This is a genomic window from Allobosea sp. GW821-FHT03A12 (genome assembly GCF_058986765.1).
Window position 1 is genome coordinate 789,876 of the sequence record NZ_JBYSVZ010000003.1, and the last position, 56,437, is coordinate 846,312.

Sequence of the window (56,437 nt, forward strand, 5' to 3'; positions counted from 1 at the left end):
GCCAGCTGGGGCGTCAGATGCAGGCTCGACGCACCCGCGCCGCTCACCTTGGGGAGCTTGGCAAGGGCTTCGTCGACCAGCTGCTTTGCCTGCCGCGACTGCCCGCCCGACCGGTCGATCAGCCCGGCGGCCATGCCTTCGCTATCGTCGAGCAATGCCTTCAGCACATGCTCGGGCGTGAACTGCTGATGGCCATCGCGCATCGCAATCGTCTGCGCGGCCTGCAGGAATCCCTTCGCCCGGTCCGTATATTTCTCGATGTTCATCTAGTCACCTCCGCCCGCCGGTCGCGCCCCGAAGCGGCGGAGCCGGCTGCCTTTCAAATGGGATAGGGCCCCCTGATGGGCTGCCCTTCGTTCCAAGAGATAGTGTTGCTTTCCCGCAACGGAAGGGGGGAGGGCGCAGCTTTGGCGTTGACCTTTGTCAAAGCCTGCGCCCAGCCTGCCGGCATGGTCGGTACCAAGCGGCAACAGGCGATTCGAAGGGCGTTGCGGGCGCTGGTGCCGGGCATTCCGCTGGCCGATGCCGAGACGGTGCTGGCCCTCGCCGGCCGGGTCCAGATGAAGGCACTGCCGCCCTCGACCGCGCTCTGGCTGGCACTCGGCTCCCATGTCCGGCACGCCCATACCGATTATGACCGGTTGCTCGCCGAGGGCTATGAGCGCGATGCCGCCCGCTTCTTCGTCGTGGATGCGATCGACGACGTGCTTTCCGGCTGGGGCTGCCAGCGCTCGATCCTCGATGATGAGGAAGCCGAAGAAGGCGCGGAGCAGCCGCATTGATCGGATCGATGCAATCCTTTCATCGAGCGTGATCGCCCGGCGAGTGGCATCCGTTCGCTTGCCATGGCAGGGTCCGCCGCCTCGCAATCGGAAGGGCAGGGCCCATGCGCGTCGCTTCGCTGTATCGCTATCCGGTCAAGGGACTTTCGCCCGAGCGACTGAGCCGGGCCGAGTTACCGGCGGGCGGCTATTTCCCCGGCGACCGGCTCTTCGCCATCGAGAACGGCCCCTCCGGCTTCGACCCGGCCGAGCCGGTGCACCAGCCCAAGATCAAATACCTGATGCTGATGCGCAACGAGTCGCTGGCACGCCTGCACACGCGCTACGATGATGCCAGCGGTGACCTCGTCATCGGGAATGCCGGCGAGGAGACGCGCATCGCGACCGGGACCGCGGCAGGCCGTGAACACCTCAGCGCCTTCTTCAAAACCTTCATGCCTGACGAATTGCGCGGTGAGCCGCGCCTGCTGGAAGCGCCGCAGGGCTATCGCTTCACCGATTCACGCTCGGGCTTCGTCTCGATCATCAACCTCGCCAGCGTTGCAGACCTGGAGACACGGCTCGGCGTGCCTGTCGATCCGCTGCGCTTCCGTGGCAATGTCATGGTCGAGGACCTGCCGGCCTGGGCGGAGCTCGATCTAGCGGACCGCGAGCTCACTGCTCCGTCAGGCCTGCGGCTCCAGGTGATCAAGCGAATCGAGCGCTGCGCCGCCACCAATGTCGACCCGTCGACCGGCATCCGCGACCTGCAGATCCCGAAGGCGCTGATGCAGGGTTATGGCCATGTCGACTGCGGCATCTATTGCCGGATCATCAGCGGCGGGACGCTGGGCGAAGGCGAGCGGCTGACCCTGGTCGAGGCCAGCGAGCCGGCGGCGCTCGGCGTCGCCTGAAAAGCGAAAGGGCCCTCGCGGGCCCTTTCATTGTTTTGATCCGTGGCCGGATCACTCGGCCGGGGGCTCGCCGCCATCACCGCCGAGGGCGTCCATCACCTCGCGCGGCGAGCGCCGCCGGGGCGCCCGACGCTTCGGCTTCTCGCCGGCCTCGGGTGCGACCTCCGCGGCGTCCGCCGGAGCTGCTGCTGCCGGCGGGGCGGCGACCGGAGCCTCGGCCTCCTCGGCGATCGCGATCGGCACGCGGGTCGGCGTGGTCAGGAAGGCCGGCAACCCGGCCGGAGCATCCTGCTCTTCATTGCTGTTGCTGGCGCGAGCCTCGTCGCGGTCGCGGCGCGAGGGACGCTCGCCACGCGGCGGCCTGTCGGGGCGCTCCTGGCGCTCCGGCCGCTCGAAGCGGCGCTGCTCGCCCTGGCTTTGGACCGGCGCGATGTCCGGCTGCTCGGCGCCCGGCTGAGCCTCGGGGCGCGGGGCATAGGAGCCGTTCTGGCCCTCGTTGCGGTCGAAGCGGCGTTCGCCCCGGTCCTGGCGCTCGCCACGGTCCTGACGGTCGGCCCGATCCGGGCGGTCATTGCGATCCTGCCGATCGAAACGACGCTGGCCGTTGCGATCGAAATTGCGCTCCTGCCGGTCCTGGCGAGGTGGCCGGTCGAAGCGCTGGCCGTTGTTCTGGCCGCCGCCTTCGCCGTCCTCTCGCTGGCCGCCATGGCCGTTCACGCCGTTGTGCTGGTGCTCGCCTTGCGGCTGGCCGCCCTGGAAGCCGGCCTCCTCCTCGCCCTCCTCCTCGAGTTCGTCGGCATCTTCGACGAAGGCGCGATTCGGCTGGAAGGTGTGCCCGAACTGCTGGGTCATCTGCTCCTGAGCGGCGAGCAGGATCCGATAATAGTGCTCGGCGTGCTGGAAATAATTCTCGGCCGCCACCGGGTCGCCCGAGGACTGGGCGTCGCGAGCGAGCTGCAGGTACTTCTCGGCGACATGTTGCGCCGTGCCGCGGACCTTCACGTCCGGACCGTTCGACTCGTAGCTCCGCTGCAGCGGGTTAGGAGACTTCCGGTTGCCATTGTTGCTATTGTTATTGTTGTTGTTACGGCCGCGCATGCGCCGGTTCTGACCTGGTCTCATTCGCGTCTGTCTCGCGTTGTGTTCATTCGAAGCAACCTTGAGGTCGTCATGCACGTCGTGTCGCGCGGCGGGTTGCGGCGCCGCGCTGGGGGAATTCGACCTGGAAGGGCTCTGCGCCGGTATGGGTCTTCACGCGCTCTTTCCAATGGAGCCTTACCGGCTCCCCCTCCGAACGGCTGTCTCGCGCGCTCGGAGCCTTCGGTCTCGCTATGTCAGTAACGTCGATTCTGGCAGTGATCCGAGGGCTCGGCCCGCTCTGCGGAACCTAGCCAAGGGTTATGTGCTGTCGACACTGTCTCCAAGACCATGCGTGCATAGCTGGTTTTGCCGCTTCTTCCAAGCAAATTCGCGCAGCTTGCTGTGCATTGGTCAGGGAACATGCCTGAAGACGAGGGCGCGAATATGGCCGCCGAGATCGCGCCGGGAGTCGAGATGGCTGAGGCCGGTCTGCCGCATCAGCGCGACGACCGCCTCCTCCTGCCCGGCTCCGATCTCCAGTATGGTGAGGCCGCCGGGCTTGAGATGGCCGGGTAGGGCGGTGGCCAGGGCGCGATAGGCGTCGAGGCCATCCGGCCCGCCATCGAGGGCGAGCAGCGGGTCATGCTCGCGTACATTCTTATCGAGATGGGCGATCTCGGCGCTGCCGATATAGGGCGGGTTCGACAGGATGAGGTCGAAGCAATCGTCCATCCCTGCGGTCCAGTTGCCCTGATGGAAAGAGGCGCGCTCGCCGACGCCGTTGCGGGCGGCATTGCCGGTCGCGGTCGCGACCGCATCGGGCGACAGATCGATCCCGAGCCCGCTGGATTGCGGAAACTCGCGCAAGGTCGCGATCAGGAGGCAGCCGGTTCCGGTGCCGAGATCGAGCATCCGCAGCTTGCCGTGCCGCCGCGGGGCGAGATGGGCGAGCGCCGCTTCGATCAGGGTCTCGCTGTCCGGCCGCGGCTCCAGCGTGCCGGGCGAGAGCGCAAAGCTCAGGCCCCAGAACTCGCGCGCGCCGAGGACGCGCCAGAGCGGTTCGCCGGCGAGGCGCCGCGCCAGCGCATCGGTCAGCCTTGCGGCCGCCGCTGCATCGATGGGATCGCTGCCGCCCGCGAGATCCTCGATCAGGATGCGGGCTTCGAAGGTGAAATCGGCGATGCCGGCGCGCTTCAGCGCCAGCGCGATCGCCTTCCGGACGGTAGACGCAGCTTCGCCCGCTGCCGGCGTGGCAACGGGCGTGATCGCGTCGGTCGGTCTGGTTGTGCCGGTCAAATGTATCCTTGGCCCGGCGCCTGGCCGGTCAGTTGCCCTGCATCCCTTCTCGGATGCATTCCTTCATCTTGATCCGCAGTCCGGACTTGCTCTCCTTAGCGCCGCGATACTGACGCTGACAATCGCGCCGCGCCTGCGACTCGGTCTTGGCATTGTGGAGCGTCGCCGGCTGGCCGCCGAGGACCTTCTTCGCGGTCTGCTCCTGCGCTCCCGCGGAGGCCGGCACGAAGGCGACGGCGGCGGCGAGGGCAATGGCGCTGAACAGGACTTTCATCTCTCTATCCTCCCCATGAAAACGGTCGGTGCGTCCAGAACGCGCGAGAGAGACGAAGGTTTCACACGCTGCCTTGCTCAGCGAGCAGCTCGGCCTGGCGCTGGGCCGTCAGCGCATCGATGATCTCGTCGAGAACCAGGCCCTGCATCATCTCGTCGAGCTTGTAGAGCGTCAGGTTGATGCGGTGGTCGGTCACCCGTCCCTGCGGGAAGTTGTAGGTCCGGATGCGCTCGGAGCGGTCGCCAGAGCCGACCTGCGAGCGCCGGTCGGCCGAGCGCTCGGCCTCGGCGCGGCTGCGCTCCATGTCGTAGAGCTTGGCCCGCATCAGGTCGTAGGCACGCGCCTTGTTCTTGTGTTGCGAGCGCTCGTCCTGAACGAGGACGACGATGCCGGTCGGGATATGGGTGAGGCGCACCGCCGACTCAGTCTTGTTGACGTGCTGGCCGCCGGCGCCTTGGGCCCGCATCGTGTCGATGCGCAGATCCTTCTCGTCGAGGCTGACGTCGACTTCGCCGGCGAGCGGCAGCATCGCGACCGTCGCGGCCGAGGTGTGGATGCGCCCGCTCGCCTCGGTGTCCGGGACGCGCTGCACGCGGTGCACGCCGGATTCGTATTTCAGCCTGGCATAGACGCCCTTGCCGGCGATCTCGGCGATGACCTCCTTGAAACCGCCGACCGTGCCCTCGCTTTCGGTCAGGATGTCGACGCTCCAACCCTTGCCGGCGGCGTAGCGCTGGTACATGCGCAGGAGATCGCCGGCGAAGAGCGAGGCCTCGTCGCCGCCGGTCCCAGCGCGGATTTCGAGGATGACGCCGCGTTCGTCGGCAGCATCCTTCGGCAGCAGCGCGATCAGGATCTCGCGGGCGCGCTCGTCGATCTCGGCCCTGGCGGCGTCGCGCTCCTCATAGGCGAGATCGCGCATCTCGGCATCGGTGGCGGGATCGTCGATCAGCGCCAGCGCCTCCTCCAGCCCGGTCTGCGCCTTGCGCCAGGACGCGATCGCCGCGACCACCGGATCGAGCTCGGCCAGCTCCTTCGACAATTCGACGACCCGGGTCGCCTCGGTCGCATGATTGATGGCATCGCTCGCCGCGGCATGGCGGGCGACGATTGAGTCGAGGCGGTCTTGCGGGAGCTGAAGCGACATGATGCGGAAACGATCTTGAGCGGAAAAAGGAGGTGGGCGCGGGCAGCGAGTGAAGCGTCGCTAGACCGGCACCTTCATCTCGGCAGCGAGGGCGGCAAGCAGCGGGCGCAGGGTGGCGGCGCCGTCGGAAGAGGAGAGCCAGGCGTCGAGGCGCTGGCGCGCCTTGCCGGCGTCGAGGGCGCGCAGCATCGCCTTGACCGGCCCGATCGAGGCTGACGACATCGAGAAGGAGCGATAGCCGAGCGCGATCAGCGCCAGCGTCTCGATCGGTTTGCCGCCCATCTCGCCACAGACGGTCACCGGGCAGTCCGCCTTGCCGGCTTCCTCGATGATGTTGCGCAAGGCGCGCAGGCCGGCGGCGGAGAGCGGGTCGAACCGGTCGGAGACGCGCTTGTTCTCGCGGTCGGCCGCGAACAGGAACTGCATGAGGTCGTTGGTGCCGATCGAGAGGAAGTCGGCCTCGCGGGCGATCTCGGGCAGCTCGAACAATAGCGAGGGCACCTCGACCATGACGCCGAGCTTCAGGCTCGCCGGTGCCGGGCGGCCATCGCGCTCCAGCATGGCGAGCTCGCGCCGCACCAGCATGCGGGCGCGCAGGAACTCGTTCACCGTCGCCACCATCGGCAGCATGATCTTCATGTCGCTGCCGGCGCCGGCGCGCAGCAGCGCTCGCACCTGCCCGCGCAGCAGCCGCGGCCGGTCGAGCCCGATGCGGATGGCGCGCCAGCCGAGCGCCGGGTTCTCCTCCTCCAACCGCTCCATATAGGGCAGCACCTTGTCGCCGCCGATATCGAGCGTCCGGAAGGTCACCGGCCGGCCGTTCGCGACCTTGAGCACGGCGTCGTAGAGCGCCTGCTGCTCGGCCGTGGTCGGCATGTGCTGCGCCACCATGAACTGCAGCTCGGTGCGGAAGAGGCCGACGCCCGAGGCGTTGGTCTCCTCCAGATTGGCCATGTCGACGAGCAGGCCGGCATTGATCTGCAGCTGGATCTCGACGCCGTCCTTCGTGATCGCCGGTTGCGTCTTGAGCTTGCGGTACTGCTCCTGCTTGCGGGCGCGCAGGCGGGCCTTGTCCTTGTAGGCGTTCTCGACGTCGGGCTGCGGCCGGATCTGCACCTCGCCGGCCTGGCCATCGACAATGACGGCGTCGCCGGCCTGGATCAGCGCGGTGGCGTTTGCGATCTCGCCGACCACCGGGATGTTGAGCGCGCGCGCCACGATGGCGATGTGGCTGGTCGGGCCGCCTTCCTCGAGTACGACGCCGCGCAGGTGCCGGCGGTCATAGTCGAGCAGCGCCGCCGGCCCCATCGAGCGCGCGATCAGGATCGCGTTCTCCGGCAGCTCCTCGCGCGTGACGCCGTTGGACTTGCCGACCAGCGTGCGCAGCAGCCGGTTGGCAAGGTCGTCGAGATCGTGCAGGCGCTCGCGCAGATAAGGATCGGTCTGGCGCAGCATCTTGGCGCGGGTGTCCGACTGCACGCGCTCGACCGCGGCCTCGGCCGTGAGGCCGGTCATCACAACCTCGCGCATGCGCCGGAGCCAGCCCTGGTCATGCGCGAACATGCGGAAGGTCTCGAGCACGTCGCGGTGCTCGCCGGTATGGGCGACGTCGCCGCGCTCGATCAATTCGTCGATGGCGAGCCGCATCGTCGCGATCGCCGCTTCCAGCCGCTGGACCTCGCGGCCGGGATCCTCGGCGATCAGGTTGGTGATCGCGACGCGCGGCTCGTGCAGCACGGCATGGCCGAGGCCGACGCCGTCGGCGAGGGTGGTGCCGATGCTGTGGATCGGCCGGTCGAGGCCGATGGTCGCGCCGGGCTTCGACAGCGCCTTCAGACCACCCGCCGCGATCATCTCGGCCATGATCATGGCCGTGGTCTGCAGCGACTCGACTTCGTCCTCGCTGTAGACCCGCGAGGCGCGGTTCTGCACGACGAGCACGCCCATCACCGCGCCGCCGCGCAGGATCGGCACGCCGAGGAAAGAGCGGTAGATCTCTTCGCCCGTCTCCGGCCGGTAGGAGAAGGCGGGGTGCGATTGCGCGTCGGAAAGCGCGAGAGGTTCCGCCTCGCTGGCGATCAGGCCGACCAGGCCCTCGCCGGCGCGCATCGTGGTGAGGTGGACCGCCTCGCGATTGAGGCCTTCGGTGGCGTAGAGTTCGAGCGAGCTATCTTCACGCAGGACATAGACCGAGCAGACCTCGGCCACGAGGTTGCCGGCGATCACGACGACGAGCCTGTCGAGCCGCTCCTGCGGACTGACCGGCGCCGCCATCACCTCGCGGAGACGGCGCAGCAGCACGCCCGATCCCCCGAGTGCGCCTCGCATCAAGAAAGCCCTCCGCCCGCCTCCACGGCCATGTCAGCCGAATACCCCCAGCAGACCTGACACCGCAACCACTGAGTCGCAAGCGCAAGCTGGGGTTCACCGCCCTCTGGCGGGCCGCTTCTAGCCAGCTGAGGGAGCGTTCGGCAAGGCCTTGGCGCGTGCCGGGGCGCCCTTGCCGTGCGCTGGGCGGGCGGGAGGGGAAGGCGTATTTGCGCGTGCGGAATTGGTATTCGCGCCCGATTTGCGTGTGGTGCGCAGTGTTTTGGGCCGCCCCGGCGGCACGATGTCGCCGCTGGGGATATCGAGGCCGGAGAGCGCGGCAAGGTAGCGCGACGTCCACCAGTCGATGTCCGTGGAGGAGATCGTCGCATAAAGCCGCTCGAAGCGGCGCTGTCGTTCCGACAACGGCATGGCGAGGGCCGTCCTGATCGCCTCGGCCACCTCGTGGGTGTCGAACGGGTTGACGATCAGCGCCTCGCCAAGCTGCTGCGCTGCGCCGGCGAAGCGCGACAAGACCAGGACGCCGGGGTCCTCGGGGTTCTGTGCTGCGATATATTCCTTGGCGACGAGGTTCATGCCGTCGCGCATCGGCGTCACCAGCCCGACCTGAGCGCGCCGATAGAGGCCGGCGAGGGCGCTGCGCGAATAGGCCTTCTTCACCACGCGGATCGGCGTCCAGTCGAATTCGCCGAGCGCGGCATTGAGCCGGCCGGCGACCTCGTCCGACATCCGGTCGAGCTCGGCATATTCAGGCACGTCGCTGCGCGAGGGCGGCGCGATCTGCAGGAGGCCGACCTCGCCGCGATGTTCGGGATGGTTGCGCAGGAAGGTGCCGAAGGCCTCCAGCCGCTGGACGATGCCCTTGGAATAGTCGAGCCGGTCGACGCCGATCACCAGCTTGCGGCTGCCGAGCGGGGCGGTCGTCGCCCGCACCGGCTGCGTCGCCGCCCGGACCGAGGCCTGGGCGAGCTTGCGGAAGCCCTCCACATCGATGCCGATCGGGAAGGCCTGCACCACCGCCTCGCGCTGGCCGGTCTTGACCCGGTTGCCCTCGCGGCGTGCGCCGCAGAGCGCGACCAGCCCGCCGATCAGGTTGGCGACGTCGTTCTGGGTCTGCAGGCCGATGAGATCATAGGCCGTCATCGTGCTGATCAGCGTCGAGGAGAAGGGCAGGGCGCCGAACACGTCGGCCGACGGCCAGGGAATGTGATGGAAATAGCCGATCCGGTTGGTGACGCCGCGCCGGCGCAGCTCGGCCGCGAGCGGGATCAGGTGGTAATCATGGATCCAGATGATGTCGTCGGGCCTGAGCAGCGGCATCAGCAACCGGGCGAAGCGGCGGTTGACGCCGAGATAGCCGGCATAGTCGGCGCGAGTGAACTCGGTCAGGCCGAGCCGGTAATGCATCAGCGGCCAGAGCGCCCGGTTGGCGAAGCCGAGATAATAGCTCTGGCGCTCGGCCTCGGTCAGGTCGGTGACAGCGTAGCTGACCTTGCCGTGCCTGATCGGCTCGACGCTGGTCGCCGGCTCCGCCTTGGTCGCCCCGCTCCAGCCGAACCAGAGGCCGCCATGCTGTTCGAGTGCCGAGCGCAGCGCGACCGCCAGGCCACCTGCCGCCACCTTCTCGCCTCGCTCGGGCATGGTGACGCGGTTGGACACGACGACAAGACGCATGATGCCTCACTTTTTCGCTGACGCTGCCGTTAGAGGCTGATCAGCCTCTAGAGCGCGGGAACAGAACGCGCGGGCAGGCGTAATGTTTCGTGTGCAGGCCGGCTCCCCGGCCGGATCGCGTCGCCGCCGTGACCGGATCATGGCGACCTCGCGCCAAACTGAACCTCGAATGTGGCGATGAGGGGACCGCCTGTCGTCCTTTCGCCCGCTTCGCCCTCTAACCAGACCGCCATGTCAGAGATGCTGAGCCCCGAAATCGCCGAGCCTCCCGCAAAAGCCGCTGCCATCACCGGGCAGATCGCTTTGTTCCTGGATTTCGACGGAACCCTGGTCGAGATCGCCCCCTCGCCGGAGGATGTGAAGATCGACCGGCGCCTGCCGGGCGCTCTGGACGGGTTGCGTGCCCGGCTCGGCGGCGCGCTGGCCCTGGTTTCTGGGCGACCCGTCGCCTTCCTCGACGAGGTGATGACGCCTTATCGCTTCGATGCCGCCGGCCTGCACGGCGCCCAGATACGCCTTGGAGGCGCCGATGCTCCGCTCGCGGCGCCCTCGGAAGCGCTGCATGCCGCGACGCGCAAGATGGTCCGCTTTGCCAACGCCCATGTCGGCGTCATCGTCGAGGACAAGCGCCAGTCCGTGGCGCTGCACTGGCGGCTGGCGCCCTCGCTTGCCGACGAGGCGCTGGCGCTGATGGAGCAGGTCTCCGCCGAGATCGGTCCGTCCATGCGCCTGCAGCGCGGCAAGGCTGTCGCCGAGCTGGTGCCGGCGAGCGCGAGCAAGGGCGGAGCGATCGATTGGCTGCTACAACACGAAACTTATGCCGGCCGCACGCCGGTCTTCATCGGCGATGACATCACCGACGAGGACGGGTTCTCTGCGGTCAATGCCGCAGGTGGCCTGTCGATCCGGATCGGTGGCGGCGACACCTGCGCTCGTCATCGCCTGGCCTCGCCGACGGCGCTGCGCCATGTGCTTCTCGCGGCCGCCGAAGGCGGCGACCTCACGCTCGACACCTTCCTCCAGAGCTGATTTCAGGGACAGGCATGACTGTGACGACCACCGCCTCGCCGAGAGTGGCCTCGCTCGATCTCGGCGTCATCGGAAACTGCACGATCGCCGCGTTGATCGACCGGCAGGCGCGCATCGTCTGGAGCTGCTTTCCGCGCTTCGACCGCGATCCGGTGTTCTGCTCGCTGATCGACAACCAGATCGACGATGGCGACGCCATGCCGAAGAAGGGTGTCTTTGCCATCGAGATGGTGGGGATGACCCGCTGCGAGCAGAGCTATCTCGACAACACCGCGATCCTGTCGTCGGTGCTCTCCGACGATCAGGGCAATGCGCTGGAGATCCTCGATTTCGCCCCGCGCTTCGTCCGCTATGAGCGCTTCTTCCGGCCGCCGCAGCTGGTCCGCCGTGTCCGGCGCATCTCCGGCCGCCCGCGCATCCGTGTCGTGGTCAAGCCTTGCCTCGGTCTCGGCGAGGAGCCGGACGAGATCACGCGCGGCTCCAACCATGTCCGCTTCGTCGGTGCCGACCAGACGATCCGGCTGACCACCGACGCGCCGCTCTCCTATGTGCTGGAGAGCATTCCCTTCGCGGTCGAGAAGCCGTTCTCCTTCTTCATCGGCTCGGACGAGGCCCTGCGTGCCGAGATCGAGACGACCTCGCGCGAGTTCCTCGACAAGACCACCGACTATTGGCGCGACTGGGTCCGTTCGCTCTCGATTCCCTTCGAATGGCAGCGCGAGGTCATCCGCGCCGCGATCACCCTGAAGCTCTGCTCCTTCGAGGAGAGCGGCGCGATCGTCGCGGCGCTGACGACCTCGATCCCGGAGGCGCCGGGCACGCAGCGCAATTGGGACTATCGCTTCTGCTGGCTGCGCGACGCCTATTTCGTCGTCCACGCCCTCAATCGCTTGGGCACGACGCGGACGATGGAGGACTATCTCGGCTTCATTACCAATGTCGTCGACAGCTATTCTGAAAGCGGCGCCGAGCATCTGCCACCGCTCTATCCGATTACGCGCGGCGGCGAACTCCGCGAATTCGAGGTGCCGAACCTCGCCGGTTATCGCGGCCATCAGCCGGTCCGCGTCGGCAATGGCGCGGCGACGCAGGTCCAGAACGACGGCTATGGCGCGGTCGTGCTCGCCGCGACCCAGTCCTTCTTCGATCGCCGCCTGATCCAGCCCGGCAAGGAAGCGCTGTTCGCCCAGCTCGAACGCATGGGCGAGCGCGCCATCCAGCTCTTCGACAAGCCCGATGCCGGCCCCTGGGAGCTGCGCGAGAAGGAGGTGGTCCACTCCTTCTCCAGCGTGATGTGCTGGGCAGCCTGCGACCGGCTCGCCCGCATTGCCGGCACGCTCGGCCGCGCCGACCGCAAGGAATACTGGCGCGGCGAGGCCAAGCGCCTGAAAGGCATCATCTCCGATCGGATCTGGAACCAGGAGAAGGGCCACTTCGTCTCGACCTTCGACGGGGCCGATCTCGATGCAACCCTGCTGCTGATCGCCGAGCTCGGCTTCGTCACGCCCGACGATCCGCGCTATATCGCGACGGTCGAGGCGATCGGTCGGGATCTCGGCCGGGGCGACCTGATCCTGCGCTATGGCACCGAAGACGATTTCGGCTTCATGCACACCGGCTTCCTGATCTGCGCCTTCTGGTATGTCGATGCACTGCACGCGATCGGGCGCAAGGACGAGGCCAAGGAGCTGTTCGGCCGCATCCTGCAGCGCCGCAACAGCTTCGGCCTGCTCTCGGAGGACGCCGATCTCGAGACGGGCGAGCTCTGGGGCAATTTCCCGCAGACCTATTCGATGGTCGGGCTGATCAATTCGGCGATGCGGCTGAGCAGGAACTGGGAAGAGGCGTTTTGAGGGGCGCCGTCATTCTGCAGCGAGTAAGGTTTACCAGTGTCCACGCCGCCGGTTCCAAGCGTAGAGCAGATCGGCGAAGCGGTCGTAGACGAAGCGTGTGATCGGGCGGACAAGCGGATGCCCGGTCAGCGCTGCCAGCCAAGACTCGCCCGGAGTGCGGCGCCAGATTTCGATCGCGACATCGGCCCCGACGAAAAGCTGGCCCTTCTCATCGACCGCATGCAATCGCCGGCGAATCTCATCCAACGTCGCGCCATAGCGGGCGAGCGCTTCGGGCTCGTGATTGATATCGCGAAATTCGATCGCACCTGCCTTCACTGCAGCAATCAGCCGACGCTTCTGGCGCGCGATGCCGGCATCGCAGACCGGACAATATGTGTTGTACCAGACGACGAAGCTCACGAGCGCCTCCGGTTGCGGTCCTGAAGCCGCTTACCCCCGCTTCAGCAGGAACACTGCCTGAGCGCCGAAGAGGTTCCAGAACCACCAGGGTGCGCTGACGCCGACCTTGCCGCCGGAGACATCGAGCGCGACCGCGCGCTCCTTCTCCGCCCCGACGGCGTCACAGAGCGCGACGAAGTCGCGGATCGTGCAGAAATGGATATTGGGCGTCTCCCACCAGGTGTAGGGCAGGGAGTCGGTCACCGGCATCCGCCCCATGAAGAAGACCTGGGACCGCATCCGCCAATGCCCGAAATTCGGGAAGGAGACGATGGCGCGCCGGCCGATGCGGAGCATCTGCTCCAGCACAAGGCGCGGATTGCGCGTCGCCTGGATGGTCTGCGACAGGATGACGTAGTCGAAGCTGTCGTCGGGATAGTCGGCGAGGTCGGTGTCGGCATCGCCCTGGATCACCGAGAGCCCGCGCGCGACGCAACCGGCAACGCCCTCGCGTGACAATTCGATGCCGCGCCCGTCGACGCCGCGGGTCTCGGCGAGCAGCGACAGCAGTTCGCCGTCGCCGCAACCGACATCGAGCGCGCGCGAGCCCGGCGTCACCATCTCGGCGACGAGGCGCAGGTCGATGCGGTTGGTCTGGGTGTCCGCCAGCGCCATGCTCAAATTCCCCTGGCGCGCGCCGCGGCGCCGATGAAGCCGCGCGTCGTCGCGAACAGGTTGGGCTCTTCCAGCAGGAAGGCGTCGTGGCCCTTGTCGCTTTCCAGTTCGACGAAGGAGACCGAGGCGCCGGCCGCGTTCAGCGCGTGCACGATGGCGCGCGAGTCGCTGGTCGGGAACAGCCAGTCCGAGGTGAAGGACGCCACGCAGAAGCGTGTCCGCGTCCCGGCAAAGGCTTTGGCCAGCACGCCGTCATGGTCGGCGCCGAGGTCAAAGTAGTCCATCGCCCGCGTCACATAGAGATAGGAATTGGCGTCGAAGCGCTCGACGAAGCTGATGCCCTGGTAACGCAGATAGCTCTCGACCTGGAAATCCGCGTCGAAGGTGAAGGTCGGCGCGCTGCGCTCCTGCAGCTTGCGGCCGAATTTGCGATGCAGCGCCGGCTCCGAGAGATAGGTGATGTGCGCGCCCATGCGCGCCACCGAGAGCCCTTTCGAAGGCCTCGTACCTTCGTCGAGATAACGCCCCTGGCGCCAATCCGGATCGGCCATCACCGCCTGGCGGCCGACCTCGTGGAAGGCGATGTTCTGGGCCGAGTGCTTGGCGGCGGTGGCGAGCGGCAAGGCCGAGAACACCCGCGTCGGATAGCTCGCCGCCCATTGCAGCACCTGCATCCCGCCCATCGAGCCGCCGGCGACGCAGAACAGGCTGTCGATGCCGAGCGAGTCGACGAGGTGGGCCTGCGCCCGCACCATGTCGCGGATCGTCACCATCGGGAAAGACAAGCCCCAGGGCCTGCCAGTCTCCGGATTGGTCGACGCCGGGCCGGTCGTGCCCATGCAGCCGCCGAGCACATTGGCGCAGATCACGAAGAAGCGGTCGGTGTCGATCGGCTTGCCCGGGCCGATCATCGCGGTCCACCAGCCGCCCTTGCCGGTGACCGGATTGCGGCTCGCAACATATTGGTCGCCGGTCAGCGCATGGCAGACCAGGACGGCGTTCGAGCGCGCGGCATTGAGCTCGCCATAAGTCTGGTAGGCGATCTGCCAATGCTCCAGCACGGCGCCGGAATCGAGCTGCAAGGCCTTGTCCGGCCCGAACGGGGCGAGCAGGCTCGACGGCTGGTTGGCTTCGGCCAGCGGGTCGGCGAGAAGGTCGGGAGCTTGCGTCCGGTTCGGCATTCGGATTTGTCTTGTCGCCCGGTCCGTTCGTAATAGCGGACACTACCGATGGCGCGGCTCTTCCCGTCTGTCAACGCGGCGATGCGTTGCGAACGCTTTGCCAAGCCCTTCGGCGACCGCTAAGAGACCGGCACGATTAAAGAAGTCTGGCCATCATGACAGAAGCCGCTCCGACCACGCTCGCCGACCTGCGTAGCGAGATCGACCGCATCGATGCGGCGATGCACGGCCTGCTGATGGAACGCTCGCAGATCATCGAGACGCTGATCGCGATCAAGAAGACGCAAGTCTCCGGCTCGGCCTTCCGCCCGGGGCGCGAGGCCGACATGATGAAGCGCCTGGCGCTGCGTCATCAGGGCCTGCTGCCGCTCGACACGGTCGAGAGCATCTGGCGCATCATCATCGCGACCTTCACCTTCGTGCAGGCGAATTATTCGGTCCATGCCGACATCTCCGGCGGCGATGCGCCGATGCGCGACAGCGCCCGCTTCCATTTCGGCTTCACCGTGCCTTTCGTCACGCATGAGGACGCCCGCGCCGTGATCGCGGCGGTGGCGGACTCGGCCGGCGATCTCGGCATCTTCCGCATGGATCTCGGCGCCAGCGCCGGCGTCTGGTGGCGTGACCTGATCGGCCCCGCCCAGCCCAAGATCATCGCGCGCCTGCCCTTCATCGAGCGGCCCGATCATCCCGCCGGCACGCCGGTCTACTGCATCGCCAAGCCGCTGACCGACGCCGCCGTGCGCGAGATCGTGCTCTATGCCGCTCGGGTCGAGCGCTGGTCGGAGCCGCTGCGCCACGGCCTCGCCCAGCATCTCGCCGAGGTCTCGGCCAGCGCCGCCGACGGCTCGCATCTGGCGCTGCTGGTGGCCGCCTCCGGTGAGACGCCGGTCGAAGCCATCCGCAGCGCACTCGAACCTGCGGGCCTCAAGGAGCTGACCGAGATCGGCAGCCACGCCGCCCGCTTTGCCTTCAAATCCGTCCGCTGATCACTCCTTCAAGGTCCAGCCCCATGGCTCTGCCCGCTCCTCGCCCCATCCCGCGTCCCGGCGTCCTCGACATCGAGGCCTATGTACCCGGCAAATCCTCGGCCCCGGCCGGCGTCAAGCTGCACAAGCTCTCCTCGAACGAGACCCCGCTCGGCCCGAGCCCGAAGGCGATCGCCGCCTATGGCAATCTTTCCGGCAAGCTCGAACTCTATCCGGATGGCTCGGCGACCAAGCTGCGCGAGGCCATCGCCGGCCGCTACGGGCTCGACGCCAACCGCATCGTTTGCGGCACCGGCTCGGATGAATTGCTGCAGCTGATCACCAAGGTCTATCTCGGCGATGGCGACGAGGGCGTGTTCACCGAGCACGGCTTCCTCGTCTACAAGATCGCGATCCTTGCCGCCGGCGGCAAGCCGGTGATCGTGCCCGAGAAGAACCTCACCGCCGATATCGACGCGATCCTCGCCGCGGTGACGCCGCGCACCAAGATCGTCTTCCTCGCCAACCCCAACAATCCGACCGGCACCTATCTGCCCTTCGACGAGGTCAAGCGCCTGCAGGCGGGCCTGCCGCCGCATGTGCTGCTCGTGCTCGATGCAGCTTATGCGGAATATGTCCGGCGCAACGACTACGCCTCGGGCCTCGAACTGGTCGCGACCACCGAGAACGTGGTGATGACGCGCACCTTCTCGAAGATCTACGGCCTGGCGAACCTGCGCCTCGGATGGGCCTATGGCCCCGCCCACATCATCGACGCGCTGAACCGCACCCGCGGCCCGTTCAATGTCAACGGCGCCGCGATCGAGGCCGGCGTCGCTGCCATCGCCGACGAGGCGCACATCGCCTCGGCGATCGAGCACAACGACAAATGGCTTGCCTGGACCACGGCCGAATTGGAGAAGCTCGGCCTCACCGTCACGCCTTCGGTCGGCAACTTCCTCCTGATCCATTTCCCGGCCGTCGCCGGCAAGAGCGCCAAGGAGGCCGATGCCTTCCTGACCCAGCGCGGCCTGATCCTGCGCTCGGTCGCCTCCTATGGCCTGCCGGATGCCTTGCGCATGACGATCGGCAGCGAGGAGGCCAATCGCCTCGTCGTCGCGGCCCTGGCCGAGTTCCTGGGCAAGGCCGCGTGAGCGCGCCCGAGAGCTTCGCGCCGCGCCGTGACGAGCCGCTCTTCGGGCGGCTCGCCATCATCGGCATCGGCCTGATCGGCTCCTCGATCGCGCATGCGGCGAAGGAGCTCAACCTCGCCCGCCATATCGTGCTGAGCGACGCCGACGTTGATGTCCGCCGCCGCGCCCGCGAGCTCGATCTCGGCCATGAGATCGCCGAGACCGCGATCGAGGCCGCCCGCGATGCAGACCACATCGTGCTCTGCGTGCCGGTCGGTGCCTGCGGCGCCGTCGCGGAGGAGATCGCCGGCGTGCTCAAGCCCGGCGCGATCCTGTCCGATGTCGGCTCGGTCAAGCATGCGGTGGTCGAGGCCGTCAGCCCGCATCTGCCCGAGGGCGTGCATTTCGTCCCGGCCCATCCTGTCGCAGGCACCGAGAATTCCGGCCCCGACGCCGGCTTCCCCAGCCTCTTCCTCAATCGCTGGTGCATCCTGACGCCGCCGCCCGGCACCGACGAGGCGGCGATCGCCCGCACCCGCCAGTTCTGGGAGGGCATCGCGGCGATCGTCGAAGTGATGGGCTCGCAGCACCATGACCTCGTCCTCGCCATCACCAGCCACCTGCCGCATCTGATCGCCTACAACATCGTCGGCACCGCCGAGGATCTGGCGGCGGTGACGCAGTCGGAGGTGATCAAGTTCTCGGCCGGCGGCTTCCGCGATTTCACCCGCATCGCGGCGAGCGATCCGACGATGTGGCGCGACGTCTTCCTTGCCAACAAGGAGGCGGTGCTGGAGATGCTCGGTCGCTTCAACGAGGACCTGGCCCTGCTCACGCGTGCGATCCGCTATGGCGACGGCGAGACCCTGCACAAGCATTTCACCCGCACCCGCGCCATCCGCCGCGGCATCGTCGCGCTCGGCCAGGAGAAGGCCGAGACGGAGAAGCTGAAGAAGAGCTGAAGGGCAGACGCTTTCGTAGCTCAGCGGAATTCCACAGACAGGCGTGAATTCCGTGTGCCTTGTGGCGCTAGTCTGCCTTGTCAAAATGGGGTCGGGCTGATACAGCCCCACCCGTCGCCGCAATAGCTCAGCTGGTAGAGCACCTCATTCGTAATGAGGGGGTCGGGGGTTCGAATCCCTCTTGCGGCACCACTCCCACTGTCAAAGACGTTCATCGCCGCCCCGAAAGGGCGGTTTTTTGTTATTTTTTGAACTTTTTCGGTCCGCTGGCGTTCAGGGGGGTTCATTGACAGTCGCGCTGAATGTTGGCCCTTCTGTTGGCCTAGCCAATGAGGCCAACAAGGGCGAGGCCAACACATGCCGCTGTCCGATGTCGTAATCCGTGCCGCCAAGCCGGCCGCCACAGTGCAGAAGCTGTCAGATGGCGGCGGGCTCCAACTCTGGTTGATGCCCAACGGCGCGAAGCTGTGGCGGTTGGCATATCGTTTCGCCGGGAAGCAGAAGAAGCTGGCAATCGGCCCCTATCCCGCCATCGGTCTGTCTGAGGCGCGGGGCAAGCGCCAGGAAGCCAAGGCTCATTTGATAGCCGGCCGGGACCCCTCGATACAGAAGCAGGTGGACAAGGCGCAGGCGCTGGAGGCGCAGGGCCAGACCTTTGCCAAGGTCGCGGCCGAGCTGCTGGACAAGAAGCGGCGGGAAGGCAAAGCGGCCAACACGCTTGCGAAGCTCGAATGGCTGCACGGGCTGGCCAACGCCGCCATTGGTGACCGGCCGGTCGCGGAGGTCACGGCAGCGGAAGTTTTGTCGGCCTTGCGTAAGGTGGAGGGCAAGGGCCGGCTCGAAACCGCCAAGCGCCTTCGCGCAGTTATCGGCGAGGTGTTCCGCTACGCCATAGCGACTGCGCGGGCTGAGAACGATCCGACTTTCGCCCTTCGTGGGGCGCTGTCGGCGCCAGTGGTGAAGCATCGGGCCGCAATCACTGATCCTGCGCAGCTCGGTGGCTTAATGCGGGCGATCGGCGGGTTTCAGGGGCAGCCATCGACGAATGCCGCGCTTAAGCTGATGGCCTATCTCTTTCCCCGTCCCAGCGAGTTGCGCATGGCGGAATGGCGGGAATTCGACCTCGACAAGGCCGTTTGGACGATTCCTGCGGCTCGCGCGAAGATGCGACGCGAACATCGGGTGCCGCTGCCGCAGCAAGCCCTCGCTATCCTGAAGGAACTTCAGGCGATCACCGGCGCAGGCCGCCTTGCTTTCCCCGGTTATGGCATCAGTGGAGGCCAGGGGCGGAAGGTGGAGCAGCGGCCGATTTCGGAGAACACTTTGAATGGCGCCCTGCGCCGCATGGGTTTCGCGCAGGACGAGATGTCCTCGCACGGCTTCCGCGCTACCGCCTCGACTCTCCTGAACGAGAGCGGCAAATTCTCTGCCGACGCGATCGAGCGAGCGCTGGCGCATCAGGACCCGGACGCGGTGCGGCGCGCCTATGCACGCGGCGAGCACTGGCATGAGCGGGTGGCGATGGCGCAGTGGTGGGCCGATCAGATCGACGCGTGGCGGGATGGCGCGAAGGTGTTGTCCTTCGAGCCGAAAGCCGGCGGAGGCACAGCAGCGACAAAGCTTGCGGCCGACTAGAGTGCTCAACAGCAGCGACAACCATCTGGTTCATTGATGGCCGGATGAACGCCATGCATCCGCTAGTAGCCAGCCGCCCATGTCATCCTGAAAGTACCAGTCATTCCAGCCGTTACGATGCGTCCGCGTGATAAATCGGGATGCTGCGGAAAGTGATGCGAAATGCCGGTCGACGCCCTCCACGACAAGTCCGCTATTCTCGATCCGTCCTTCATATCGGCGGCCGGCATAGGTGAATCGGCAAGCGGTTCCGTCCACCGGAAGGCCCCGTCCATCAGTGGGCCTTTCGTTTTCTCGATCGGCCTGCAGCGCAGGAGCCATCCAGATGCGGCTAGCAGTCTGAAAAAGAGATAGTCCGCGCGCAGCTATTGCTTCCTCGTCCCAGCTATCGAACTCGTTCAGATCACGGTTCAGCGCGAGGCTGGAGTGGGATCGCACCGCAGGCATCTTCACCGAGTAGGGGCCGTTCGACACCGTCGAATTCAGCGCGCCTGTGAGGAGCGTCAAGTTGCCAAGCTTATCGATGGCCGCATGGCGTTCCGCTCGCCGGGTCAGATAATCGATGTTGGTATCGTCATCATCGAAATGTTCGAAGCCCGGAATTGGCCAAGATTCATGCCAGCGTTGGGGCATGATGTGCTCGATCGACAGCGCAGATTTGATTTCTATGTCTTCATTCAGTGCCGAACGCTTGGCCATCTCGATCGCTTCAAAAAGGTATCGGAGTCGAGGCTGTCGAGCACCCTTATATTGATCGCGGTCGAGCCATGCATTTCGCCACTCCTCGTCCCTCGGCCACCTGTCGATGTCGGATACACGAGTGGTAAGATATGCCGTCATCTCATCGATCTTGTCGCCCTCGACCTGACGAAGACGATCGATTAGACCCACAAAGAGCCTGTTGTAGTTCTTGTTCGTCAGGCCGCAGATGTCGCGGCGGAGAATATAGCTTTCCAGAACCTCAAGGGCTCGGTCGATCTCGGAGGCCACGCTGGGCTCGTTGGCGAGGTAGATGACCAGTGGCATCACGGTCGACACGTCAAACGCGTCCGCGAAACGCCCGAAGTTGCCGATTGGATCGTTCGCGCCTTGATCGAATAGGCGCTTCTCAATAGTCGCGGTGGCCGAGATAGACTCAAGTTCCGTCGTAACGTTTAGAAACGGGCGATCAGTCAGAATCCATCGGCGATAGCTCTCAAAGAGCCCCTCGACCGACACTAGGCCGCCGATATGCATCGCAAGGTGGTCCGTGAGCATCCAGTCGAGGCGGGTGCGGGTCTGTCGACCCCGGGATGCGGGTTGGCTCCAGAACGCCCGATCGAGCGGAAGCCAGTGCTTCTCGTAGAGTTTGTCTACGACAAGGGAATGATCAGTTTGGCCGAGCCCCTTTGCCCGTTGGAAAATGAAGTTGCGCATCAAGTCGCCCGGAGTGAGGTCTACACCCCGACTGTTGAGCGTCTCGAAGATTGTTTGGGGATCGTCTCCGCTTTCCAGTTCGATCGATACAGCGGCCAACCCCTCCTTCAATGCCTCGAACAGGATTTCTAGGCGTTGCTCCTCGAATTCGCCGTGTTCGGTCACGTGCTGTTCGATGCGATCTTTGAAGTAAGCGTGAGCGGCGACGGATCGCCTGACCACACCGTCTTCGTCGTTCGGGCGCGACGCGATTGCGTCGAGGTCCGTCGCGGGGTCGACTATGGAGACGAACGATCGCCTGTCCGTGATCGACGGCCAGAGCTTAAACCGCTCGACGCTGGGGCTCTCCATTACGCCGTCGTTAAGGAGGTACTTCTCGACCTCGAATTTGTATTTGGAGCCATGAGACTTAGCGACGTCTCGAAGTGCCGCGAGAAGCAACTGGAACGTAGTCAGCCGCTGTTGTCCGTCGATAATTTCGAAGGCCTGAACCTGTTTCCCAAATGTCTTTATCTGGGCGATAACGATGGCACCCATGAAATGTGGAGTGAGGGTAGAGCGGTCCTCCATAAGCCGAGAGACCGCCCGCTCGATGTCCTCCCACAGCAAATCAAGCTGAGGGGTAGGCTTCCAAGCATACTGACGCTGATAAAGTGGGATCAGAAATCGCTTCTTACCATCAAATAGCTCGATGATCGACCGCGTATAAGGCTTCATGTTCCCCTCTCAGCATTGTCCCTGCAAACAGCTATTGGAAATGCATCGAGCTAGGCAAGCCCAGCAGGAGATTGCCGCGCGCTCTTTGCTTCGACTTCGGGCCTCACCGCATGCATCGGCAGTGTCCCGGTTGGCTTGAGAAATCGCATCCTCTTGGCTGCGGATTGGCAGGATGCAATGTAGGTTATTCTCCCGGCGGAAGGTGAAGCTAGGAGAGGTCTTTGACTCGCGGCGACACGGATGTCTTGGAAGCGCTGGGCAAGATCGCGGCGGCAATACCCCATCGCGGCGAGCTGTATGAGGAATGGCAAACGGACATCGCTTCTGATCGGGTCGGCACGCCGAATATCGGGGCGTCGGGAGCAATCAGGGATGCATTGCTGCACGCAGCATTGTTGGGCTTGCTTGAAGCAGATGCAGCCGAGGGGCTGGCCGCTACCCTGAATTGCGGGCCGCTTGCTAACCGGTCGGACATCTCAAAGTTCGACCCTCGCGATGACGCATACTGGTCTCTGCCGATGGCGATGGCCTGGATGATGTCACGTGACTGGAAAAAGACGGCGAGGCAGAAGGCAAATTTCAGGGCGGCTGACGAGCACTGGTATTGCCAACCGAACGTTGGGTTACCGAAGAACGGGCGGCTGAATGGATACGTTATCGGCAAAAGTTGGCAGTTGAGAAATTTGAGGCCTGCCACAATCGGCCGATTGCTGTTGGAGAATAACCTGGAAGTCGCGCAGTCGCTCCCGCCCGCCGGCGGAATGACGGCGCCAGAAGCTAAGCGCGCATTGTGGCGCGCGCTCCAAGAACGCCGCCTGATTGCATCGGGCCGTCAAAATGGCGCGCGCGAGCCAATCCCTGCCTATCGGTGGCAGGACCTTCTACCTTTTCAAGATCAACTCGATTCGCCGGAACACCTGCGGGAAGGTTCTCATGGGCCAAGATGGGACGACGTAACCGTCGCCCGAGATGATATCTTGCGGGAGTGGCCTGCACGACCGCAAGACGGTCCTAAGCGGGAAAGACGCATGCTAGGCGAGGAACATGGTCGGCTCGCTTCTTTGCCATTCGCGCCATGGCTGCCGCTTGAAGTTGTTCTGAGCTTCGTACAGGACGGATGGGCGCTGCATCCCTCGAATATGGCTTTGAGGGAATTCGTGGTGCCGAGTGCCGAAGATGGCCAGTGGCGACGCAAGGGGGCACTCCTAGCGCACCAGCCACCGGGCACGAGCAACTACGGCGATCCCGTCATCGATCGATTCAATATGGCGCTCACCCGCGCCGGTCTTGAAGAGCGGGTCAAATTTCGTGGCGTTCCCTGCGGCGGCGACGCGACGGACATACGGGACATTCCGTCGAGCTACTTCGTCGAGATGAGAGTTTTCGGACCCATCCCGGTCCATAATCCAACAATCGGCGGCATCGCGGCAGGAACGCGGCGCCAGCAACACTGGGAAAACGTCACCGTCGAACGGCTCGGTTTTCTCAGATGGTTGGCGAACGAGTATCCCGATATCGCGAGCCTGCACCGAGATTATGCGCCCGTAGCTATGCCTTGGGCCTCCGACATCGTGCGGAGGTTCATTTCTGATGCGACCGAGCGAATGACAGTCGCTCCCGGTCCAATGGCGATACCGGCCGCAGCGGCGTGGCTCGCGTGGGGCGGAGAAGAGCCGCCTACCGATTGCCTTGAAAAGGCTATGGTGGAGAGGCTGAAGACGACCGCCGCCAGCTTGCTAGACAGAATCGCGGTTGGTTCGCTCGGTGCTTTCGGCTCGAAAAAGGGAAGGGCGCCGGAGCTGCTGGAGGCGCGATGGTTTCGCGCCTTGCCAGTCATTTTTGATGCCGACGGCGGTTCCACGCCGCTGTCTTACATCCTCGGGGAACAGGGTGTGTGGTTCGACCTACCGCGCAGCGCTCTGGAGTTGGGTCGGTCGGAGCCCGGCTGGCCTCATGAAACGACGTTTGAGAACGTGACCGTTAATTCGACCGACATTGCGGCACTGCCGCCAAACAAGTCGGTCAAACGCTCCGCTGAGGTTGCCATTGACGACGGGCAGGGGACCACCGGTGAGCGAGCGGTGCGCCGGGCCGTTAAGTATCTCTGGCCGGACGGTGTCCCTATCGGAATGACGAACAAAACTCGGAATGAGAAGATCAACGATTGGGCGCGAACCCACAGTCTTGGCCGCACATTTTCGAACAAGACGATTGAGCGCGCATTGCGTAAGCCCGACTAGATCATCGTCAAAGCACGCCGTTTTCCGTCAAATGGCGTCATTCTTCGTCAAACGGTTCCGGCAATAGCTGGTCTGGTGCATCGCTCCGTTCATGTCCGCCGATGCTCATGCGGACACGAACGGAGCCCATCATGCAAGAAATTGACCGCCTGATCCCTGTCGCCGACGCTTTCGCCATGGCCGGCATGGGCCGCACCAAGGGCTATGCCGAGGTCACCGCCGGCCGGCTCATCGTCATCCGCAACGGCCGCCGCACCTTCGTCCGCGCCAGCGAGGTGCAGCGCTATATCAACTGTCTCGCGGCCGCTGCGACGTCGCCGAAAGGGCGCTGAGCAATGTCCCGTCGCGGCTTCGCGCTGCGCGGCGTCAGCAAGCACCGATCCTACACCATCGCCGAACTCGCGTTCGCGCTTCACAAGTGCCGGGGCACGGTGGAACGCTGGATCAAGGCCGGGTTGCCGGTCATGGCGGAGAAGAAGCCGCATCTGGTGCATGGCGCGGACGTGGCCGCCTTCCAAGCGGCACGCAAAGCACCGAAGCAGAAGTGCCGGCTGTCCGAATGCTACTGCTTCACATGTCGGCAGCCGCGCGAGCCGGCCGGCGGAATGGCGGACCTGCATGTAGGCCCCGGCTCCACCGGCAACCTGCACGCCCTGTGCTGCGAATGCCTGGGGCCGATGCACAAGCGCGTGTCGCTTGCGAGACTCGGCGAACTTCGCGCCGTTCTGGACGTGGCGATCAGGCAGGCTCCCGCACGCATAGGTGAGTGAAGCGTGCCCTGTCTGAATGTCGCATTCCCGGCGAAAGGAACACCGATGCGAAAGCGCAACCCGAAAAACGAGCGCACCAAGCGCGACTACCTGATCTATCTCGCCGAAGCGCAGGGCCGGTCGCGGGCGACGCAGGATCAGGCGATGGCCGCCATCGCCGCCTTCGAAGCGTTGATCGGGCACAAGGACTTCGCCCTGTTCCATATCGAGCAGGCGCGGGCCTTCAAGCGCCAGCTTTCCGAGCTGCGAAACCCCGAGACCAAGGCGCCGCTGGCGACGGCGACGATCCATGCCCGGTTGATGGCCGTAAAGGCGTTCTTTCACTGGCTTGTCGGCAGGCAGGGCTACCGCCGCCTGAGTTATGGCGATGTCGAGTATTTCAATCCCTCGACCAAGGACGCCCGGATCGCGACGGCCAAGCGCGAGCGGCAGGCACCGAGTATCGCCATGGTTCTGCGCGTCGTGGGCGAGATGCCGGCCGACACCGATATCCAAAAGCGCGATCGGGCGCTGATCGCCTTCGCCATGGTGAGCGGCGCACGCGACAACGCCATCGCCAGCTTCCGGCTGAAGCATGTCGACCTCACGGCGCGGACGGTCGCGCATGAGCCGCGCGACGGCGTGCGGACCAAGTTCAGCAAGACCTATACGACCTGGTTCTTCCCGGTCGGCGGCGATCTCGAAGCGATCGTTGCCGACTGGATGGCTCATTTGCAGGCAGCGCTACTGTTCGGGCCGGACGATCCGCTGTTCCCGGCGACCGAGATAGGGATCGGGGCGGATGGCGGCTTCTGCCCAGCCGGCCTGTGCCGTCAGGGCTGGGCATCAGCTGAGCCGATCCGGCGCATCTTCCGCCAAGCCTTCGCTGCCGCCGGCTTGCCCTATTACAACCCGCATTCGTTCCGGAAGACACTGGCAGCCTACCAGCATGAAGTCTGCACCACCCTGGAGCAGCACAAGGCCTGGAGCCAGAATCTCGGTCACGAGAAACTCGACACGACCTTCACCCATTACGGTGAGGTGCCCGGCCGTCGTCAGGCCGAAATCTTCGCCGGGCTGCGCGCTGGCGGGACTCGCAACACTGGCGGAATGTCGGACGATCAGATCGTGAAGGCGGCGGCAGAGATTTGGCAGCGCCGCGCTTCGTGAACGTCGGCGCTGATGGGAGTGCCGCATCCTTCAGGCCGACTTGGCCGGCACTGCGACGGTGCGATCGGCCGTGCCGATCGTGATGCGCGCGCCGTCGAATGTCAGAATCAGTGGGGCGTCGGGAAGGAAATCCCATGGCCGGCGGCGCAGCTCGGATGCGCGAATCTTGACCAGGCTTGGCCAGTTGCCGGTGGCTGCTAGAGGAAACTCGCCATTGCGGGTAACGAAAAGCAGGCTGCGGCCTTCGCTTTCCAGCGTAACGAGTTGGTGTGGATAGGCTTTGAAATGCGTTGCGCCAAAGGCGATGGCGTTGAGCCAGTCCTTCCGTGCCACCGTCAGCCGATGAGGTTTCGCCGCCATTCCCGCCTATTCCCGCCGCCTAATCTGCGAGGCGGCACCGAGGCGGTCAACCGGCGCTTGTGCCGGAGCTTCCGTTCAATGCTATGTCTGGTCGGGGCTGATTTGCGGAGTGCCGGGGCGTGACCGAACTGTCGTTCAAGGGCAAGGAATTCGTCTACAACCATCATCTCGCCGTGCCCTTCCGGCCGCTTGTTCCGCATCCGGAAAAAGGCATCGGGCCGGTCGCGCTCGACGGCAACCTGATCATCCATGGCGACAATCTGCACGGGCTGAAGGCGCTGCTGCCGCTCTACGCCGGCAAGGTCGACTGCATCTTCATCGACCCGCCCTACAACACCGGCAATGAAGGCTGGAGCTATAATGACAACGTCAATTCGCCGTTGATCAAGGAATGGTTGGCGGCTAACCCGATCGGCATTGAGGATGGGCTACGTCACGATAAGTGGTGCGCAATGCTATGGCCGAGATTGCGGCTATTGCACGATCTTCTTGCGGATGATGGAAGTATATGGGTAACAATTGATGATAATGAATCGCATAGATTGAAATTAATGCTGGACGAGATATTTGGAGATGAAAATTTTATAGCCAATTTTGTCTGGCAATCTAAAGACACTCCCGGAAACAATAGTTCTGGTGTTGCTCAGACTCATAACCATATTATCGCATTCAGGAAAAGCAAGGATTTCTTACCGGAATTACTAGAAAGAAATGAAGATCAGATAGCAAATTACACGAACCCTGATAAAGATCGGCGGGGAGATTGGCTAGCCGCTCCGTTAACGCGCGCGGAACACAGGGATCGCGATTACTATTCGATTCAAAACAAGGCTGGCCGGAAAGTATTTCCCCCTAAGGGAAGTAGTTGGCGGCGCCCGCCAAATAAGATGCAGTGGCTGGAAAAGGACAACCGCATCTGGTGGGGTCAGAACGGCGACGCGGACTTTCCGATGGAAAAGAAATTTCTGAAGGAAGCAAAGCCGGGTGTCGTTAATCAGACGTGGTGGCCATATACGTTTGCGGGCAGTACGAGAAACGCAGGAGCTGAATTAAAGGAAATCTTCGATGGCGAGAAGCCGTTTGAAACCCCAAAACCTCGACATCTGCTAGATAGGATCTTGGAGCTTGCAAGCCCTCCGCATGGCATAATTCTTGACTCATTTGCGGGATCAGGAACGACAGCGCACGCCGTTCTGGCCGCGAATGAAAGGGATGGTGGAACCCGGCGCTTTATCTTAGTTGAGATGGAGGGTCATGCAGATACTGTCACTGCCGAACGCGTCCGCCGCGTCATCAACGGTTATGCTTTCAAGGGAACGCAGAAAACCGAACTGCTGCGCGAAAGCCTGAGTTGGCGCACGATCGAAAAAGCCGATGCGCTGGTCCACAAGGTGCAGGCCATCGAAAACCTGCATGGCCATGAATACGATCGGATCAAGAAGGACATCAGAGACGGCGAGCTGGTCGTCACCGGCGAGAAAGCCATTGCCGAGCGAACGGAAGGGCTCGGTGGCAGCTTCACCTACTGCATTCTGGGACCGCCGGTGGAACTGGACAAAATCCTTTCCGGCGAAACGCTGCCTTCGTTCGAAGGTCTGGGGTCGGCGCTCTTCCACATGGCTACCAACCGTGCCTTCGATCCGGCCGGGATGGCGGAGGCGGAGGGCTATCTCGGCGCCGCCAACGGTCAGCATCTCTGGCTGATCTACAAGCCTGATCTCGATTGGCTGAAATCGCCCGAGGCGGCGCTGACGCTGTCGCGTGCCAAGGGGTTCGCGGCGAAGGACCCGCAGGCGAAGCATCTCGTCTTCGCCCCGGCGCGTTTCGTCAGCCAGAAGGTGCTGGCCGAGAACGGCGTGCCGGTCGAATTCGTGCCGCTGCCCTTCGCACTCTACCGCATCGAGCGGAGCTGACTGGTGCTGCGCCAGCTCGACTATCAAGACCGGGTGCTTACCACGGTCGACGCCTATTTGGATGCCTTGAAGGCAGAAAAGGCGAATGCCGACGCCATCGCGAAACTGGCTGCCGAAAGGCCCCAACTGAAGCTGCCGGTGCCGGATTTCCCGGCTGAGACATGGGAGGTGTTGCGGAAGGCTGGCAAGCTGCCGGTATCGCGCTTCCTCATTCCCTATTCGCCGCGCTCCGACGGTATCGGTCGCGCTGTGCCCAACGCCGTCTTGAAGGTGCCGACTGGGGGCGGCAAAACGCTGCTGGCCGTGCAGGCAGTGTCGCGTGTCTTCGGGCGCTATCTCCACCGCAACACCGGCTTCGTGCTGTGGATCGTGCCCAATGAGGCGATCTATGCGCAGACACTGAAGCATCTCGCCGACCGGCAGCACCCTTATCGGCAGATGCTGGATCGCGCGGCGGCAAACCGCGTCCGGATCATGGAAAAGGGCGACCGGCTCGACGCGCGGGACGTCGAGGAGCAGCTCTGCGTCATGCTCCTGATGCTGCAATCGGCCAACCGCGAAACCAACGACACGCTGCGCATCTTCAGGGACAGGGGCGACGTGCACGGCTTCGCGCCGCCGGAGGCCGAGCAGGACAGGCACAAGGCACTGATTGCTGCCATGCCCAACCTCGACGCCTATGACGATTTCTTTCCGATGGTGAAGGACTCGCTCGGCAACGCCCTGCGCATCATCCGGCCTGTCGTCGTCATGGACGAAGGTCATCGCGCCACGTCCGAACTCGCCTTCAAAACCCTCTACGGGTTCAATCCCTGCTTCGTGCTGGAGCTGACGGCGACGCCGAAGGACATTGAAGCCAAGGGCGGCAAGAATCCGGCGCCGGCGCGCTTTCAGAATGTGCTGGTCGAAGTGACGGGCAAGGAGCTGGATCGGGAGGGCATGATCAAGATGCCGCTCAACTTGGACCCGCGCCAGGGCGATGACTGGAAGGCGACGCTCAACGCGGCTGTCCTGAAGCTCGCCGAACTCGATAAGCATGCGGCGACGCTGCGGGCGGAGACGAACCGGTATATCCGGCCGATTGCGCTCATTCAGGTTGAGCGCACCGGCAAGGAGCAGCGCGGCGCGGGCTTCATCCATGCCGAAGATGTGCGCGACTGGCTGAAGACGGCTGGTTTCGACGATGCGGAAATCGCGGTGAAGACGGCTGAGACCAACGATCTCAACCAGCCGGAAAACCTAGACCTGCTTTCGCCGACGAACCGCGTGCGGGCGATCATCACCAAATCGGCGCTTCAGGAAGGCTGGGATTGCCCGTTCGCGTATGTGTTGTGCGCGTTGGCCGCGCAAAGCAATATCTCCGCCTTGACGCAGCTGGTCGGCCGCATCCTGCGTCAGCCGGGGGCGCTGAAGACCGGCATTCCGGCGCTCGACGAGTGCCATGTCATCACGCATCACGCCAAGACCGGCGATGCCGTCGGCGCGATCAAGAAGGGGCTGGAGAACGACGGCCTCGGCGATCTCGTCGTGAAGCTCGCCGCGTCCGATGCCGGCGCGCCACCCAATGTTTCCCGCCCGATAGAGCGGCGGGCGGCCTTCAAGAGCACCGAAATCTATCTGCCCAAGGTGCTGCTGGTCGAGGGCGATGGGCCGCGCGACCTTGACTATGAGGGCGACATTCTCTCCGCAATCGACTGGCGCGGCTTCGATCCGACGGCGATCGTCGATGCCGTGCCCGAGAACGTGCAGGAGGCGGAGGCGCAGTTGCAGCGCATTTCGCTAGCGGATGCCGAGGAAGAGCCGATCGCAGCCGAAGCGGTTGCGCCAAACGCGGAAGCCTTGCGGTTCGATCCCACCTACGCCGTGCGCATGATCAGCGACATCGTCCAAAATCCCTTCGTGGGCCGTGACATAGTGGGCCGGGCTTTGGAGCGGCTGACGGCGAGAGGCTTCAGTGCCGCAAAGGTCGGGCGGGCCGCGAGCGTCATCATCCAAGAGCTGCGGCGTGGCCTTGAAGCGGAGCGCGACAAGCGCGCTGAGGCGCTGTTCCGCGACGGCGTCAAGGACGGGCGCGTCCAATTCCGCCTGCGTCTCGACGGCCGCAATTGGCGCATGCCGTTCACAGTTGAGACGACGCAGCCTGACACCGCGCCGCCCTTGCTCGACAATCACTACAAGCCGGTGGAACGGAGCCTCTTCGCGCCAGTATATCGCGGCGATTTCAACGGCGATGAGCGCAACGTCGCGGTGCATCTCGACGGCGAAAAGGCGTTGACCTGGTGGCACCGGAATGTCGCGCGCCAGCAATATTCGATCCAAGGCTGGAAGCGGCATCGGATCTATCCGGACTTCATTTTCGCCGTGCAGCGCGGCGACGGCGCCGCCCATATCACCGTGCTGGAGACGAAGGGCGACCAACTCGACAATCTCGACACCGCTTACAAGCGCAGTGTGCTGGCGCTCATGTCCGACAGCTTCGCCTGGGATACGTCCGTTCCGGCGGGCGAACTTGCATTGTTGAAGGACACAGGCGAAACGGTCGAGTGCGAACTGATCCTGATGAGCGATGTGCCGACGAAGCTGCCGCCCTATCTAGCTGCGACCTAGCGTCGCGATCGGGCAAGGTAGCGCATCGCCAATGTTTTCGCTGACTGCCGCGAACAGTCGTGTGAATTGTTGGCCTTATTGTTGGCCTTCGCCAAAATCAGATGAAAGATAGTACAACGATATCAATCAACTGAGTGAATTATTCGACTCCCTCTTGCGCACCATTTGCCCAACTCTCCGAGCAGAATCCGCGCCCTCGTCGAAGGGCGGCCCACGTCGTCGATCCGGCCGAGCGACCTCTCGTGGCCGACCGCTTCCTCTACCAGCGCAAAAGCCGCGGGAAGATCAGCGCGCCGATTCCGGTGACCGCCGCGATCGCGATCGTGTACCAGGTCGCCAGGAACGGCACCGTGTCATCCGGGCAATGCAGGCTGTAGGCAAGGGTCGCAAGCCCGGCCGAGGCGAGGCCGGCGCAGGCTCCCGTCAGCCTGCCGTCGACCGGTGCGCCGCGACGCGCCAATCCGAAGAGGACGACAAGCGGAACCAGCGCGTAGAGCGGCACCGCGACGAGGCAGGCGCGCCAGTAGCGGCCGAAGATCAGCGCGCTCCAATCCGCGACAGGCGCTTGGAAGAGTGCGGCTAGCGCCCAGAGAGCGATGAGTGCGACCGGGAGAGCAACCAGCGGCAGCTTTCTGCCTGGCTTCAGCCCCGGGCGCAGGCTGCGCTGGAACAGCACGAGCGCGATGCCGGCGACGCTGGCGCCGAGCAGCGCCTTGGCGATCACGGGGGGCGTCGACCAGGCGCCAGCAAGATCCGGGCGAGCACCCAGGACGATCAGGACGAGCAGGGCGGTGAGCGCCAGCGCCGCCAGCGCGCAGAGCCAGGTGGCCCGGCGCAGCCAGCCAGTATCCACCGGGCGGTGGCCCGCGGTCATCACCGCGATCAGCTCATTGGTCTGCATGGTTCTCTGGTCCATTCGGCAGGGAATTCGCTCGGGATCGTCGAAAGGTTACGCGCTGCCTCGGTCATCCCGGCCGCTCCCCGCGCCGGGAGAGGAACTTGGCCATGGCCTGCAATCCGCGATGGATCGCGACCTTGGCGGCGTTTTCGGTCATGCCAGCCGCCTGCGCAGCCTCGGCGACGCTCGTTCCCTGAAGCTTGACCCTGTCGATCAGGGCGCGCGTGCGCTCCGGCAGGGCGGCCATGGCGCGCTCCAGATCGAGCCTCGCCTCTGAGGCCGCACCCTCGGTCGGTGCGGCGAGCTGATAGGCCTCGTCCTCCAGCGGCAGATTGGCGACATGGCGGCCGGAGCGGCGCAGATGATCGACGAGCTTGTAGCGCGCGATCGCATGCGCCCAGGCGGTCACCGGGCTCGCTGCGTCATAGGTGTGGCGCGACAGATGCAGCGCCAGCAGGGTTTCCTGCAGCACATCCTCGGCCTCGCTCGCCTCGCTTCGGCCGGCGCGCGCCAGCATCTGCTTGAGATAGCCCCGCAGCCGCACGCTGATCGTGTCGAGGAACAGGCGATAGGCTGCGGCATCGCCGGCAAGGGCCGCGAGGAAGATCGGTCGGAGCCGGGTTTCAAGCTCTTGCAGCGACACGCCTTGCGCTTCTCGCACGGGGAATAATCTGCGTGTCCGTCGCATGGCAGGGGCGGGCTCACAAGCCTGCGAGGGGATGGTGAAGCGCTTGCACTCGTCCGTTACGCTCGCGCGAGGGTGCACGAGCCCTTGCTCTCCGGGAGACGCAGATGGCCAGAAGGCGATGGCTCGCAGGCGCGCTGGCCGGCTTGATCACTGTCGCATCGGCCGGCGCCCAAGAGCCCATCCGGCCGCAATCCGGAGATGCCTGTCCCAGTGATGCGGGCTGCATCGTGGCGAGCGGAAGCTATCGCATCGTCCTGCCGCCGCAGGCAGTCAAGGGACGGCCGTTCGGGGCGATCATGTATTTCCACGGCTATCAGGGCTCGGCTGAGGAGGTGATCGCCGATCCAGCCCTGCTTGCGGTCGCCCGGCGCCTCGGCGTCGCGCTGATCGCGCCCGATGGCGCCGGGCACAGCTGGTCCTATCCCGGCTCACCGGCGCGCCATCGCGACGAGTTCGCCTTCATCGGGCAGGTGCTGGACGATGTCGCGGCGCGTTTTCCCGTCGATCATCGCCGCATCTTGGCGAGCGGCTTCTCGCAGGGCGGCTCGATGGTCTGGTATCTCGCCTGCCGGATGCCGGCGCGGTTCGCCGCCTTCGCGCCGATCGCCGGCGCCTTCTGGGAGCCCTTGCCGGAGCGCTGCGACGGTCCGCGCCCGCCGTTGATCCATGTCCATGGCACGAGCGATACGACGGTGCCGCTCGCCGGCCGCACGTTGCGCTCCGGAGCGCGGCAGGGCGATGTCTTCAGGAGCTTCGCGATCCTCGCGCCGGGCGGCTGCACGGCGCCCTGGGCCGAAACCGCCCGCAGCCCTTCCGGAGTACAGGATCTCACCTGTCGCGTCGCCTCCGGCTGCGGCGGCGAGGCGAGGCTGGAGCTTTGCCTGCATGCCGGCGGCCACGGGGCCGATCCGGCCTGGGTCGAGCGCGCCTGGCGGCTGATGATGCCGGCAGGCGAACCTCTCTCCACAGCACATCGCCCGCTCACGTCTCCGTGATCCTGTAACCAAACCGGCCTCCCGCACGATCTCTCTCGCATGGCTGCCGCGGCGGCGAAGCGGAGAGAGACGATGCGCCATGAACGGATAGCGGCGGAGCCGGCGGGCTCCGGCCTCGGGCAACCCGTCACGGGCGCCGATCTCCTGGCCGCGCAACTGGCCGCTGCCGGCGCCACCCACGCTTTCGGCATCCCCGGCGGCGAAGTACTGGCGTTGGTTGACGCGCTCGGGCGCGCCGGCATCCGTTTCGAGCTCGCCCGGCACGAGAACGCCGCCGGCTTCATGGCCGAAGGGCTCTGGCATGCGACCGGCGCGCTGCCCGTGCTGGTCGCGACGCTCGGCCCGGGCGTCGCCAATGCGGTCAACGTTGTCGCCAATGCGCAGCAGGACCGGGTGCCGCTGATCTTCGTCACCGGCTGTGTCGATCAGGCTTTGGCCGAGAGCTATACGCATCAGGTCTTCGACCATCAGGCGGTGCTGCGCCCGCTGGTCAAGGCGAGCTTCCGTATCGCCCCCGGTACCGAGGACCTCGTGGTGGCCAAGGCCGTCGCCATCGCCCGGCGCGGTCGGCCGGGGCCGGTCCATATCGACCTGCCGATCTCCGTCGCCGAAGCCCTCACGGCCCGGCGCTCCGCGCCCGCGATAGTGTTCGCCGCGCCCTCTGTCCCCGCCGACCTACGGCCGGCGCAGGCGCTGCTCGCCGCAGCCCAGAGACCGCTGGTCATCGCCGGGCTCGACCTCGTCAACGAGGGGGGCGGGGCCGCGCTCGATCGCTTCCTGGCCACGACCGGTGCACCGCTGCTCACCAGCTACAAGGCGAAGGGGCTGGTGCTGGAAGGCGATCCGCGCGTGATCGGTGCCATCGGCCTCTCGCCCAGGGCCGACGCGATCGTACGGCCACTGATCGAGGCGGCCGACCTGATCGTGCTCGCCGGCTACGATCCGATCGAGATGCGCCAGGGCTGGCGCAGTCCCTGGCCGGCCGGCAAGCCGGTCATCGACATCGTCGCCGAACCGGTTCCGCACGGCATGCATGCGTCCAGCCTGCTGCTCGAAGGCGATGTCGGCACGATCCTCGCACGGCTGGCGGACGGGCTTCCAGCGAAGGCGACCTGGCCGGAAGGCGAGCCGGCCGCGATCCGACGGGCCTTCCGCACCGCCTTCGCCGCCCCCGCCGAATGGGGGCCGCATGCCGTCTTCGAAACCCTGCGCAAGATCGCTCCGGCCGGCACAGTCGCCACCGCCGATTCCGGCGCGCACCGCATCCTCCTCAGCCAGATCTGGAGCTGCGACGGGCCGCGCACCCTGCTGCAATCGAGCGGGCTCTGCACCATGGGCTGCGCCCTGCCGCTGGCGACGGGTGCCGCCCTCGGCTCCGGTCGCCCGACCCTCTGCTTCGTCGGCGATGCCGGGCTGGAGATGGTGCTCGGCGAGCTGGCGACCCTGCGCGACCTGCGCCTGCCGGTGATCATCGTCGTGCTCGCCGACAAGGCGCTCGGGCTGATCGCGCTGAAGCAGCGCCAGCTCGGCCTGGCGCGTTCCGGCGTCGATATCGGCGAGACCGATTTCGCCGGCATCGCTCGCGCGATGGGCGGACACGGCGTGACGATCGATGATCGCGAGACCCTCGCGCATGAGGCTGAGGCGGCCTTCAGGCGCGATGGCTTTACGCTGCTGGCCTGCCGCATCGATGCTTCCAGCTATGAGGGAGCCTTCTGATGGCAGCGCTCCCTGCCGCGACGGCGAAGCGGCCGCGCGACGAGCGGCTCGATCTTTTCCGCGGGCTGACCATGCTGATCATCTTCGTCGCGCATCTGCCCGCGAACAGCTGGAACGCCTGGATCCCGGCGCGCTTCGGCTTCTCCTCGGGCGCCGAGCTCTTCGTCTTCTGCTCGGGCCTCGCCAGCGCGCTCGCCTTTGGCGGAGTCTTCACAAGGCGCGGTCTCTGGCTGGGGACGGCGCGCATCGCCTACCGGATCTGGCAGGTCTACTGGGCGCAGATCGGCCTCGTCCTCGCGCTGATCGCACTCGCCGCGCTGCTGGACCGGAGCTTCGGCCTCACCGTCCTCGCGCAACAATTCGCGCCGCTGCTGGCCGATCCGGAGCGCGCGCTGCTCGGTCTCGCCACGCTGACCTGGCAGCCGGATTATCTCGACATCCTGCCGATGTATCTCGTCATCCTGGCGCTGGTGCCGGTGATGATGCTGGCGCGGCGCCTGCACGTCGCATTGCCATTCCTGATCGCGGTCGGGCTCTACGCCGCAGTCTGGGGGCGGGGGCTCAACCTGCCTGGCAACCCCTGGAACGATGCCGGCTGGTTCCTCAATCCCTTCGCCTGGCAGCTGATCTTCTTCATCGGCTTCTTCATCGGCATGAGCTGGCTGCCGGTGCCGCGGCTCGGCGACCGGCGCCTGATGCTCGCAGCCGGGCTCTTCATCCTCGTTTCGGTGCCCCTGTCATTCTGGGGCATCCTCGAGCACTGGCCGCTGGCGCAGGCCACCCGCGACCTGATCATCCCCGTCAGCGAGAAGACCGATCTGCATATCCTGCGGGTGCTGCATTTCCTGGCGCTCGCCTATCTCGTTCTGAGCCTGATCGAGCCCTGGCGCGACCGGCTCGACCGCGGCGCTGGCCATCTCCTCATCCTGATCGGCCGGCAATCGCTCGCGGCCTTCCTCGCCAGCGTCGTGCTGGCGCGGCTGCTGGGCACCGTCGCCGACATGGCCGGGCGCAGCGAGGCGGCGGTGGCGCTGCTCAACCTTATCGGCTTCGCGCTGATCCTCGCCACCGCACTCGTGGTCGGCTGGTTCAAGAGCGCGCCCTGGTCTGGTCCGAGACCGAAGCCCGCCGTCGAGCGACAGGATGAACCGGCCGCGGCCGCGCTGACAACACGGGTCCGTGAAGCGAGTTGAACGCCGTTTGATCGACCCGTTGCGAACTCCCTGAAGAGCGCCTCCTCGCGGCGCGGCAATGGAGCAGCCTATGTCCTACGCCTTCCATCACGATCTTTCCGGCGACTGCATCACCGTCGCGAACGATGCCGCCCGGCTCGCCTGGAACGATACGCTCGAAGCGCTGCTCGCCCATGCCGCCGCCACGCCCGATCATCTCGCCCGCACGCTTGCCGCCGATCCCGACTTCGCCCTGGCGCATGCCGCCAAGGGGCTGATGCTGCTCTCGCTGGCGCGCAGCGAATTGCTCGGTCCGGCCCGAGATTGCCTCGCCAGGGCCCACGCGGCGGCGCGCCTGCGGCAGGTCACGCGGCGCGAGGCGATGGTCGTCGAGGCACTGGCGCTTTGGCTCGACGCCGCCCCGCGCCGGGCAGCGGAGCGGCTGGAAGCGATCCTCCTCGCCCATCCCTTCGACGTGCTGGCGCTCAAGCTCTCGCACGGCATCCGCTTCATGCTCGGCGACCAGGTCGAGATGCTGTCGACCTTGCGCCGCGTCGCACCCGGCTTCGGCGAGAGCCATCCGCTCGCCGGCTATGTCCATGGCTGCCATGCCTTCGCGCTGGAGGAGCGCGGCTTCTATGTCGAGGCCGAGCGGGCCGGACGCCGCGCCGTCGCGTTGAGCCCGCGCGACGCCTGGGGCCGTCATGCCGTCGCCCATGTGCTGGAGATGACCGGCCGCGCCGACGAAGGCATCGTCTGGCTCGGCGATGGCCGCGACATCGCCCACGCCAACAATCTACGCTTCCACATCTTCTGGCATCTTGCGCTGTTCCGGCTGGAACGCGGCGAGACCGGCGAGGTGCTGCGGCTCTATGACAAGGAGATCAGGGCCGAATCGACTGACGATTACCGCGATATCGCCAATGGCGCCTCGCTGCTGGCGCGGCTCGAATTCGCCGGCGTCGATGTCGGCCAGCGCTGGGAGGAACTCGCCGCCAGGGCGGAAGGCCGCGTCCATGATGGCTGCCTCGTCTTCGCCGACCTGCATTATGCCCTGTCGCTGCTCGGCGCCGGTCATGCCGCGGAGGCCGATGCGATTGCCCGCGACCTGATCGCGGATGCGAAGGCCCATCCCAGCGGCGAGCGGCGCGATGCGGCCCGCAACGGCGCGCTGGCCGCGTTCGGGCTGATTGCTTTCCGCGAAGGCGACTATGGCGAGGCGGCCCGCCTGCTCGGCGCTGCCCGCGACGGTCTGCTCGCCGTCGGCGGCAGCCATGCCCAGCGCGACCTGTTCGAACAGGCCTATGCCGAGAGCCTGATCCGGTCCGGCGAGCACGATCGCGCCGCAATCGTCCTGCTCGAGCGCCTGGCACGGCGCAAGGGACACAACCGCTTCGCCAGCCGCCGGCTCGAAACGCTCGGGCGGCTCGGAAAGACCGCGAGCGGCCTCGTCGCTGCGCTCGCCGTCGCCTCGACCCCGCTCGCCATCGCTCACTGATCCCACGGAAAGGATACGCCATGACCACCGCGACCATGACCCGGGGCTTCGCGCTGCCCTCCACCCGCACCGTGATCAATCTCGCCATCGGCGGCTTCGCCGGCCTCGGCTTCTGGGAATTGTTCTCGGCCGTGCCGACCGCCTGGTTCGCCGAGTATCCTTTGGAGCCGCCGGAGCTGGTGAAGTCGCTGTTCGCGCATCAGTTCGGCCTGACGCTGTCGACGCCGACCGCCAAGCTGCTGCACTTCGTCACCGGCTTCCTGTTCTATCCGCTCGGCTATTGGCTGCTGACCCGTTGGGTGAAGAGCTTCGGCATGCCGGCCGATGGCTGGCTCTGGGGCGTGATCACCTATTTCATCGCGCTCGCCTTCTTCGCCCCGCTTGCCGGCCAGCACTTCCTGCTGAACGACGTGCCGCGCCTGTCCGTGATGAGCCTCGTCGGCCACGCGATCTATGGCTGGCTCGCGGCCTATGTCTTCGAGGCGCTCGAAGCGCGCCGGACCTGAGCACGGGAGGCGATATCATGTTGAACAGACGCGCATTCATCCATCTCGCAACTGTGGCGTTCGCTACTGCGGGTATCGCCAGGGCGAAGGCGCAAGCGGACACGCCCCAGCTGGTCAACACGCTCGGTTCCTCTGATGGCGTCGCGATCCGCGGCTATGACCCCGTCGCCTATTTTCGCGATGGCGGCCCGCGGCTCGGCAAGCCGGAATTCTCGGTCCGCCACGGCGGCGCTGTCTGGCGCTTCGCCAGCGCCGAGCACAAGGCGCTGTTCGAGGCCGATCCGGAGCGCTACCTGCCGGCCTTTGGCGGCTTCTGCGCCTACGGCACCTCGCGCGGCTATCTCGTCAAGATCGAGCCGGAGGCCTGGTCGATCGTCGACGGCAGGCTCTATCTCAACTACGACCTCGGCGTGCGCGAGACCTGGGCGCGCCGGACCAAGACCTATATCGCCCGGGCCGACGGCAACTGGCCGAGGCTCACGGCGAAGGACATCCGCTGAGGATGGACCGGGCGCGCGGGGGCGACCCCATGCGCGCCCTCCTGCTGGGGATCAGCCGGTCGCCTCTCTGAACAAGGCGTCGGCGGCCGTTTCGGTCAGAGGCACGGGATTGCCGCCGGCGGTCGGGTCGACGATCGCCATCTTCGCCAGCCTGCCATAATCGATCCCGGTGACGCCGAAGGCCTTGAGTGTCTCGGGCACACCGAGCTCGCGACGCAGGCCGATGATCCAGTCGTAGAAGGCCTCGAAGCTCGGCTCCAGCCCGATATAGGCGGCGAGCCGCGCGATCTTCTCCTCGATCGCCGGGCGATTGAAGGTAAGGACATAGGGCATGAACACGGCGTTGGTCATGCCGTGATGGGTGTGGTGCACCGAGCCGATCGGATGCGACAAAGCGTGGATGGCGCCGAGCCCCTTCTGGAAGGCGGTCGCGCCCATGGCGGCGGCGGCCATCATCTGGGCTCGGGCCTCGATGTCGGTGCCGTCAGTGACCGCGCGCGGCAGGAAGACCTTGCAGAGCCGGATGCCCTCGACCGCGATGCCGTCGGCGAGCGGGTGGAAGCCGGGCGCGCAATAGGCCTCTAAGCAATGCGCCAGCGCATCCATGCCGGCGCCGACCGTGACCTTGGCCGGCAGGCCCACCGTCAGCTCGGGATCGCAGATCACGATCTGCGGCATCATCTTCGGGTGGAAGATCACCTTCTTGGTCTGGGTCGTCTCGTCGGTGATCACGCCGGCGCGGCCGACCTCGGAGCCGGTGCCGGCCGTGGTCGGGACGGCGATGATCGGGGCGATGCCGCTTGGGTCGGCGCGCGTCCACCAGTCGCCGATATCCTCGAAATCCCACATCGGCCGGCTCTGCCCGGCCATGAAGGCGACGACCTTGCCGCAATCGAGCGCCGAGCCGCCACCAAAGGCGATGACGCCGTCGCTGCCGCTTACCCGCAGGACCTTCAAGCCATCCTCGACATTGGCCGCCACCGGGTTGGCCTGGACGCGGTCGAACAGCGTGACCTTGAGCCCGTCGGCGCCGAGCTGCGCGATGGCGTCCTTGATCATCGGCAGGCCGGACAGGCCGGAATCGGTGACGAGCAGCGGGCGTTCGATGCCGGCGGCGCGGCAGGCCTGGGCGAGCTCGACGATGCGTCCCGGCCCGAAGCGGACGGCGGTCGGGTAGTTCCAGTTGGCCTTCAGCGTCACGGGTCGCCTCTTTCAGAACGCAGTGCGGAGATGGAAGGACTTCGGCCGGGTCAGCGTCTCGTAGCCGATCGGGGAGAGCGTCGCTCCGCGGCCGGTGTCCTTGACGCCGGTCCAGGCCAGAGCCGGGTCGAGATAGTCGCAGCGATTCATGAAGACCGTGCCGGTCTCGATCTCCGCGCCGAGGCGCGCGGCGGCGTCCGGGTCTTCAGTCCAGAGCGAGGCGGTCAGCCCATAGGGGCTGTCGTTCATCAGCGCGAGCGCCTCCGCATCGTCCGCGACCGGCATGATGCCGACGGTCGGTGCGAAGCTCTCTTCGCGCATCAGCCCCATCTGGTGATTCACGTCGACCACGACCTGCGGCGCCATATAGGGCGTGCCATCGCGGTCGCGCGGGAACAGGCCGGGATCGACCAGCGCCCTGGCGCCGGCGCGCACGGCTTCCGCGACCTGACCGCGGGCGAAGGCGGCGGCCTCCGCCTTCACCATTGGCCCCAAAGTCGTGGCTTCATCCAGCGGATCGCCGAGCATATAGCTCTTGGTCGACTCCACGAAGCCGTCGACGAACTTCGGGTAGAGGTCGCGATGGACATAGATGCGCTCGATGCCACAGCAGGACTGGCCGGAGTTGAAGAAGGCGCCGTCGACCAGGTTCTCGACCGCCTGAGCGAGGTCGGCATCGGCCCGGACATAGGCCGGATCCTTGCCGCCGAGCTCGAGCCCGAGGCCGATGAAGGTGCCGTTCGCCGCCGCCTCCATCGCCTTGCCCCCATTGACCGAGCCGGTGAAGTTGACCTGGTCGACGCCCCGACCGGCGATGATCCGGCCGGTCTGCGCATGGCTGAGCGCGAGGTTCTGGAACAGCCCGGCCGGAAGCCCGGCGGCATTGGCAGCCTTCTGGAAGCGCTCGCCGACCAGAAGGGTCTGCGCGGCGTGCTTGAGGATGACGGCATTGCCCGCCATCAGCGCCGGCACGACGGTGTTGACCGCGGTGAGGTAAGGGTAGTTCCAGGGGGCGACGACCAGGACCACGCCGAGCGGCTCGCGCGCGATCCAGCGCTGGAACTTGTCTTTGGGCTCCGGCTGCAACGGAGCGAGCGCGCTCTCGGCGATCCCGATCATATGGCGGGCGCGCTCCTCGAAGCCGCGCAATTCGCCGGCGCCGTAGCGGATCGGCCGGCCCATCTGCCAGGCGAGCTCGGGGACGATCTCGTCCTTCATCGCCAGCATCGCATCGACGAAGGCGGAGCAGAACGCGGCGCGGCGGGCGATATCAAGCCGGCGCCAGTCGCGTTGGGCGTCGCGGGCGGCACTCAGCGCCGCGGCGATCGCTGCATCGCTGGCGACGGGTCTCTCGGCATAGATGCGCCCGTCCACGGGCGACACGCAGCGCAATACGTCAGTCATTGTCGGGCTATCCGTCTCAGTAGCGTTCGAAGCCGCGCTTCAGTTCCCAGTCGGTGATGCGGCGGTCGTATTCGAGCTGCTCCCAGCGGGCGGTGTGGACGTAATGGTCGACCACCGCATCGCCCAAGGCAGCCCGCAGCATCGCCGAGCCATCAAGGGTTTCAGTTGCCTCGCGCAGCGTGTTGGGGATCTGGCGCAGTTCCGCTCCGCCATAGGCGTCGCCGACGAAGGCCGGCTCCAGCTCCAGCTTCTGTTCGATGCCGGAGAGGCCGGCGGCGATGAGCGCCGCGAAGGCAAGGTACGGATTGAGGTCGGAACCGCCGATCCGGCACTCGATGCGGATAGCCTTGCTGCCGGCGCCGCAGAGGCGGAATCCTGCAGTGCGGTTGTCGTCGCTCCAGACGGCGCGCGTCGGCGCGAAGGTGCCGACCTGCTGGAAGCGCTTGTAGGAGTTGATGTAGGGCGCGAGGAAATAGGTGATCTCGCGGGCATGGGCTAGCTGGCCGGCCACATAATGGCGCATCAGCTCCGACATGCCGCGCTCGCCATTGGGGTCGGCGAAGAGCGACTTAACGCCCTTCGCATCCCAGAGCGAGGCGTGGACATGGCTGGAAGAGCCAGCGAGGTCGTAGCGCCATTTCGACATGAAGGTGACGGCCTTGCCCTGGGCGTGGGCGATCTCCTTGATGCCGTTCTTGATCAGCACATGCCGGTCGGCCATGTCGAGCGCGTCGGCATAGCGGACATTGATCTCGGCCTGGCCCGGCCCCCATTCGCCCTTCGAGTTCTCGACCGGGATGCCGCTCTCGTGCAGCCCATTGCGGATCGCCCGCATCACCGGCTCTTCCTTGGTGGTCTGGAAGATGTGGTAGTCCTCGATGTAGTAGCCGGCCGTCTTCGGATCGCGATAGCCCTTGGCGTGGATCGCCTCATAGCTCTCGTCGAACAGATAGAATTCGAGCTCGGTGGCGAAATAGGCCGTCATGCCCAGCGCCTGCAGGCGCGCCAGCTGCTTCTTCAGCAGGCCGCGCGGCGCATGCGGCACGTCGTCATGGCTGTGATGGTCGAGCACGTCGGCGATGACCAGCGCCGTACCGGGCAACCAGGCGATGCGCCTGAGCGTCGCCATGTCCGGCTTCAGGACGAAGTCGCCGTAGCCTTTCGACCAGTTGGCGGCCGCGTAGCCGGGGACCGGCTCCATGTCGATGTCGTTTGCCAGCAAATAATTGCAGGCATGTGTCTCGTCATGCGCGGTCGCGACGAAATGCTCGGCGTGGAAGCGCTTGCCGATCAACTGCCCGGCCATGTCGACCATGGCGACGATCACGGTGTCGATCTCCCCGGCTGCCACCGCAGCCTTCAGGGCCTCGAAGGAAAACGCAGCAGGCATCGGCATCCCTGAAGGCTGGAGCGGCGGAGGCGCAATCGTCGAACGCACAAGAGAAGCCCAGTTGGGCCTGTCCTTGCAACTGTCCTGCAGGGTGTTGGCAGCGGTGCGGAATAGATTTTTGGCCGGCTATCGGATTCCGACGATGCGGAATGGACGCACGGCCGCCTTCGGCCGCTGCGAAGCGGAGCGGCGGAAGCCATCATGGGGCTTCGGCCCTCTACGATTGGTGCTGGAAGTGCGCGGCCAAGGCCGCTTGCCCGGAATGACAAGGGAGGGTGATCAAAAAAGTGCACCGGCCGGCGCAGGAGATTGCCGGCACCCGAACCATCTGCGTCCAAGTAGGTGGCGTGACGATTCGCCGGGCTTGCAATAGCGGCGTGGTGCGTGAGCCGGGCGGGATGAAGCAGCGCCGGGCTCAGCTGTCGTTCGGGCTCCGGGCGCCGCGCGCAAGCAGAAGGTGGGGAGAAACTGGCCGGCGGAGGGCTTCACGCCCTCCGCCCTGCCTTGACTGGCTAGCTCCAGAAGCCTGCCTGGTGGTCACGCGGAGAGAACGCTTCGGTGGCGTCCTGCTGCTGCGCTTCGTGGTTCTCCTCGTGGTCGTGCTCGGTCTCGAGCGCGCACTCACAATCGTGCCGTTCCAGCATGGATCGCTCCTTTCGAAACGTGGGAGGTTGCTTCAGGCACGGGTTAGATATGAACTATTGCTGCATCGCACAAGCAATCTTAGCGGGTGCGGGATAACCGCCAGCGCATGGAACAAAATCGAAAACGCCTCGAGATCAGCTGCTGTCGGCATCCTTCGGGCTGGCGATCGTCGCCGATTGCTGTTCCGCGGCGCGGTCGAGGCAGGCGGCCATCTCCGGCGTGCCCCATTTGAATTTCGAGCATTGCTCGGTGCCGATGGTCAGATTCCTGGCGACGCCGCGCGAGCTGTCGCCCCCGCTGCAGCCGGCGAGAGCGATGGCGATTGCCGCGAGTGCTAAGCGCATGGTTGTCCCTCCTTTCGAAACTGCAAGTCGAGCAGGCGCATGGGGCGATAATTTGATCGGGCCCGCGCATCCCTGCGCGGGCCCGATCATGGGGCGCCATGAGACGGCGCGAAAGGTGCCGGCGGCGATCCCCGCCTATTTCAGGAAGCCGGCCTCGCGAAAGGCCTTCTCGGCGCCCGGATGCAGCGGCACCGGCTGCGTCTTCCAGGCGGTGGCGGGGTCGTAGCGGCCCATGGCCTGGTAGATGTTCGCCAGCCGCGGCTTGTTGGCGATGATCGCCTTGGTCATCGCATAGACGAAATCGTCCGGGAGCTCCGAGGAGACCAGATAGATGTTGCCCATCGAAGAGACCGATATGTCACTGCTCTGCAGCTCCGGGAAGGTGCCGGCGGGGATGGTGCCCTTGGAGTAGCCGAACTTCTCGGTCAGAGCGTTCTGCAGGTCCGCCGGGAAGGCGGCGAACTTCACCTTGCGCCGGCCGTCGACGATCTGGCTCGCCAGGCCCGAGGGGATCTCGCCCGCCGTCCACAGCACGCTGAACTGGTTGTCGTTGAAGCCCTGGATCAATTCGCCATAGGCCGAGATCACGACCTTGCCGCCGCCCGCCCGGATCTTGGTGAAGGAGTTGCCGTAATGCTCGAGCGCCCGCTGCAAGGTCAGGTGCTCGGAGGTCGCGGCCGAAGTCACGCCGATGGTGAGCTTGGGGTCGGCGAGGATCTCGGCGAGCGAGCGCTTCTCCTCCACCGGCACATAGACCATGAAATAGACGTCGACGCCGGTCGAGCCGAGCGTGCGCAGCTTGTCGTGCTTCTGCTTGTAGGGTTCTTCGCCCTTGAGCGCGGCGGCGCTGAGGAAGTCGATGCCCATGCCGATCTGGCTGAGGCCGGCCTGGATGCGGCTCGGATTGTCCTTGCCGCCGCCGGGGACGATGCGGATGTTGACCCCTGGCGTCGCCTCCATGACCAGGGTCGAGACGCCGGTGGTCTGGGTGAACCAGGCGCCGCCCGGCGAGCCGGAGGTCCATTCGAGGTTCTTGCTCTGGGCTGCCGCCGGCAAGGGCGCGGCGACGAGGGCGCCGAAGAGCGCCAGCAGCGATAAACGCGGGAGGAGGCGTGACATCCTGGAGGCTCCGATCAAGGTGAGGGATTGAGGTTCAGGCGGCGTCTTCTGCTTCGAACGCGGTGAGAGTCGTCTCGTCGGCCGGATAGAGCCCGACGAGCTGCGCGCCGGCGGCGACGCGCTTCTGCACCCAGAGCTCGAAGCGGTTCTGCTTCTCGCCGCCGGCGGCGATCGCCTCGGCGAGCTCGGGTGGGATGACGAGGACGCCGTCCTCGTCGGCGACGATCAGGTCGCCGGGCCAGATCGCGGCATCGCCGCAGCCGATCGGCTCGCCCCAGCCGGCGAAGCTGAGCCCGCCGATCGAGGGCGGCGAGGCGGTGCCGCTCGCCCAGATCGGCAGGCCGACCTGGCGCAGTCCCGGCAGGTCGCGAACGACGCCGTCGCTGACGATCGCCTGGACGCCGTTGAGCCGCAGGCGATCGGCGAAGATGTCGCCGACCGTGCCGGCGGCGGGGTTTCCGCGTGCGTCGATCACGACGACGCTGCCGGGCGGCGCCGCATCGATCGCGGCCGGCAGGGCGCCGGGCCAGCCATAGCTCGCCGGCACGGCCTTGTCGTCGCGGGCCGGCACGAAGCGCAAAGTGAAGGCCGGGCCGCAGAGTGCGCCGTTGCCGATCAGCCGGCGCGGCCCGGACAGATAGCTCTGGCGCAAGCCGTGCTTGATCAACTGGCTCGACAGGGTCGGCGTGCCGATCGCGGCGAGGCGGGCCTGGATGTCGTTCGCCATGGCCATGCTCAGTCGAAGGCCGGATCGACCGGCACGCGATAGGCGGTGACGAGGCGGTTGGTCTCGTTGGCCATGCCGATCACCGCGACGAGCTCGGCGAACATCGCCTCGCTCATCCCGGCCTTGCGGGCGGCGGCGGTATGGCTGGCGATGCAATAGGTGCAGTTGTTGGTGACGCTGACGGCGAGATAGACAAGCTCCTTGGTCAGCGGATCGAGCGCGCCCGGCGCCATCACCTCCTTGATGCTCTCCCAGGTCCGCTTCAGCGTCTTGGGATCGCGGGCGAGGTATTTCCAGAAGTCGTTGACATCAGGCAGGTTGCGGCTGCGCTTGATGTCGTCGATCACGGCGCGCGCTTCGGGCGAGGCTTCCTCATAGGAAACCGGCTTCGGCCTGCTGCTCATGCTGCATTCCTCCCTGCTTCGATTGGTCCGGCGATGTCGCCGAGCGTCACCGGTTTCACCGGCATGCGGATGCGCAGATAGCCGATCTCGGCCGGTGAGCGGCCGGTCAGGGCAGACATCGTCTCGGTGACGCTGTGGCCGCACATGCGCCCCTGACAGGGGCCCATCCCGGCGCGCGTGAAGGCCTTGAGCTGGTTAGGTCCCTGGCATTGCTCGGCAACCGCAGCCGCGATCGCCCCGCGCGTCACCTCCTCGCAGCGGCAGACGAGCGTGGCGTCGTCGCCAGGAGCGAGGAATTGCGGCGCCGGCCGGTAGAGCGTTTCGAGGAAGGGGCGGATCGCGCTTTCGCGGCGCAATCTGGCGAAGGCGGTAGCGGCGGCGCACTCGGCCGTGTCGGCCGGCAAGCGGCCAAGATCGGCGCAGGCCGCGAGCGCCGCGATCTCGCCGGTCAGTTCCGCGCAGGCGGCGCCGAGGATGCCGCCGCCATCGCCGGCGATCAGGATGTCGTCGCGGCTCGATCTGCCCCAGCGATCGCGCTCCGGCCGCCAGCAGCGCTGGCTCTCGTCGAAGACATGGCGGCAGCCGAGCGCCATGGCGAGATTGACGTTGGGGATCACGCCCTGGTGCAGGAAGACTGTCTCGGTTGGGATCTCGCCGCGCTGGCTGCCAGCCTGCCAGCGCACGCCCCGGACGGCGCTCTCGCCCTCGATCCGCAGCGCCTCGACATGGCTGACGACCTTGATGCCGGCCCGCCTGATCTCCGCCAGCAGGCCAAGCCCTTTGCGTAGATAGGAAGGCGCCATCAACGCGCCCGGCAGATGGCGTAGCGCCTTTAATCGCGCGCCGCGCGGTGTGGTGTCGAGCAAAGCGGCGACCGGGACGCCGGCGCGCGCATATTGCGCGACGATGAGATAGATCAGCGGCCCGCTGCCGGCGAAGACGGCACCGGGCGCTGCGCTGGCCGCGGTCTTGAGCAGGATCTGGGCGGCGCCGGCGGTCATCACGCCGGGCAGCGTCCAGCCGGGAACCGGGAAGGGCCGTTCCATCGCCCCGCCCGCGACGATGATCCGCTTCGCCTTGAGGCTCTGCGGACCGTCCGGGCCGGTGAGGTCGAGCGTACCCTTCTCCTCCTGCCAGACCAGTGAGCCCGGCCGGTAGTCGGCGCCGCAGGCGAGGAAGCGCTCCGCCAGCGTCCGACCAGCGTGGTAGTCGGGACCGAGCACTGAGGTGGGCAACGGTGCCGGCTCGGTGACGGCCCGAAAGATCTGCCCGCCGGGAGCCGGCTGCTCGTCGATGACAGCGACGGAGATCCCATGCCGGCGCGCGGTGATCGCCGCGGCCATGCCGGCCGGGCCTGCGCCGATGATGACAAGATCGACGGTTCCGCTCATGGCTTGCTCCCGATCGCGGGGAGAAGGGCTGCACCCTGCTGCGGCTCGACGCAGATGCGGGCGCGGACGCGCTCCTGGCAGGCCTGGCGGTTCGGCCGGCCGTCGATGGTGACGAGGCAGTCGAAGCAGACGCCCATCATGCAATAGGCGGCGCGCTCTCGCCCGCCGGCTGGCGTCGTGCGGAACGGTCCGAAGCCTTCGCGCAGCAGCACGGCGGCCAGCGTCTCGCCCTCGGGCGCATTGACCGCGCGACCGGCGAGGACGATGCCGACCAGAGGCCGGTCAGGCTGCGCGAGTTGCTTGAACATGGAAGCGGGCCGGGGAGAAGGGCAGGGCGATATCGTCGGGCAGCGCGCCGGCAGCGATGGCGTCGGCAAGCGGGCCGGCATGGAACGGAGCGAGCGTCACCCCGCTATGGACCGAGGTCAGGAAGACCTCGGGGTGGCTGGTCGAGCGCTGGTAGATCGGCTGCCCGTCCGGGCTCATCACGCGCAGCGCCCCCCAGGCGCGCACTGCCCGGACATCGCGCAGGAAGGGGAAGACGGTGGTGGCGCGCCGCGCCGTGTCCTGCAGAATGGTGCGCGTCGTCGCTTCCTCGAAGCCGGCTTCCTCCGAGGATTCGCCGCAGATCAGCCCGCCATCTTCGGTCTGGCGGATGAAGCTGATGCCGCGCGGCATGAACGGGCGCAGCTTCTCGGTGATCAGGATCTGGCCGCGCACTGGCCGCACCGGCGCCTCCAGCCCGAGCTGCGGCGCCAGGCGAGCGTTGCCGAGACCCGCGGCGAGCACGATCCGGTCGGCATGGTGATCGCCGGCGACGGAGGCGATGCGAAAGCCCCCGGCCTCCGCCGTGATGGTCTCGACGCGGGCACGCGGCAGATAGCGGCCGCCGCGCGTCTGGAAGGCGGCAAGCAGCGCGCGCAGCAGCCGCAGCGGATCGACCATGCCGTCGAGCTTGCAGAAGGTCGCACCCGCGACGCCGTCGCCCAGCATCGGGAAATCGGCGCGCATGTCGGAAAGGCTCGCGCGTGCATAGCCGCTCGGGATCTGCGAGCGCGTCTCGGCCGCCTCCAACTGGCCGGCGCGCTTGTCGAGTTCTTCGGCTGTGAAGCAACAGAAGAAGGCGCCGTCCTGCCGGAAGCGCAGGTCGATACCGGTCTCGTCAGTGAGCTTGGTCGCGAAGTCACGCCAGGCCAAGGCGGCGCGGCGGGTCAGCTCGGCATAGGGCGGGCTCGCCAGTCCCTTGCCCTGCACCCAGACATTGCCGAGATTGCCGCGGGCGGCGCGATGGGCGATGTCGCCCTCGTCATAGAGCGTCACGCTCGCCCCGCCGCGCACGAGGCCGAGCCCGATCGCGGCGCCGACCAGCCCGCCTCCGACGATCGCGATCTCGGACCCTGCCGCCATGGCGCGTCTCAGCGCTCGTCCTGCCGGAAGCGGCGCGGCCGCAATCCAGCATGGAACCAGTTCACCAGAGACACCGCGTCATAGACCGGCACGCCGAACTTCTCGACAATGTCGGCGCTGTAAGGGGTGAGATTGGTGCATTCGGAGACGATCGCGCCAATATTCGGATTTTCGCGCAGCAGCCGGCCGGCCGCTTCCAGCACCTCGGCCCGCAAGGTGTCGAAGGGCACGCTGTTGTCGCCGTCGCGGATCGAGCGGACGAACTCGCTGTCCTGCGGCATGCCGACGACCGGCGTGTCGGCGGCGACGCCGACGCCCTCGAAGTAGCGTCCGCTGAGCGACGCCGCGTTGTAGGTGAGGACGCCGACGCGCTTCGAGGCCGGGATCAGGCGCTCGACCATCGGCACCTGCAGCAGGGCGCTGGTCGCGACCGGCACGGAGCAGAACTCGGCGAGCTCGCGCTGATAGATCGAGAGGAAGCCGCAGGTGGTGGTGATGCCGTCGACGCCGGCGTCGATCAGTTCCTGCGCCGCCGCCTTGAACTTGTCGAGCAGGTCGACATTGTGCAGGTCGGTCATCCGCGCCGGGATCGCGTCATGGACGATGCGGTACTGCACCGGGAAGTTCCAGGTGCCGGCGTGGCCGATATCGCCGAGGAAGCGCTCGAAATAGGAGCGCACCATCAGGATGCCGACGCTCACGCCGTAATAGGTCTTCTTCCGTTCGTTCAACGCAGTTCTCCTTCGGCATGGCTGACCAGCGCCGGCTTGAGTGCGGGCGCGGTGCCGCGCGCGGTCGCGATGCGGCTCATCAGGATGGTGGCGCCGACCAGGGCGATGCCGACGAGCCCGCGCTGCCAGACCGGCACGACATAGGCGAGCGAGCACAGGCTGCCGGCGGTGACATAGGCCAGGCGCAGCCAGGCCGGCAGCGGTCCCCAGGTGTAGCCGGCGAGTCCGGCCGAGATCAGCACCAGCCCGGTCGACAATGCGATCGCGGTCGAGACGATGCTGAACAGCGAGCCCTCGAGGATCAGGCCGGGCTCGTAGATATAGGCCAGGCCGGTGACGAAGCCGCCGAGCGCGAAGCGGCAGGCATACCAGCCGGTCGTCATCGGCGGGGCGCCGGCAATGGTCGCGGCAGCATCGGCTACCGGTGCTACCGGCGGCGAAGCGTCGGCGAGGACGGCGAAGTAGAAGATGAAGAGGTGGATCGCGATTGGCGTCACCCCGTATTCGGCGATGAGCGGCGCGCCGATCGCAGCGGTGATGATGTAGGCCGGTGTGGTCGGGATGCCGACGCCGAGGAAGAGGCAGGTGCCGGCGATCAGGAGGGCAAGCAGCAGCAGCGAGCCGCCGGCGGCTGCCTTGATCATGCCGGTGAAGGCGAGCAGCAGGCCGGTCGCGGTCAGCGCCGCCGTGATGATGCCGGCCGAGGTAACGGCGACCGCGATCATCGAGATCAGGTAGCCGCCATCGCGTAGCGCGATGAACAGCGCACGCGGTCCCATCCGGGTATGACTGCGCAGCGCGGCGATGACGACCGTCGCTATCGTGCTCCAGAACGCCGCGAGATAGGGCGAGAAGCGCATCATCATCATCGTCACCAGCAGCGCGAGCGGTAGGACGAGATGGGCGTCTCGCAGGAGGTCGGACAGGCTGGGCAGCATGTGGCGCGGGATCGCGCCGATGCCGAGCTTCTTCGATTCGTAGTGAACCGCAGCGAGGATGTTGACGTAATAGAGCCCCGCGCCCATCGCCGCCGCGACGATGATCGCCGAATAGGGCACCGCGATCATCTCCGACATGATGAAGGCGGCCGCGCCCATCACCGGCGGCACCAGCGGCCCGCCGACGCTCGCCGCCGATTCGATGCCGGCGGCGAAGACCGGCCGGAAGCCAAGCCGCTTCATCAGCGGGATCGACATCGAGCCGGTGACGACGACATTGGCGACGGATGAGCCGCTCATCGTGCCGAACAGGGCCGATGAGATCACCGCGACCTTGGCCGGCCCGCCGGTGAAGCGCCCGCCGGTGAGGGCGCCGAAATTGCCGAAGAGCCGGCTCATGCCGCTCGCCTGCATCAGCGAGCCGAAGATCAGGAAGGAGGCGACGATGGTCGCGCTCATCACCGTCAGCGAGCCGTAGAGGCCGCTGCCGACCGAGAGGAAGTTGATCTCGGTGATGTGGGCGAAGGTGAGCTCGCGATAATACCAGGCGCCCGGCAGCAGATGGCAGATCGCCATGTAGCCGATCACCGCGACGACGAGGCCGGCGAGCGTGTAGGAGATCGAGCGGCGCGTCGCCTCGACGACGGTCGCGGCCATCACCGTGCCGAGCACATACTGCACCGGCGTCAGCGGGTCGATGAAGCTGGTGCGCTCGTAGATCTGCTCCTGGTTCAGGTAGATGTAGACGTTCGGCACGAAGGCACAGACCGCCAGCACGAGGTCGAGGAGGCTCGGCCGGTCCTTCGGCGAATGCTGGGAGGCGGGGAAGAGCAGGAAGACGGGCGGCACGAACAGCGCCAGATGGATTGCCGCAAGCTCCAGCGGCTCGGGATAGCCGGTGCCGGCGAACCAGAGATGGACCAGCACCGCGGCCACCGACCACAGCCCGAGAAGGACGCCTGGAATTCCCTCTATCCGCCGCATCGTTCGTTGCCCCCGAGCGCAGCCGCCATGCCGGACATGCACCGACTGGAGCTAAGGGGCGGAACGTCGGACTTGACGTGTCCCCGCTTTTGTCGATTGCATACAATAATCAAGACAGCTAAGTTTCGTGTCGTCAATTCTCTTTGACGCGTAATTTTCGGAAAAAATTTCTCCGTACCGAACGGATCGTCCGTTCAGGCGGACAACTCCCGGTTGCCTGGAGAGCGGCTATGATCTGGCAGGGAATCGCGGATGCCGGGAACGGCGCGGGAATGGAGGCGAGAGCGTGACGGTGCCGTTCAGCATGCCGATGCTGGAAGCTTCGGTGCGACGGGTCGCGGCCCAGCCGCTGCCCCAGCAGATCGCCGCCCATCTGCGGGAGCTGATCATCCATGACGAGCTGAAGCCGGGCGAGCGCGTCCGCGAGCAGCCGCTCTCGCTGGAACTCGCCGTGTCGCGGACGCCCTTGCGCGACGCCCTGAAGATCCTCGCGGTCGAGCGGCTCGTCGATCTCCACCCGAACCGCGGAGCGACCGTCGCCAATCCGAGCGTGGCGGAATTGCGCGACCTGCTGCGGGTCTACTCGACGCTGGAGGGCCTGGCTGGCCAGATGGCTTGCGAGCGTGCCGAGCAGGGCGACATCGACGCGGTCCATCGCTGGCAGCAGGAGATGCAAGGCGCCTTCGAGCGGCGTGACAAGCTCGCCTATTTCCGCGCCAACCAGGCTTTCCACCTGCGCATCATCGGCGCCTCGCGCAATGCCTCGCTGATCGAGGTGCACGGCCAGCTCAATCTGCGCCTGCACCGGGTGCGCTATCTCGCGATCATGCAGCAGAAGGACTGGACCTTCGTCAGCAACCAGCACGAGGCGATCATCGAGGCGCTCGACAAGCGCGACGGTGCGCTACTCGGGCGGCTGCTGGTCGAGCATTTCTCCAGCGCCTGGCGGGCGCTTGACCTGCTCGAAATCCAGCAGGCGAACACAGCCGCTGCGCCGGCCGCGGCAGGACTCTAAGGGCGCGGGAGGACGAGATGCTGCCGCAGCCCGAACGACCGACGCTGGCGACGCATTGGGGCACCTACCGGGTGCGGATGGAGGCGGGGCGTCCCGTCGCTCTCGATCCCTTCGAGGCGGATCCCGATCCCTCGCCGATCGCCTCGGCGATGCTGGAAGCGCGTACCGCCCCGGCCCGCATTCTGCGGCCGGCGGTACGGCGCTCCTTCCTGGAACGCGGCCATGCCGCCGGCGGGGAGGGGCGCGGCGGCGAGCCCTTCGTCGAAGTGGGCTGGGACGAGGCGCTGGCGCTGGTCGCAGACGAGCTCGACCGGGTGCGCAGCCGCCATGGCAATGGCGCGATCTATGGCGGTTCCTATGGCTGGGCCAGTGCAGGCCGCTTCCATCATGCGCAGAGCCAGGTCCACCGCTTCCTCAACACGATCGGCGGCTATACGCGCTCGGTCCAGAACTACTCCTTCGCCGCCGCCGACACGATCCTGCCGCATGTGATCGGCGACCGGAAAGGGCTCGCCAGCGGCCACACGCCCTGGCGATTGTTGGCCGGCCACGCCGAGCTGATCGTGATGTTCGGCGGCGCCTCGCCGAAGAATGCGCAGGTCTCCTCCGGCGGACTCAGCCGCCACGCTTTGCGCGAGGGCATCCTGGCCTGCCGCGACCAGGGCGCCGAGCTGGTCTCGATCAGCCCGATCCGCGATGACACCGCGTTGGAAGCCGGCGCGCACTGGTGGGCACCGCGCCCGCAATCCGACGTCGCGCTGATGCTCGGCCTCTGCCACACGCTGCTGAGCGAAGGCCTGCACGACCACGATTTCCTGGCGCGCTGCACCACCGGCTTCGAGAGGATCGAGGCCTATCTGACCGGCGCGGCTGACGGTACGCCGAAGACCGCGGACTGGGCTGCGGCGCTCTGCGAGATCCCGGCCGACGAGATCCGTGCGCTCGCCCGCAGGATGGCGGCGAAGCGGACCTTCATCATGATGTCCTGGTCGCTGCAGCGCGCCGACCATGGCGAGCAGCCCTATTGGATGGCGATCACGCTGGCCGCCATGCTCGGCCAGATCGGTTTGCCCGGTGGCGGCTTCGGCTTCGGCTACGGCTCGGTCAACGGCGTCGGCAACGCCGCGCAGGAGATCACCTGGCCGTCGCTGTCGCAGGGCGAGAATCCGGTCGCCGATTTCATTCCGGTCGCGCGCATCGCCGACATGCTGCTCGATCCCGGCGGCGCCTATGATTTCAACGGCGAACGCCGGAGCTATCCCGACATCAAGCTGGTCTACTGGGCCGGCGGCAACCCGTTCCACCACCATCAGGACCTGAACCGTCTCGTAAGGGCCTGGCAGCGGCCGCAGACGATCATCGTGCATGAGCCCTGGTGGACGGCCACCGCCCGCCATGCCGACATCGTCCTGCCCGTCACCACCCAGCTCGAGCGCAACGACATCGTCTGCGCCAATCGCGACTTGATGCTGGCGGCTTCGCATAAGGCGGTCGAGCCGGCCGGCGAAGCCCGCGACGACTATGCGATCTTCTCCGGCCTTGCCGCGCGGCTCGGCGTCGAGGAGGCCTTCACCGAGGGGCGCGACGAGGAGAGTTGGCTGCGCCAGCTCTACGGGCTGGCGCGCCAGCGCATCGCCGCGGCCAATCTCGACATCCCCGATTTCGACAGCTTCTGGCGCCAGGGCGTGACGCTGCTGCCCGAGCCCGACGTCGTGAAGCCGCTGCTGGCCGATTTCCGGGCCGATCCGCAGCTGCACCGGCTCGCGACGCCGTCCGGGCTGATCGAGCTCTTCTCCGAGCGGATCGCAGGTTTTGGCTACGACGACTGCTTGGGCCACGCCGCCTGGCTGCCCTCGCAGGAATGGCTAGGCGCAGAAGCCGCGGAGCGCTTCCCGCTGCATCTGATCTCGAACCAGCCCGTGACCAAGCTGCACAGCCAGTACGACCATGGCAGCCACGCCCGCGACAGCAAGATCGCCGGGCGCGAGCCAGTGCGCATGCATCCGCAGGATGCCGAGCGCCGCGGCCTGAAGGATGGCGACGTCGTCAGGATCTTCAACGATCGCGGTGCCTGTCTCGCCGGCCTGCGCGTCTCGGACGCGCTACGCCCGGGCGTGGTTCAGCTCTCGACGGGCGCCTGGTTCGATCCGTTCGAGCCCGGCCGGCCCGGAACGCTTGACAAGCATGGCAATCCGAACGTGCTGACGCCCGACCGCGGCACCTCGCGTCTAGGGCAGGGGCCGAGCGCCCATTCCTGCCTCGTCGAGATCGAAGCCTATCGCGGGCCGCTGCCCGAGATCACCAGTCATGTGCCGCCGGCGATCCTGCCGGTGGGCTTGAAACCTGCCGAATGAGGATGGCCGTGTCGACCACCGAGATCCGCCGCATCGATTCCAACGGCCGCCGCAGCCGCGTCGTCGTCCATAACGGCACGCTGCATTTCGCCGGCCAGGTCGCCGACGATTTCAGCGGCGACATCGGCCAGCAGACGAGCGAAGCACTCGCCCGCATCGACAAGCTGCTGGCCGAGGGCGGCAGCGAGCGCCGCAAGGTGCTCAGTGCCACGATCTGGCTCAAGGACATGGCCGACTATGCCGGGATGAACGCGGTCTGGGATCGCTGGATCGATCCGGAGCATGCCCCGGCCCGCTGCTGCGGCGTGGTCGAGATGGCCGATCCCGGGATCAAGGTCGAGATCATCCTGACCGCCGCGCAGTGAGCCCGCGGCGCGTTGCCGCCTCCGCAGTTAGCCGCAAGGCGGGCTCTTCGGCGCGGCATTGAGCGTTCGGCTCGGCTACCGTCTGCGCCCTTGGCCGTCATTATGTCGCGGCCGAGCGGATGCACGCCGTCAGCGGACGAATTTGATGCCGGCCGGCACGGCGAAGAGGGAGGCCGGCTGCGGCCCGACGACAACGTTGCTGTCGCGGATCACCAGCGTGCCTTTCGGATTGCCCTGCTCGTCGGGAATGGTATGCCGGGCCTCGATCAGGACGCCGTCCTTGCGGCAGGTCATCTGCGAAATCTGCTGCTGCTGGCCGTTCACGTCCGCAGTGATGGTGACGAGGACGGTGCCGTCGCCGCGATCCTGCGAGTTCACCTTGATGTCGCGGCGCCGGTTATGGGGCGGAGCGGGAAGCCGCGAGCCGACCTTGGTCTCCGGATTGAACAGCACGGTACCTTGGCCCGGTCCGTTCATGATCTTGACCTCGGGGCCGACCTGACCCGAGCTTTCCTCGCGGAGCTTGCCGCCGGAAATGAAGACCTTGGCCCGCAGGGAAGCGTCGGGGCCGGAAATGCTGCGATCGGCGCTGTAGGAGCCGGGCGCGACCTTGACGCATTCATTGGCGGCTGCGGTGCTGACGAAGGCGACCGCGCCGCACAGCATCAGCACGGCAGGAAATGCGCGAATGTGTCTTGCAATCATGGCTGTCCTCATCGCAGGGCTGGGGGCAGGCGCTCGAAGCCCCGCAGCATGACGTCTCCGACGATTCGCGAGACCGAAGTGCCGTCCCGGACGGCCGACAAGGCGGTGCCCGTCGGCAGGTCGGCCTTCCGCTTCGCGATCGCCAAAGCCTTGCCGGTATATTGTGACCGAAGATCGGCCTGCGTCAGCACGGTCTGGCCAACGATCGAATCGGCCATGTAATAAACCTCGGAGACCGCCCGGCGCAGCACGCTGAAGTGCTGGAACTTGCCCTTGTCGAGGTGCAGGATCACCGGCGCCGCCAACTTCGGCAAATCCTCCAGCGCGATCTCTGCACCGGCAGCCTGGAAACCCAATTTCTTCGCCGCGAAGATCAGATCATCGAAGGAGACGCCGTTGCCTTCGCGATTCTTCCACTGCTCGGCAGTGTAGCGCGAGCGGATGATCTCGAGCGCCTCGATCTCGGTGGTCGGTCGGTTCCAGTAATACGTCAGAATGGTCGCGATCGAAGCGGCGCCGCAGGTGAAGTCGGCGGTCTGGCCGACGACGCCATCGAACCGGCGGTCGAGGAAGGTTTTCGGTCTGCGCACCGAGCTTTCCTGGACCGGAGCCTCCTCGGCTCGTGCCGGAAGGCCTCCTGCGAGCGAGGCGCACAAGGCGCCGCCGCAACTGAGGAAGCGGCGGCGTGTCGGGGCAGGGCGCGGCATGGCTGCCGACCTCAGAAGCGCTTGCGCAGCGACAGCGAGAAGGCGGCGTCCGGTGCGTCGTCGGTAAGACCCAGCGTCACCGCGGGCTCGAGCCAGAAGTCCTGGCCTAGCCGCTGGATCAGCGTGAAGCGGGCTGTCAGGAGTTCGTTGACCGAATTGGCGACGGGT

53 protein-coding genes and 1 tRNA gene (2 of these 54 only partly in view) are annotated in these 56,437 nt (G+C 66.2%); 24 read left to right on the plus strand and 30 right to left on the minus strand.

All coding sequences use genetic code 11. The annotated features are described in order from the left end of the window. Positions 1–266 carry the 5' end (the start) of an ATP-dependent chaperone ClpB gene (gene clpB / locus AC3WLC_RS11275; RefSeq protein ID WP_493684013.1) on the minus strand. The gene continues 2,356 nt to the left of window position 1, outside the view, so the window shows 266 of its 2,622 coding nt (coding positions 1–266); the start codon lies at positions 264–266; its stop codon lies beyond the left edge, outside the window. A gap of 141 nt (positions 267–407) precedes the next feature. Here clpB and AC3WLC_RS11280 point away from each other — a divergent pair, with 141 nt between their 5' ends. Both AC3WLC_RS11280 and AC3WLC_RS11285 read left to right on the plus strand, forming a co-directional pair. Beyond that, positions 408–782 (plus strand): DUF2293 domain-containing protein, encoded by a 375-nt coding sequence (locus tag AC3WLC_RS11280; RefSeq protein ID WP_493684014.1) that lies wholly within the window; start codon positions 408–410, stop codon positions 780–782. A 104-nt stretch (positions 783–886) separates the two neighbouring features. Continuing rightward, on the plus strand, positions 887–1,675 hold the full coding sequence (locus AC3WLC_RS11285; RefSeq protein ID WP_493684015.1) for an MOSC domain-containing protein: 789 nt from the start codon (positions 887–889) through the stop codon (positions 1,673–1,675). A 51-nt stretch (positions 1,676–1,726) separates the two neighbouring features. Here the strand turns inward: AC3WLC_RS11285 and AC3WLC_RS11290 are convergent, their stop codons facing one another. From AC3WLC_RS11290 to AC3WLC_RS11315, 6 genes are all read right to left on the minus strand, one after another. Beyond that, complete coding sequence (locus AC3WLC_RS11290; protein WP_493684016.1) at positions 1,727–2,773, minus strand: DUF4167 domain-containing protein; 1,047 nt, start codon at positions 2,771–2,773, stop codon at positions 1,727–1,729. Between the two features lie 393 nt (positions 2,774–3,166). Continuing rightward, on the minus strand, positions 3,167–4,051 hold the full coding sequence (prmC, locus tag AC3WLC_RS11295) for a peptide chain release factor N(5)-glutamine methyltransferase (protein ID WP_493684017.1): 885 nt from the start codon (positions 4,049–4,051) through the stop codon (positions 3,167–3,169). Positions 4,052–4,079: 28 nt separating this feature from the next. Continuing rightward, positions 4,080–4,325, minus strand: coding sequence for a hypothetical protein (locus AC3WLC_RS11300; protein WP_493684018.1), 246 nt, complete (start codon positions 4,323–4,325; stop codon positions 4,080–4,082). Between the two features lie 61 nt (positions 4,326–4,386). Next, positions 4,387–5,472: a peptide chain release factor 1 gene (gene prfA / locus AC3WLC_RS11305; RefSeq protein ID WP_493684019.1), complete on the minus strand. Its 1,086-nt coding sequence runs from the start codon at positions 5,470–5,472 to the stop codon at positions 4,387–4,389. A 60-nt stretch (positions 5,473–5,532) separates the two neighbouring features. Next, on the minus strand, positions 5,533–7,800 hold the full coding sequence (ptsP, locus tag AC3WLC_RS11310) for a phosphoenolpyruvate--protein phosphotransferase (protein WP_493684020.1): 2,268 nt from the start codon (positions 7,798–7,800) through the stop codon (positions 5,533–5,535). Positions 7,801–7,920: 120 nt separating this feature from the next. Then, the gene (locus AC3WLC_RS11315; RefSeq protein WP_493684544.1) at positions 7,921–9,477 is read right to left on the minus strand and encodes an alpha,alpha-trehalose-phosphate synthase (UDP-forming); all 1,557 of its coding nucleotides are present in this window, start codon (positions 9,475–9,477) and stop codon (positions 7,921–7,923) included. Between the two features lie 228 nt (positions 9,478–9,705). Here AC3WLC_RS11315 and otsB point away from each other — a divergent pair, with 228 nt between their 5' ends. Further along, complete coding sequence (gene otsB / locus AC3WLC_RS11320; protein ID WP_493684021.1) at positions 9,706–10,503, plus strand: trehalose-phosphatase; 798 nt, start codon at positions 9,706–9,708, stop codon at positions 10,501–10,503. 14 nt (positions 10,504–10,517) lie between these two features. Beyond that, positions 10,518–12,356, plus strand: a complete 1,839-nt coding sequence (locus AC3WLC_RS11325) for a glycoside hydrolase family 15 protein (protein ID WP_493684022.1) — start codon at positions 10,518–10,520, stop codon at positions 12,354–12,356. Positions 12,357–12,386: 30 nt separating this feature from the next. Here AC3WLC_RS11325 and AC3WLC_RS11330 read toward each other — a convergent pair whose 3' ends face one another. Genes AC3WLC_RS11330 through metX form a run of 3 tightly spaced genes read right to left on the minus strand, consistent with a single transcriptional unit; the run spans position 12,387 to position 14,593 of the window. After that, a complete protein-coding gene (locus AC3WLC_RS11330; RefSeq protein WP_493684023.1) occupies positions 12,387–12,758 on the minus strand; it encodes a thiol-disulfide oxidoreductase DCC family protein in 372 nt (123 codons plus the stop codon). A gap of 30 nt (positions 12,759–12,788) precedes the next feature. Further along, the gene (gene metW, locus AC3WLC_RS11335; protein ID WP_493684025.1) at positions 12,789–13,412 is read right to left on the minus strand and encodes a methionine biosynthesis protein MetW; all 624 of its coding nucleotides are present in this window, start codon (positions 13,410–13,412) and stop codon (positions 12,789–12,791) included. Positions 13,413–13,414: 2 nt separating this feature from the next. Then, positions 13,415–14,593 carry a homoserine O-acetyltransferase MetX gene (gene metX / locus AC3WLC_RS11340; protein ID WP_493684027.1) on the minus strand — a complete coding sequence of 393 codons (1,179 nt, stop codon included), beginning with the start codon at positions 14,591–14,593 and terminating at the stop codon, positions 13,415–13,417. A gap of 155 nt (positions 14,594–14,748) precedes the next feature. Between metX and AC3WLC_RS11345 the strand changes: the two genes are divergently transcribed. The 5 genes from AC3WLC_RS11345 to AC3WLC_RS11365 all read left to right on the plus strand — a co-directional run bounded on the left by AC3WLC_RS11345 (position 14,749) and on the right by AC3WLC_RS11365 (position 19,291). Further along, positions 14,749–15,582 carry a chorismate mutase gene (locus AC3WLC_RS11345; protein WP_493684028.1) on the plus strand — a complete coding sequence of 278 codons (834 nt, stop codon included), beginning with the start codon at positions 14,749–14,751 and terminating at the stop codon, positions 15,580–15,582. A 23-nt stretch (positions 15,583–15,605) separates the two neighbouring features. Further along, a complete protein-coding gene (gene hisC / locus AC3WLC_RS11350) occupies positions 15,606–16,715 on the plus strand; it encodes a histidinol-phosphate transaminase (protein ID WP_493684029.1) in 1,110 nt (369 codons plus the stop codon). Beyond that, positions 16,712–17,656, plus strand: coding sequence for a prephenate/arogenate dehydrogenase family protein (locus AC3WLC_RS11355; RefSeq protein ID WP_493684030.1), 945 nt, complete (start codon positions 16,712–16,714; stop codon positions 17,654–17,656). The genes hisC and AC3WLC_RS11355 overlap by 4 nt, the downstream gene beginning before the upstream one ends. 116 nt (positions 17,657–17,772) lie before the next feature. Continuing rightward, positions 17,773–17,848: transfer RNA gene (locus AC3WLC_RS11360), tRNA-Thr, on the plus strand. Positions 17,849–18,013: 165 nt separating this feature from the next. Beyond that, on the plus strand, positions 18,014–19,291 hold the full coding sequence (locus AC3WLC_RS11365) for a tyrosine-type recombinase/integrase (RefSeq protein WP_493684031.1): 1,278 nt from the start codon (positions 18,014–18,016) through the stop codon (positions 19,289–19,291). 30 nt (positions 19,292–19,321) lie between these two features. Here AC3WLC_RS11365 and AC3WLC_RS11370 read toward each other — a convergent pair whose 3' ends face one another. After that, positions 19,322–21,424: a DUF262 domain-containing protein gene (locus AC3WLC_RS11370; protein ID WP_493684032.1), complete on the minus strand. Its 2,103-nt coding sequence runs from the start codon at positions 21,422–21,424 to the stop codon at positions 19,322–19,324. A 221-nt stretch (positions 21,425–21,645) separates the two neighbouring features. Between AC3WLC_RS11370 and AC3WLC_RS11375 the strand changes: the two genes are divergently transcribed. From AC3WLC_RS11375 to AC3WLC_RS11390, 4 genes are all read left to right on the plus strand, one after another. Further along, a complete protein-coding gene (locus tag AC3WLC_RS11375) occupies positions 21,646–23,664 on the plus strand; it encodes a hypothetical protein (RefSeq protein WP_493684033.1) in 2,019 nt (672 codons plus the stop codon). 131 nt (positions 23,665–23,795) lie between these two features. Continuing rightward, complete coding sequence (locus tag AC3WLC_RS11380; RefSeq protein WP_493684034.1) at positions 23,796–23,996, plus strand: hypothetical protein; 201 nt, start codon at positions 23,796–23,798, stop codon at positions 23,994–23,996. A 3-nt stretch (positions 23,997–23,999) separates the two neighbouring features. Then, positions 24,000–24,434, plus strand: a complete 435-nt coding sequence (locus tag AC3WLC_RS11385; RefSeq protein ID WP_493684035.1) for a helix-turn-helix domain-containing protein — start codon at positions 24,000–24,002, stop codon at positions 24,432–24,434. 45 nt (positions 24,435–24,479) lie between these two features. Continuing rightward, the gene (locus AC3WLC_RS11390; protein WP_493684036.1) at positions 24,480–25,583 is read left to right on the plus strand and encodes a site-specific integrase; all 1,104 of its coding nucleotides are present in this window, start codon (positions 24,480–24,482) and stop codon (positions 25,581–25,583) included. Between the two features lie 30 nt (positions 25,584–25,613). On the opposite strand, the gene AC3WLC_RS11395 is transcribed toward AC3WLC_RS11390, so the two are convergent. Further along, the gene (locus tag AC3WLC_RS11395) at positions 25,614–25,943 is read right to left on the minus strand and encodes a hypothetical protein (protein ID WP_493684037.1); all 330 of its coding nucleotides are present in this window, start codon (positions 25,941–25,943) and stop codon (positions 25,614–25,616) included. A gap of 119 nt (positions 25,944–26,062) precedes the next feature. Here AC3WLC_RS11395 and AC3WLC_RS11400 point away from each other — a divergent pair, with 119 nt between their 5' ends. Beyond that, positions 26,063–27,856: a site-specific DNA-methyltransferase gene (locus AC3WLC_RS11400; RefSeq protein ID WP_493684038.1), complete on the plus strand. Its 1,794-nt coding sequence runs from the start codon at positions 26,063–26,065 to the stop codon at positions 27,854–27,856. 3 nt (positions 27,857–27,859) lie between these two features. Continuing rightward, positions 27,860–30,463 (plus strand): DEAD/DEAH box helicase, encoded by a 2,604-nt coding sequence (locus tag AC3WLC_RS11405; protein ID WP_493684039.1) that lies wholly within the window; start codon positions 27,860–27,862, stop codon positions 30,461–30,463. 259 nt (positions 30,464–30,722) lie between these two features. Here the strand turns inward: AC3WLC_RS11405 and AC3WLC_RS11410 are convergent, their stop codons facing one another. Together AC3WLC_RS11410 and AC3WLC_RS11415 are read right to left on the minus strand one after the other, a co-directional pair. Further along, positions 30,723–31,364, minus strand: a complete 642-nt coding sequence (locus AC3WLC_RS11410; protein ID WP_493684040.1) for an NrsF family protein — start codon at positions 31,362–31,364, stop codon at positions 30,723–30,725. A gap of 64 nt (positions 31,365–31,428) precedes the next feature. After that, a complete protein-coding gene (locus AC3WLC_RS11415; protein ID WP_493684041.1) occupies positions 31,429–32,004 on the minus strand; it encodes a sigma-70 family RNA polymerase sigma factor in 576 nt (191 codons plus the stop codon). 149 nt (positions 32,005–32,153) lie between these two features. On the opposite strand from AC3WLC_RS11415, the gene AC3WLC_RS11420 reads away from it, so the two are divergent. From AC3WLC_RS11420 to AC3WLC_RS11445, 6 genes are all read left to right on the plus strand, one after another. Then, complete coding sequence (locus AC3WLC_RS11420) at positions 32,154–33,044, plus strand: CE1 family esterase (RefSeq protein WP_493684043.1); 891 nt, start codon at positions 32,154–32,156, stop codon at positions 33,042–33,044. Between the two features lie 72 nt (positions 33,045–33,116). Then, complete coding sequence (locus AC3WLC_RS11425) at positions 33,117–34,763, plus strand: thiamine pyrophosphate-binding protein (protein WP_493684044.1); 1,647 nt, start codon at positions 33,117–33,119, stop codon at positions 34,761–34,763. After that, complete coding sequence (locus AC3WLC_RS11430; protein WP_493684045.1) at positions 34,763–35,956, plus strand: OpgC family protein; 1,194 nt, start codon at positions 34,763–34,765, stop codon at positions 35,954–35,956. Before AC3WLC_RS11425 ends, AC3WLC_RS11430 begins: the two co-directional genes overlap by 1 nt. 70 nt (positions 35,957–36,026) lie before the next feature. After that, on the plus strand, positions 36,027–37,433 hold the full coding sequence (locus AC3WLC_RS11435) for a tetratricopeptide repeat protein (RefSeq protein ID WP_493684046.1): 1,407 nt from the start codon (positions 36,027–36,029) through the stop codon (positions 37,431–37,433). 20 nt (positions 37,434–37,453) lie between these two features. Further along, a complete protein-coding gene (locus AC3WLC_RS11440; protein WP_493684047.1) occupies positions 37,454–37,939 on the plus strand; it encodes a hypothetical protein in 486 nt (161 codons plus the stop codon). A 17-nt stretch (positions 37,940–37,956) separates the two neighbouring features. After that, entirely contained in the window at positions 37,957–38,439 is a 483-nt protein-coding gene (locus tag AC3WLC_RS11445; protein ID WP_493684048.1) for a YHS domain-containing (seleno)protein, read from the plus strand. A 51-nt stretch (positions 38,440–38,490) separates the two neighbouring features. On the opposite strand, the gene AC3WLC_RS11450 is transcribed toward AC3WLC_RS11445, so the two are convergent. The 13 genes from AC3WLC_RS11450 to AC3WLC_RS11510 all read right to left on the minus strand — a co-directional run bounded on the left by AC3WLC_RS11450 (position 38,491) and on the right by AC3WLC_RS11510 (position 51,123). Then, entirely contained in the window at positions 38,491–39,639 is a 1,149-nt protein-coding gene (locus AC3WLC_RS11450) for an iron-containing alcohol dehydrogenase (protein WP_493684049.1), read from the minus strand. Positions 39,640–39,651: 12 nt separating this feature from the next. Continuing rightward, entirely contained in the window at positions 39,652–41,043 is a 1,392-nt protein-coding gene (locus AC3WLC_RS11455; RefSeq protein ID WP_493684050.1) for an aldehyde dehydrogenase family protein, read from the minus strand. A 16-nt stretch (positions 41,044–41,059) separates the two neighbouring features. Beyond that, positions 41,060–42,433, minus strand: coding sequence for a glutamine synthetase family protein (locus AC3WLC_RS11460; RefSeq protein WP_493684051.1), 1,374 nt, complete (start codon positions 42,431–42,433; stop codon positions 41,060–41,062). Positions 42,434–42,945: 512 nt separating this feature from the next. Beyond that, positions 42,946–43,077, minus strand: coding sequence for a hypothetical protein (locus AC3WLC_RS11465; protein WP_377005934.1), 132 nt, complete (start codon positions 43,075–43,077; stop codon positions 42,946–42,948). A 135-nt stretch (positions 43,078–43,212) separates the two neighbouring features. Continuing rightward, the gene (locus tag AC3WLC_RS11470) at positions 43,213–43,422 is read right to left on the minus strand and encodes a hypothetical protein (RefSeq protein ID WP_346363131.1); all 210 of its coding nucleotides are present in this window, start codon (positions 43,420–43,422) and stop codon (positions 43,213–43,215) included. A 135-nt stretch (positions 43,423–43,557) separates the two neighbouring features. Next, entirely contained in the window at positions 43,558–44,541 is a 984-nt protein-coding gene (locus AC3WLC_RS11475; RefSeq protein WP_493684052.1) for a TAXI family TRAP transporter solute-binding subunit, read from the minus strand. Positions 44,542–44,575: 34 nt separating this feature from the next. After that, positions 44,576–45,268, minus strand: a complete 693-nt coding sequence (locus AC3WLC_RS11480) for an RraA family protein (RefSeq protein WP_493684053.1) — start codon at positions 45,266–45,268, stop codon at positions 44,576–44,578. An 8-nt stretch (positions 45,269–45,276) separates the two neighbouring features. Further along, positions 45,277–45,672 (minus strand): carboxymuconolactone decarboxylase family protein, encoded by a 396-nt coding sequence (locus AC3WLC_RS11485; RefSeq protein ID WP_493684054.1) that lies wholly within the window; start codon positions 45,670–45,672, stop codon positions 45,277–45,279. Continuing rightward, the gene (locus AC3WLC_RS11490) at positions 45,669–47,063 is read right to left on the minus strand and encodes an FAD/NAD(P)-dependent oxidoreductase (protein ID WP_493684055.1); all 1,395 of its coding nucleotides are present in this window, start codon (positions 47,061–47,063) and stop codon (positions 45,669–45,671) included. The genes AC3WLC_RS11485 and AC3WLC_RS11490 overlap by 4 nt, the downstream gene beginning before the upstream one ends. Continuing rightward, positions 47,060–47,371, minus strand: coding sequence for a (2Fe-2S)-binding protein (locus tag AC3WLC_RS11495; protein WP_493684056.1), 312 nt, complete (start codon positions 47,369–47,371; stop codon positions 47,060–47,062). The genes AC3WLC_RS11490 and AC3WLC_RS11495 overlap by 4 nt, the downstream gene beginning before the upstream one ends. Continuing rightward, positions 47,346–48,470: an NAD(P)/FAD-dependent oxidoreductase gene (locus tag AC3WLC_RS11500; RefSeq protein ID WP_493684057.1), complete on the minus strand. Its 1,125-nt coding sequence runs from the start codon at positions 48,468–48,470 to the stop codon at positions 47,346–47,348. Before AC3WLC_RS11500 ends, AC3WLC_RS11495 begins: the two co-directional genes overlap by 26 nt. Before the next feature lie 8 nt (positions 48,471–48,478). Then, positions 48,479–49,201, minus strand: a complete 723-nt coding sequence (locus AC3WLC_RS11505) for an aspartate/glutamate racemase family protein (protein ID WP_493684058.1) — start codon at positions 49,199–49,201, stop codon at positions 48,479–48,481. Further along, the gene (locus AC3WLC_RS11510; protein ID WP_493684059.1) at positions 49,198–51,123 is read right to left on the minus strand and encodes a TRAP transporter permease; all 1,926 of its coding nucleotides are present in this window, start codon (positions 51,121–51,123) and stop codon (positions 49,198–49,200) included. The genes AC3WLC_RS11505 and AC3WLC_RS11510 overlap by 4 nt, the downstream gene beginning before the upstream one ends. A 286-nt stretch (positions 51,124–51,409) precedes the next feature. Between AC3WLC_RS11510 and AC3WLC_RS11515 the strand changes: the two genes are divergently transcribed. From AC3WLC_RS11515 to AC3WLC_RS11525, 3 genes are read left to right on the plus strand one after another with little or no spacing between them, the layout of a single operon-like run. Next, on the plus strand, positions 51,410–52,138 hold the full coding sequence (locus AC3WLC_RS11515; RefSeq protein WP_493684060.1) for a GntR family transcriptional regulator: 729 nt from the start codon (positions 51,410–51,412) through the stop codon (positions 52,136–52,138). Between the two features lie 17 nt (positions 52,139–52,155). Then, complete coding sequence (locus tag AC3WLC_RS11520) at positions 52,156–54,492, plus strand: molybdopterin-dependent oxidoreductase (RefSeq protein ID WP_493684061.1); 2,337 nt, start codon at positions 52,156–52,158, stop codon at positions 54,490–54,492. A gap of 2 nt (positions 54,493–54,494) precedes the next feature. Beyond that, on the plus strand, positions 54,495–54,857 hold the full coding sequence (locus AC3WLC_RS11525) for a RidA family protein (RefSeq protein ID WP_493684062.1): 363 nt from the start codon (positions 54,495–54,497) through the stop codon (positions 54,855–54,857). Between the two features lie 129 nt (positions 54,858–54,986). Here the strand turns inward: AC3WLC_RS11525 and AC3WLC_RS11530 are convergent, their stop codons facing one another. The 3 genes from AC3WLC_RS11530 to AC3WLC_RS11540 form a co-directional block, all read right to left on the minus strand. Then, on the minus strand, positions 54,987–55,562 hold the full coding sequence (locus AC3WLC_RS11530; protein WP_493684063.1) for a hypothetical protein: 576 nt from the start codon (positions 55,560–55,562) through the stop codon (positions 54,987–54,989). A gap of 8 nt (positions 55,563–55,570) precedes the next feature. Further along, entirely contained in the window at positions 55,571–56,152 is a 582-nt protein-coding gene (locus tag AC3WLC_RS11535; RefSeq protein WP_493684064.1) for a C39 family peptidase, read from the minus strand. Between the two features lie 128 nt (positions 56,153–56,280). Further along, on the minus strand, positions 56,281–56,437 hold the final stretch of the coding sequence (locus AC3WLC_RS11540) for a hypothetical protein (protein ID WP_493684065.1). It continues 941 nt past the right edge of the window; only the last 157 of its 1,098 coding nucleotides appear in the window; the start codon falls outside the window, past its right edge — the gene reads right to left on this strand; the stop codon is at positions 56,281–56,283.

Coding starts and splice junctions, on each gene's coding strand:
- AC3WLC_RS11285 (WP_493684015.1), top strand. CDS start 887: ATGCGCGTCGCTTCGCTGTATCGCTATCCGGTCAAGGGACTTTCGCCC.
- AC3WLC_RS11290 (WP_493684016.1), bottom strand. CDS start 2,773: ATGCGCGGCCGTAACAACAACAATAACAATAGCAACAATGGCAACCGG.
- AC3WLC_RS11300 (WP_493684018.1), bottom strand. CDS start 4,325: ATGAAAGTCCTGTTCAGCGCCATTGCCCTCGCCGCCGCCGTCGCCTTC.
- prfA (WP_493684019.1), bottom strand. CDS start 5,472: ATGTCGCTTCAGCTCCCGCAAGACCGCCTCGACTCAATCGTCGCCCGC.
- ptsP (WP_493684020.1), bottom strand. CDS start 7,800: ATGCGAGGCGCACTCGGGGGATCGGGCGTGCTGCTGCGCCGTCTCCGC.
- otsB (WP_493684021.1), top strand. CDS start 9,706: ATGTCAGAGATGCTGAGCCCCGAAATCGCCGAGCCTCCCGCAAAAGCC.
- AC3WLC_RS11325 (WP_493684022.1), top strand. CDS start 10,518: ATGACTGTGACGACCACCGCCTCGCCGAGAGTGGCCTCGCTCGATCTC.
- metW (WP_493684025.1), bottom strand. CDS start 13,412: ATGGCGCTGGCGGACACCCAGACCAACCGCATCGACCTGCGCCTCGTC.
- metX (WP_493684027.1), bottom strand. CDS start 14,593: ATGCCGAACCGGACGCAAGCTCCCGACCTTCTCGCCGACCCGCTGGCC.
- AC3WLC_RS11345 (WP_493684028.1), top strand. CDS start 14,749: ATGACAGAAGCCGCTCCGACCACGCTCGCCGACCTGCGTAGCGAGATC.
- hisC (WP_493684029.1), top strand. CDS start 15,606: ATGGCTCTGCCCGCTCCTCGCCCCATCCCGCGTCCCGGCGTCCTCGAC.
- AC3WLC_RS11365 (WP_493684031.1), top strand. CDS start 18,014: ATGCCGCTGTCCGATGTCGTAATCCGTGCCGCCAAGCCGGCCGCCACA.
- AC3WLC_RS11370 (WP_493684032.1), bottom strand. CDS start 21,424: ATGAAGCCTTATACGCGGTCGATCATCGAGCTATTTGATGGTAAGAAG.
- AC3WLC_RS11380 (WP_493684034.1), top strand. CDS start 23,796: ATGCAAGAAATTGACCGCCTGATCCCTGTCGCCGACGCTTTCGCCATG.
- AC3WLC_RS11385 (WP_493684035.1), top strand. CDS start 24,000: ATGTCCCGTCGCGGCTTCGCGCTGCGCGGCGTCAGCAAGCACCGATCC.
- AC3WLC_RS11390 (WP_493684036.1), top strand. CDS start 24,480: ATGCGAAAGCGCAACCCGAAAAACGAGCGCACCAAGCGCGACTACCTG.
- AC3WLC_RS11395 (WP_493684037.1), bottom strand. CDS start 25,943: ATGGCGGCGAAACCTCATCGGCTGACGGTGGCACGGAAGGACTGGCTC.
- AC3WLC_RS11410 (WP_493684040.1), bottom strand. CDS start 31,364: ATGCAGACCAATGAGCTGATCGCGGTGATGACCGCGGGCCACCGCCCG.
- AC3WLC_RS11420 (WP_493684043.1), top strand. CDS start 32,154: ATGGCCAGAAGGCGATGGCTCGCAGGCGCGCTGGCCGGCTTGATCACT.
- AC3WLC_RS11425 (WP_493684044.1), top strand. CDS start 33,117: ATGCGCCATGAACGGATAGCGGCGGAGCCGGCGGGCTCCGGCCTCGGG.
- AC3WLC_RS11430 (WP_493684045.1), top strand. CDS start 34,763: ATGGCAGCGCTCCCTGCCGCGACGGCGAAGCGGCCGCGCGACGAGCGG.
- AC3WLC_RS11435 (WP_493684046.1), top strand. CDS start 36,027: ATGTCCTACGCCTTCCATCACGATCTTTCCGGCGACTGCATCACCGTC.
- AC3WLC_RS11440 (WP_493684047.1), top strand. CDS start 37,454: ATGACCACCGCGACCATGACCCGGGGCTTCGCGCTGCCCTCCACCCGC.
- AC3WLC_RS11445 (WP_493684048.1), top strand. CDS start 37,957: ATGTTGAACAGACGCGCATTCATCCATCTCGCAACTGTGGCGTTCGCT.
- AC3WLC_RS11455 (WP_493684050.1), bottom strand. CDS start 41,043: ATGACTGACGTATTGCGCTGCGTGTCGCCCGTGGACGGGCGCATCTAT.
- AC3WLC_RS11460 (WP_493684051.1), bottom strand. CDS start 42,433: ATGCCTGCTGCGTTTTCCTTCGAGGCCCTGAAGGCTGCGGTGGCAGCC.
- AC3WLC_RS11465 (WP_377005934.1), bottom strand. CDS start 43,077: ATGCTGGAACGGCACGATTGTGAGTGCGCGCTCGAGACCGAGCACGAC.
- AC3WLC_RS11470 (WP_346363131.1), bottom strand. CDS start 43,422: ATGCGCTTAGCACTCGCGGCAATCGCCATCGCTCTCGCCGGCTGCAGC.
- AC3WLC_RS11475 (WP_493684052.1), bottom strand. CDS start 44,541: ATGTCACGCCTCCTCCCGCGTTTATCGCTGCTGGCGCTCTTCGGCGCC.
- AC3WLC_RS11480 (WP_493684053.1), bottom strand. CDS start 45,268: ATGGCGAACGACATCCAGGCCCGCCTCGCCGCGATCGGCACGCCGACC.
- AC3WLC_RS11485 (WP_493684054.1), bottom strand. CDS start 45,672: ATGAGCAGCAGGCCGAAGCCGGTTTCCTATGAGGAAGCCTCGCCCGAA.
- AC3WLC_RS11490 (WP_493684055.1), bottom strand. CDS start 47,063: ATGAGCGGAACCGTCGATCTTGTCATCATCGGCGCAGGCCCGGCCGGC.
- AC3WLC_RS11495 (WP_493684056.1), bottom strand. CDS start 47,371: ATGTTCAAGCAACTCGCGCAGCCTGACCGGCCTCTGGTCGGCATCGTC.
- AC3WLC_RS11500 (WP_493684057.1), bottom strand. CDS start 48,470: ATGGCGGCAGGGTCCGAGATCGCGATCGTCGGAGGCGGGCTGGTCGGC.
- AC3WLC_RS11510 (WP_493684059.1), bottom strand. CDS start 51,123: ATGCGGCGGATAGAGGGAATTCCAGGCGTCCTTCTCGGGCTGTGGTCG.
- AC3WLC_RS11520 (WP_493684061.1), top strand. CDS start 52,156: ATGCTGCCGCAGCCCGAACGACCGACGCTGGCGACGCATTGGGGCACC.
- AC3WLC_RS11525 (WP_493684062.1), top strand. CDS start 54,495: ATGGCCGTGTCGACCACCGAGATCCGCCGCATCGATTCCAACGGCCGC.
- AC3WLC_RS11530 (WP_493684063.1), bottom strand. CDS start 55,562: ATGATTGCAAGACACATTCGCGCATTTCCTGCCGTGCTGATGCTGTGC.